The sequence below is a fragment of the Pseudomonas sp. D(2018) genome, from assembly GCF_005502555.1.
GTDB lineage: Bacteria > Pseudomonadota > Gammaproteobacteria > Pseudomonadales > Pseudomonadaceae > Metapseudomonas > Metapseudomonas resinovorans.
On sequence record NZ_SCOK01000030.1, the window covers coordinates 1 to 57,671 of the forward strand.

The window sequence follows — 57,671 nt, forward strand, 5'->3', positions numbered from 1 at the left end:
GCGGGGGCGCTGAGCCGCGATCTCGAAAACCGCGAGAAGTCGCTTAGTCCACCGTTGCTAAGTCACCAAGTGCTGATTGTATAGCCGCAGGCCCTAAGTTCCGTAACCACTTTCATCTTCCATGCGCCAAGTTGGTCATGCAGAACATAAGCCACTCCGCTAATGTCGTTCGGCGTTTCAATCTCGCCTTTCACCAAAGCGCAAACATTTTCTCTGCCGAGCTTTGCCATAAGGTATCCGTGCTCAAATACAACGTTCTGACGAGCCCGATCCTTTGGAGTGGCATTTCGCTCGTGGTGCCCACGGCCTTGATCGCATGGCGTATAGAGGACAAGCGCAAAATCGGCGTCGTTTGTGTATCGCTCAATTTTCTCGATAATGGTCATGCCAGCGTTGGCTTGCTCGTGCAAAATGATTGCTTCGAGTCCAAGACCTTCGATAAATCGACTGACTTCAACTCGTGCGAGATCGTCTCTTCCGTGAACGATGAAAACCTTCCGCTTGTTTCTTGCAACAACTGGCGCCGGAGTAACGAACGGCGTTGGGGTTAAAGGGCCAACGCCGGTTGGCTGTATGAATTGAGGAGGAGAAGGAGCGGGACGAGAGATGGCAGGGAACTCCAAGGAGTCCAAGAGTGGTGTGAACTGCTCGGAAAGGAACGTCCTTCGCTCGGCGTACGTCTGGAACTTTCCCTTGATCCAGGTCCAGAAAGTATCAAGGGACCCGTGTTGCCTAACGAACGCAGGAAGCCGGCCCTCAATCTCAGGATCGTTTAGCAACTCACGTCGAAGTTGGAGATACTCAGCCGGATCGGCGGCATTTCCCGTGGCGCGACCGACCAGTAGGTTTTGTAAATAGCTTACTTTGTCGAATTTGCTAACCAGGAATTCTATGGACACAGCAATATCTCTCGGTCACTAACAGAACGCCATGAAATAACACGGCTTGTTTGTTTAAGGGGTTTTAGCTCATAACTTTGTTCCAATCGATATCGTAGCCGGCCGCTTTCAACTCGCGGGCGATTGCAGTTTTCCATTCGCCCGCCATTTCAGTCCAAACCACGCCGGCAAAGTCTGTAGGTATTTCTACTTTTCCAGACCTCAGAGCGCAGACTTTTTGACGACCCAGTACTCCCATAAAGTATCCAAGCTCCAGTAGGACATTCTGTCTCACGCGAGGCTCCATCTGGCCGCCCGCCTTACCTCCAACATCATCGGGTGTTAGCAGCACAACAGCCATTCCTACGTCGGAGTGGTGCTCGATTTTCTCGATGATCGTACGTCCCCCATTAGCCTGCTCGTGAAGAATGATTACTTGAAGGCCAAGCTTTTCGAGAAAGCGCGCAACGGTTTCACGGACTGCATCGTCATGTCCATGTACGAGAAATACGCGTGAAGAATCAGTTGTCGGGCGAGCATTCGTAGCTGGGGTGACAATGCTAGGTTCTAGGTCTTCAAGATCTGTTTTCAATGCATTGATCGCTTGCCCCAGCAACGCTCTAGCTTCTTCAATTTTTTCTTTCGTTCGCGCTTTGTAGTTGGGCTCAGGCATCCCCGAAACCCAAACCATCACCTGGTAATGCAACTCGTACGCCTCTTTATAACGATTGGCTGCGGTAGTGTTTACTCCGAAGCACCGCTCCAACGTATCCTCAATACTTCGCTCTAGAACTTGGAGTTCAGGAGAGGTTCCACTCTTAAGTGTGTTGAGATCAAACGCATCGAGGTCAGTGATTCGTTGCTCAAGCCGGTCGATTCCTTTCTGCAGCTGCTCCGCTGTCAAGTGAACCTTCGGTTGAACGGTCGGTGGTGGCGACTTCCGAGCCATAGCTAGTCCTTGGTGTGTGGCAATGTGCTCATCATGCCATTACGGGAGGCTGGTGCAAAACTGTGTAGCGGCACCGAGCGATCAGCATCAGCTAGCAGCCAGTCATGAGGGCTTCGACTTGTTCTGGTCTTTTCTATAGTCTCTCGACATGTTTTTGAGGAGGAAAACTGCCATGACATCGTACCCGTGTAGCGCAGCAAGGAATGTCCGCTATTTACCGATTACTGCCTATCGTCGATTCGTGTAATCCCCTGTCTCTTTCGTTCACTACACAGCGTGATTGATCATCATGGTGGTCATGACGACCAGGTATATTCTTACACAAATAAAAAAGCAGCCCTCGGGAGCTGCTTTTCGATCCTACTCCCCCTTTTTATGCTTATGGGGTTTCAGGTCTGGATGATCCTTCTGCCTTTCAGGCGTGACTCTCTGCCTCTTGTCCGGAGTACCATCTTCGTTTGTTCTTTTAGGGCCAGGCTTGATACTCATGGTCGACTTCCTTTATCGCTGGTGTTGTTAAATCCTACTTTTAATTAGCGCAGCCCCCTACAGTTGTCAAACAGGAAGCGGGCAAGGCTTGCGCAGTCATGGTGTAGGCACTCGGCAGTAAATCGCGGCCTTGGTCATGCCTGAGAGGTTAATCGACCCTGAGCTTTTAGACATCAACGAGATGTCCCCTTTTGGCCGATTGTTGCCTGTCGCGACCGGCTGGTTTGGGTCGAAAGCCGCCTGACATGCGTGGCTAGCCCACTCCCCTTGCCCTCCCCCAGCTCTATCCCTATCCTGCCCCGGCCACGGTCAATCCCGTGGCCGGGTTTGACAGCCTGAATTAGTAGGCGCGAATGCGCCGCATGGTGCATGCGAGAAACGGCGGACGTTTCTTGCAGGCATTCACACGCATGCAGTTTTTGACTGCTCTGCTCTATGGCAGGTCGCGCGGGGAGACCCTCGTGGTCTGCCGGTGCCTACTAGCCGGTCTGTCAACCCCGCGCGATTTGCCGCCCTTCGAATGACAGCGAATGACGGCAAGCCTCAACGGACTAGTAGGAGCTTCGCCATGCACGACGCATACACCCCCATCGTTTTCCATCACCACACCCAGCGCCTGCGCGCCGTGATGATCGACAACCTGCCCTGGTTCGTCGCCCATGACTTTGCCCAGTTGATGGGGGTTCGCAATTCCCGCCGTTTGCTCGATGCCCTGGAGCGTTTTGAAAGGCGTACCGTTTTGCTGGCGAGCGCCAGTGGCTTTCATGAAGAAGTGGAAGCCATCAGCGATGCCGGGGCCTACAAGGTGCTGTTTCGCTTCGGTCGGCCGGGGTATGTCGAGATCAGTCGCTGGTTGAGCGAGGTGCTGGTGCCGACGCTGCATGACTATCACCGCGACCTGAGTGCGGAGCCGCGCCGGGCCTTTCTCACGTGGGACGACCGCAAGATCGGCGTGGTGAAGTGGCAGCGCGAAGTGTGGGTGGCCTGGCGGGATTTGCCGGTGTTGATGAAGGACAGCCAGGAGGTGTTGCCATGAGGCTTGAGCACGAGCAGCAGCGGATCAGGCAGTGAGCGACCGGCGTCCCGGTGACTTGAAGCCGCTCCTGCGGCGCGGCTTTGTGTGCGCTGGTTGTTGCAACGAAGAGGGAAGCCCTTCAACTCAAGGCCTCCAGACCTCCGTGCCAGTCTCCCCTCTCCCCCAACCCCTCTCCCTGAATGGAGAGGGGTGACTCGCGCCGGCGAGACAGGGGTCATCCTGAAACCCACATGGGCCTGAAACCGGTCAGATTAGGTGGGGCGGCGACTGCGCCCCTTCAGGAGGCCTGAGTGAACTGGCTCAATACCTGCTGGCAACACTTAACGCAGACACAACCAACGCAATGGCGCTTATGGGCCTGATCAGGCTACAGGGCCGCCCAGGGCAGAATCCGCAGGGTCGAACCGTTCGCTCGTGTCCATCCGAACGCCTCGCAAGCTCGTGGTTTCGAGGTGTGAGGCGTAGAGAGATTCCGAGAAATAGCTGATCAGCAGGGAGCGACGGCGAGCGCCGAAGGCGTTCAGGCTGCCGGCGTGCACGAGGTCGACATCGAACACGAGGATGTCGCCCGCCGTGCCTGAAAGTGGCACCGAGCGGGATTCGTCGTTGAAGTCAAAGGGTGGCTCGCCCGGCTCGGGGCGATGGCTGCCGGGGACGATGCGCGTGGCGCCGTTCTCGGGGCCGTAGTCGTCGAGAAACGCCAGGGCGTTGACCATGTCGCCGGGCCGCTGGGCCGACAGGTCACGGTGCAGTCGCTGGTGACCGCCACCGGCAAGGGGCTCGCGCCCCTCCACCTGGGAAAGGAAGAACCGCTCCCCGATCAACTCGCCCACCGCTGCCAGCAGCGCCGGTAGGCGACACGCCGCCTGGACCTTGGGATCGAGGTCCAACTGCGCATGGCACCAGTCCATGCCACGTGGCACAGGCCATTGGTTCGATGGTTTCACGCCTGCATCGAACGCGGCGCGAAGGTCATCCAGCCATTCGGTCGGTATGGCTCGACGGAGCAGCACATAGCCATTGCGTTGGAGTTGCTCGCGATCGGTCATAGCGTTCTCGATTTCCTTATCAGCCACGCGGCGTGCAGATCGGCCCGACTCTGGACGGGCAGCGTCCGGTGCGTCGGGGGGAGGTTAGAAAATCGACCAGCCGATCCGCTCGGACAGTTTTTCCAGCGCCGCCATGCCCGCCAGTGAGTTGCCGGCCTCGTTGAGTTCCGGCGACCAGACGCAGACGGTGAAGCGCCCCGGCACCACCGCGACTATCCCGCCCCCTACCCCGCTCTTGCCCGGCAGGCCGACGCGGTAAGCGAAGTTGCCGGCTTCGTCGTAGAGGCCGCTGGTGGCCATGATGGCGTTCAACTGTTTGGCCTGGCGCGGGGTGAGCACCTGCTCGCCGCTGTGGGGGCTGACGCCGTTGTTGGCGAGGAAGCTGAAGGCCAGGGCCAGGTCGGCGCAGCTCATGCGGATCGCGCAGTGGTGGAAGTAGCTGTGCAGCACGGCCTCCACGTCGTTGCGGAAGTTGCCGAAGGACTGCATCAGGTAGGCCATGGCGGCGTTGCGCGCACGGTGCTGGTACTCGGAACGGGCCACCACTTCATCGGACACGACATGGGGGTTGCCCGACAGGCGCCGGACGAAGTCGCGCATGGACAGCGACGGTGCGGCGAAACGCGATTCGTTGATATCGCAGATCACCAGGGCGCCGGCGTTGATGAAGGGGTTGCGCGGCACGCCGCGCTCGAACTCCAGCTGCACCAGCGAGTTGAACGGTTGGCCTGAAGGCTCGTGCCCCAGGCGCTGCCAGATGTCCTCACCCGAGTGTTGGATGGCCTGCACCAGGCTGAAGACCTTGGAGATGCTCTGGATGGAGAACGGCGTCAGGCCGTCACCCGCGTAATAGAGTTCGCCGTCGTTGCTGTAGACGGCAATGCCGAGCTGGTCCCCGCTGACACTGGAGAGTGCGGGAATGTAGCTGGCGACCTTGCCCTGGCCGATCAGGGGGCGGACTTCATCGAGGATTTCGTTCAACAGTTGCTGCATGCCGGTCCTTCCGTTGAGAGAGCGTCTTCGCGCTCATGGAGCACTGGACGCGCGCCGCGGGCGTGACGGCACAGCCTTGTTCAGGCCTCTTTCAACCGATAGCCGACGCCCGCTTCGGTAATGATGAAGCGCGGGTTGGCCGGGTCATCGCCGAGCTTCTGGCGCAGGTGCCCCACAACCACGCGCAGGTAATGGGTGTCCTCCACGTGGGTCGGCCCCCAGATGTCCTTGAGCAACTGCTGTTGGGTGACCACCCGGCCGAGGTGGCGGGCCAGTTGGGCGAGCACGGCGTACTCCTTGCGGGTCAGCGACACGTCTTCGTTGTCCAGGGTCACCCGGCGATAGGCGAAGTCCAGCCGCAATGGGCCGCTGGTGACGCTGGCTTCCTGCTGCTCGCCAGGAGCGCCCTGGCGCAGCAGCACCCGCACGCGGGCGAGGAACTCCTGAATACCGAACGGCTTGGTCACGTAGTCATTGGCGCCACCGTCCAGGGCCAGCACCTTCTCGCCCTCGCTGGCGCGTACCGAGAGCACCAGCACCGGTACCTGGGACCATTCGCGCAGCTCGCGCAGCACGTCCTGGCCGTCCATGTCCGGCAGGCCGAGGTCGAGCACCACCATGTCGGGCTTGGCCAATGCCGCCTGGGCCAGCCCTTCGCGGCCATTGGCGCCCTCCAGCACCCGGTAGCCCTGGGCAGCCAGGCTGATGCGCAGGAACTTGCGGATCTGCGCTTCGTCGTCGATGACGAGGATGGTCGGTTGGTTGGTTGTCATGGGGTCCTTCGTTGAATCGGTATCCTGCTGGAGCGCATTTACTGCAATCATTCTTCTTCCAACTGCGGCTGCGGGTGCAGCGGCAGGTGCAGGGTCAGGGTGGCACCGCGACTGTCCAGGCCGTCGCTCACGGTCACGCGGCCACCGTGGGCGCCGACCATGCCCTGGCAGATGGCCAGGCCCAGGCCCGTACCCTGCCCGCCCCGATCACCCCGTGCGGCGGTATAGAACATGTCGAAGATCCTGTCGCGCTCTTCCGGCGGAATACCCGGCCCCTGGTCGCTGACGGAGAAACGCAGCTCGGTTTCGTCCGCTTCCACCGCAACCCTCAGGCGCCCCTGGCTGGGCGAGAAGCGCGCAGCATTCTCCAGCACATTGACCAGCGCCTGCTCGATCAACGCGGCGTGGACATAAAGCAGCGGTAGTTGCTCCGGCACCCGGGTTTCCACCTGCAACGGCGCCAGTACCGGGCGCAGGCGCTGCAGCGCGCTGGCGACGATGTCCACCGGGGCCACCCAGTCGCGCGCCAGCTTGAGGCCGCCATGGCCGAGGCGGGTCATGTCCAGCAGGTTCTGGATGTAGCGGTCCAGGCGTTCGGCTTCGTCGCGGGTGCCTTCCAGCAACTCGCGGCGGTCCGCCATGGGAATGGCTTCGCCCAGGGCCAGCAGGCTGTCGATGGAGCCGCGCATGGCGGTGAGCGGCGTACGCAGGTCATGGGAAACCGACGCCAGCAATGCACTACGCAACTGTTCGGTTTCGCCGTGCAGGCGCGCGGCCTCCAAGTCTTCGGCCAACTGGGCACGGGCCAGGGCCTGGGCCAGCGGTTGGCCGAGGGCGGCGATCAGCCGACGCCGGCCCGCCGGAAGCGGCGCTTCGTCGCGCGGGCTGATGCCCAGCAGCACCAGCGGCCCTTCCTCGCCCGACAGCGGTAGCCACCACCAGCGCCCGCCCGGCAAGGTGTCGGTCCCCAGGCCCGCCGGTTGGTCGTGTTGCCAGGACCATTCCGCCGCTGCCCGCTCCTGGTCAGCCAGCAGGCGTTGAACGCCCGCTTCCACCTTCCAGATGCCATCTCGGCCTCGGGAAAGCAGGCAAACCTCCACATCCGTCCAGGCGCCAAACTGCTGAATCGCGACATTCAGGACAGCCTGGCGGTCGGTGGCGGCGGTGAGCTTGCGCGACAGGTCGAGCAATGCCGTGGTTTCCGACTGGGTATCACGCAGGGCATCCAACTGCCGGCGCTGGCGCGAGGCCAGGTTGCCGGTCAGCCCGGCCATCAGCAGGAAGAACAGCAGCGTCAGCACGTCTTCCTGGCGGGCGATGGTCAACGAGAAGGTCGGCGGGATGAACAGGAAGTCGTACGCGAGAAAGGACAATCCGGCGCACAGCAGCGCAGGTCCCAGGCTGCTGCGAACCGCAACCAGCAGCACGGCGGCGAGGAACACCAGGGAAATGTTCGGCAGTTCCAGGGAATGGGACACCAACCAGGCCAGGGCGCTGGCGGTGATGGCGGCCAGCACCGCCAGGCCGTAGTCCACCAGACGCGCAGAATCGCTGGCGCGCGGACTGGGTGGGCGACGGTCAGCTTCGGTATCCAGCACGCTGATTTCCAGTCCCTCGCCAAGGTGCAGCAAGCGCTCCGCCAGCCCTCGGCCGAGCAGGCGGCGGCGCAGACGCTGACGGCTGCGGCCGACCAGCAACAGGCTGGCACGGCGCTCGTTGGCGTGCTGGACCAGGGCCTTGGCCACCGATTCGGCACGCAGGGTTACCACCTCGCCGCCCAGGCGTTCTGCCAGTTGCTGAGCTGCTTGCAGACAGGCGCGAGACTCTTCCGAGCGCACTCCGCCTGTGTCCACATGCACCACCGACCAGGGCAGGTGGCGCCGCTCGGCCACCCGGCTGGCATGACGCACCAGGCGCTCGGCCTGATGGTCACCATCAATACCTAGCAGCAGTCGCCCGCGCACAGCCGGTGCTTCCAGGCCACGCTGGCGGTAACGACGATTGAGGTCGGCATCCACCCGTGCAGCGGCAGTCTGCATGGCCAGCTCGCGCAGGGCGGTGAGGTTGGTCTGGGAGAAGAAGGCGTCGATGGCGGCGCGCGCCTGCTCAGGCACGTAGACCTTGCCTTCGCGCAGGCGTTCGAGCAGTTCGCGGGGCGGCAGGTCGACCAGGAGGATTTCGTCAGCCTCCTGCAGGACCCAGTCCGGCAAGGTCTCGCGTACCTGCACGCCGGTGATGTCATGCACCTGGTCGTTGAGCGCTTCCAGGTGCTGGACGTTGACGGTGGTGTAGACGTCGATGCCGGCGTCGAGCAGCTCCTGCACATCCTGCCAGCGCTTGGCGTGACGGCTGCCGGGGGCATTGGTATGGGCCAGCTCGTCCACCAGGGCCAGGCGCGGCGGACGGGCGAGGATGCCGTCCAGGTCCATCTCGGTCAGTTGCATGCCGCGGTAATCGAAACGCCGCAGCGGTTGCTGCGGCAGTCCGGCGAGCATGGCTTCGGTCTCGGCGCGACCATGGGTTTCCACCACGGCGGCGCGCAGGTCGACGCCCTGGCGCAGTTGCGCCTGGGCGGCCTGCAGCATGGCGTAGGTCTTGCCCACGCCAGGTGCGGCGCCGAGGAAGACTTTCAGTCGGCCGCGCCCTCCCTGGGGCATCTCGGCCAGAAGCGCATCGGCGCGCTGCGCATCACTCATCGAGTCATCTCATTCAACGCTGTGTTCAGGGCCAGTACGTTGACCACCGCCGGACCGATCAGGGGCCGCTCGGTGTGTTGTTCCACCAGTCGCTCCAGGGAATCGGCCGGCAGGCTGCGTTCGGCCGAGATGCGTGCAATCTGGAAACGCGCGGCCGACGGCGGCAGGTGCGGATCGAGGCCGCTGCCCGATGTGGTGACCAGGGCCATGGGCACCTTGCCGTGGCCTTCGGTGGCCAGGCGGTGCGCGTCCTTGTTGATGCGCTCGGCCAGGGCCGGGTTGCTCGGCGCCAGGTTGCTGGCGCCGCTGGCTACGGTGGCAAAGCTTGCGGCCGACGGGCGCGGCTGGAACCACTCGGGGCCGTCGAAGTTCTGCGCCAGCAACGAGCTGCCGCGCACCTCGCCCTTGGCGTCATGCACCAGGCTGCCGTTGGCCTGCTCGGGGAAGGCTAGTTGGGCAATGCCGGTAACGGTGAGCGGATAGGCGACGCCGGTGATCAAGGTCATCAGGGCCAGAAGACTTATGGCTGGGCGGAGTTGGCTAAGCATATTCAGTTCCTCGCGGGAAATCTAAGTCTTGCGGGGGTGAGAAACCCTCACCCCCGGCCCCTCTCCCAGAGGGAGAGGGGGCTAGTTCACACCAGTCCCACTGCGTTGAGCAGGACGTCGATCAGCTTGATGCCGACGAAGGGCGCGACGATGCCGCCCAGGCCGTAGATCAGCAGGTTGCGGCGCAGCAGGCTGGCGGCGTCCGCGGCCTGCACCCGTACCCCGCGCAAGGCCAGCGGAATCAGGCCGATGATGATCAGCGCGTTGAACACGATGGCCGAGAGGATGGCGCTTTGCGGGCTGGCCAGCTCCATGATGTTCAGCACACCCAGTTGCGGGTAGATGCCGGCGAACAGCGCCGGGAGGATGGCGAAGTACTTGGCGACGTCGTTGGCCACCGAGAAGGTGGTGAGCGCGCCACGGGTCACCAGCAGTTCCTTGCCCACCTGCACCACGTCGAGCAGCTTGGTGGGGTCGGAATCCAGGTCCACCAGGTTGGCAGCCTCGCGGGCGGCCTGGGTGCCGTCGTTCATGGCCAGACCCACGTCGGCCTGGGCCAGCGCCGGTGCGTCGTTGGCGCCGTCGCCGCACATGGCGACCATCTTGCCTTCGCCCTGCTCCTGGCGGATGCGCGCCAGCTTCTTCTCCGGCGTGGCTTCGGCGATCACGTCGTCCACCCCGGCCTCGGCGGCGATGGCGGCAGCGGTCAGCGGGTTGTCGCCGGTCACCATCACGGTGCGGATGCCCATCTGGCGCAGTTCGGCGAAGCGATCACGGATGCCAGGCTTGACCACGTCCTTGAGGTGGATGGCCCCCAGCAGTTTGCCGTCGGCCGCCACCAGCAGCGGCGTGCCGCCACTCTGGGCGATCTTCTCGATTTCGCGGGCCAGCGGCGCCGGCATGTCCTCGCGAGCCATGCCGACCCAGTCGAGTACCGCATCCACAGCACCCTTGCGGTAGCTGTGGCCAGCCCAGTCGGCGCCGGAGAGACGGGTCTCGGCGGTGAAGGGAATGACGGTAATCTCGTCGCGAGCCGGCTCCTGCATGGCGTGCAGCGCGCGCAGGTATTCGACGATGGACTTGCCTTCCGGCGTCTCGTCGGCGAGCGAAGCCAGCAGCGCGGCGTCGGAGAGTTCTTTGCCGGCCACGCCGGGGGCCTTGATCATCGCGCTGCAACGGCGGTTACCGAAGGTGATGGTGCCGGTCTTGTCCAGCAGCAGCACATGCACGTCACCCGCGGCCTCTACTGCACGGCCGGACTTGGCGATCACGTTCAGGCGCACCAGGCGGTCCATGCCGGCGATGCCGATGGCCGACAGCAGGCCGCCGATGGTGGTGGGGATCAGGGTCACCAGCAGCGCTACCAGATAGACCAGCGGCAGGTCGCCACCGGCATAGCGGGCGAAGGGCTGCAGAGTAGCCACCACCAACAGGAAGATCAGCGTCAGGCCGAGCAGCAGGATGTCCAGCGCCACCTCGTTGGGGGTTTTCTGGCGCTTGGCGCCTTCCACCAGGGCGATCATCCGGTCCAGCGTGGACTCGCCGGGGTTGGCGGTGACTTTCACCAGCAGCCAGTCGGAAACGATGCGGGTGTTGCCGGTGACGGCGGAACGGTCGCCACCGGACTCGCGGATCACCGGCGCCGATTCGCCCGTGATGGCCGCTTCGTTGACCGCAGCGATGCCTTCGATCACTTCACCATCACCGGGGATCAACTCACCGGCTTCAACCCGCACCACGTCACCACGACGCAGGCTGGCGGCCGGAACGGTCTCGAACTGGCCATTGGCCTTGCGGCGGCGCGCGGTCAGGCCCTGGCTACCAGCACGCAGGCTGTCGGCGCGGGCCTTGCCACGGCCCTCGGCCAAGGCTTCGGCGAAGTTGGCGAAGAGCACGGTGAACCACAGCCAGAGGGCGATCTGCACGGCCAGGCCGGTGCTCACCGCCGGGTTGGGGATGAAGCAAAGAACGGTGGTCAGCACCGCGGTCAGCTCGACCACCAGGATCACCGGCGAACGTACCAGCTGGCGCGGGTCCAGCTTGACGAAGGCCTGGCGCAGCGCTGGTTTCCACAGCGCGGCGAAGGAGGTCTTGGGTTGCTGCTTGGCGCCTTTGAGCGCCTGCATGGGGGCATTCATCATGGTTCTCCGTTAGAAGCCCTGGATCAGCGCGAGGTGTTCGGCGATCGGCCCAAGGGCCAACGCCGGCAGGAAGGTCAGGCCGCCGACTAGCAGAATGGTCAGGATCAGCAAGGTGACGAACAGCGGGCCGTGGGTAGGGAAGCTGTTGGCGCCAAGCGGCGCGCGCTTCTTCGCTGCCAGACTGCCGGCGATGGCCAGCACCGGGAGGATGTAGCCGAAGCGGCCGAGAATCATGGCAAGGCCGATCAACACGTTATGGAACGGCGTGTTGGCGCCGAAGCCAGCGAAGGCCGAACCGTTGTTGGCGGTACCCGAGGTGTAGGCATACAGGGCCTGGCTGAAGCCGTGGGCGCCGGGGTTGGTGATGGAAGCCGCCGGGCCCGCCAGGCTGATGGCCAGGCCGCAGAACACCAGCACGCCAACCGGCATGACCAGCAAGGTCGCCACCAGCAGACGCACTTCGCGGGCCTCCAGCTTTTTGCCGAGGTATTCCGGGGTGCGGCCGATCATCAGGCCGGCGAGGAACACGGCGATCAGCACGAACAGCAGCATGCCGTAGAGGCCAGCACCAACGCCGCCAAAGATGATCTCGCCGAGCATCATGTTGAACATCGGGATCATGCCGCCCAGGGCACTGAAGCTGTCATGCATGGCGTTGACCGAACCGTTGGACGCCGCGGTGGTGGTCACGGCCCAGAGCGCCGAAGCGGCGATACCGAGGCGACTTTCCTTGCCTTCCAGCGAACCGCTCTGCTCGATCGGCAGTGCAGCCAGGGCCGGGTTCGGCTGGTATTCGCTGTACAGGGTCACGCCCAGGCCGATGACGAACAGCACCAGCATGCAGGCCAGCAGCGCACGGCTCTGACGCAGGTCCTTGACGTAGTGGCCGAAGGTGAACACCAGGGCCGCCGGGATCAGGATGATGGAAGCCATCTCCAGCAGGTTGCTCCAGGCCGTGGGGTTCTCGAACGGGTGCGCCGAGTTGACGCCGAAGAAGCCGCCACCGTTGGTGCCCAGTTGCTTGATGGCGATCTGGCTGGCGGCAGGCCCCAGCGGGATGCTCTGGTCGGCGCCCTGCAGGGTCACCGCATGGGCGTAGTCGAAGAAGCTTTGCGGAACGCCCTGCCAGACCAGGAACAGCGCCAGCGGCAGGCACAACGGCAGCAGCACGTAGAGGGTCGCGCGAGTCAGGTCGACCCAGAAGTTGCCGATGCTGTCGGTCGAACGACGGGCAATACCGCGGCAGAACACGACCAGTACGGCCAGGCCGACAGCAGGGCTGACGAAGTTCTGCACGCCCAGGCCGACCATCTGGCTGAAATAGCTCAGGCTGGCTTCACCGCTGTAGGCCTGCCAGTTGGTATTGGTCATGAAGCTGACGGCAGTGTTGAACGCCAGGCTCCACTCCAGGCCCGGCAATTTCTGCGGGTTCAGCGGCAATGCACCTTGCAGCATGAGGATGGAGAACAGAACGACCAGGCTGGCGAGGGAAAAGGCCACCAGGGCCAGTGCGTAGGTCTTCCAATCCTGCTCACGCTCGGAGTCGACGCCTGATACCCGGTAGCAGAAACGCTCGACGGGCGAGAAAACCGGGGTCAGGAAGGTGCGTTGTCCCTCCATCACCCGGTAGAAGAAGCGTCCGAGGAAAGGTGCCGGCGCCAGCACCAGCACGAAGAAGGCCAGGATGAGGCCGATGTCCTGAAGTTGCATGTGGCCTCCTAGCCGCGCTCGGCGCGCAGCAGCGCGACCAGCAAATAAATGAAAAGTCCCATGGCCAGAACCAGGGACACCCCGTCGAGAATGCTCATTGCTTGTGCTCCTGAATGCGGTCTATGCCGCCGTGGAGCCATTGTCGGAACGGAGGGCGTAAAGGAACGAGCCCAGAGGGAGCGCGGGGGCATCAAGAAAGCGTAAAGAAGTGGCAAGTTGGCCCCGTTCCGGGGCCAACGATCTTCACTGCCCCTCGCCTGGAGGAAGGCGGGGATTGTTCGTGCCGACTGCCGGGCTAGCGCGGGCGGTCAGGCACGGGCCCCTCTCCGTGGCATGGAGAGGGGCTGGGGGTGAGGGTCACCCCCGAGTCGAAACGTCAGGGCATGACCGGCGGAATGTAGGCCAGCGTCTTGCCCAGGCCCCACAGCAGCACCAGCACCAGCGGGATATGCACCAGCAACTGGACGAAGGAAAAGCCGATCAGGTCGCGCGCCTTCAGGCCCAGCACGCCCAGCAGCGGCAGCATGTAGAAGGGGTTGATGAGGTTCGGCAGCGCCTCCGCGGCGTTGTAGATCTGCACCGACCAGCCCAGGTGGTACTGCAGTTCATTGGCCACCTGCATCACGTAGGGCGCCTCGATGATCCACTTGCCGCCACCGGACGGGATGAAGAAGCCCAGCACGGCGGAGTACACGCCCATCAGCAGCGCGTAGGTGTCGTGGTTGGCGATCTGCACGAAGAAGGTGGAGATGTGGTGGGCCAGGGTCTGGCCGTCGCTGCCATTGACCGTGGTCATGATCGCAGCGATGGAACCGTACAGCGGAAACTGGATCAGCACGCCCGTGGTGGTGGGCACCGCTCGGGTCACGGCATCGAGGAAGCTGCGCGGACGCCAGTGCAGCAGCGCGCCCGCCATGATGAACAGTAGGTTGTAGGTGTTCAGGCCGGAAATGGCGGTGATCGCCGGCTTGCTGGCGAACTCCTGGGCCAGCCAACCACCGGCCAGCACCACCAGCAGGATGATCAGCAGCGGGCTGTGTTCCAGCCATTCGCCCGGGCGGGTCGGCTTGACTTGCGGCGGCGCGGTGAAGCTCGGGTCAACGCCGCAGGACTTGGCATCACGCGCACTGGCGGCGCTGGGCGCGGTCATGTAGGCGATTACCAGGGACACCACCATCAGCGCCAGCAGCATCACACCCGACTGCCAGAGGAAGATGGTTTCGGTGAAGGGAATCACGCCGGTGATGGCGAGGATCGACGGCGGCAGGCTGGCCGGGTTGGCCTGCAACTGCGCGGCCGACGAAGACAGGCCAAGGGCCCACACGGCGCCCAGCCCCAGGTAGGCGGCGGCACCGGCGGCGCGGTAGTCCATCTTCAGTTCTTCACGGCGGGCCAGGGCACGCACCAAGAGGCCGCCGAACACCAGGGACAGGCCCCAGTTCAGCAGCGACGCCACCATGGAGATCAGCGCTACCCAGCACACGGCCGAGCGTCCGTTCTTCGGCACGCGGGCCAGCAGGTCGATCAGGCGCGAAGCCGGGCCGGAGCTGGCAACCACATAGCCGCCAATGACCACGAAGGCCATCTGCATGGTGAAGGGGATCAGGCTCCAGAATCCGTCGCCAAAGGCTTTGGCGGCCTGGCTGGCCGGCGCGCCCATCGCCAGGGTAGCGACCGTCACCAGCAGAACGGCGACTGCGGCAAAGACCCAGGAATCAGGGAACCAGCGTTCCGCCCAGTTCGAGCAACGCATGGCAAAGCGTGCTGAGCGGCTTTCTTGAAGTTGTGTGGCCATCGGGTACCTCGGGAGTGTTGTTTTTATCGGCAATCGCCCAGCCGCAATGGCGGCCGGGCGCCGGGACAGTGGTCTTGATCGAATCCGAGGGTCTTTGCCCTCTTTCTGTCTGAAACGACGACGCCACGCCCATCAGGGGCATGGTGAGGTCGGGTGCCCGTGACCTTTCGGCCTTGGGCTCGTGCGTGATGGCCTTGCGAGGACCAGGTGGGCCCGGTCCGTTGGAGCTTTCTAGTTATGGGTGAAGCAATCGTAGGGTGGATCGCGCTTCATCGATCCACCCTACATGACCCGCAACGCGGATCGGGTGTGTTGCGGCTTAGCGTTCGATGGCCAGGGCTACTCCTTGGCCGCCGCCGATGCACAGGGTCGCCAGGCCCTTCTTGGCATCGCGCTTGATCATTTCGTGCAGCAGGCTCACCAGCACGCGGCAGCCGGAGGCGCCGATGGGGTGGCCCAGGGCGATGGCGCCGCCGTTGACGTTGACCTTGGTGGCGTCCCAGCCCAGCTCCTGCCCGACGGACAGCGCCTGGGCGGCGAAGGCTTCGTTGGCTTCGATCAGGTCGAGATCAGCCAGGTTCCAGCCGGCCTTTTCCAGGCAGCGACGGGTCGCCGAGACCGGGGCGATGCCCATGATCGCCGGGTCGACGCCGGCGTTGGCGTAGCTGGCGATGCGCGCCAGTACCGGCAGGCCGAGGGCCTTGGCCTTGGTGGCGCTCATCAGCAGCACGGCAGCGGCGCCGTCGTTGAGGCTGGAGGCGTTGCCGGCGGTGACGCTGCCGTCTTTCTTGAAGGCCGGCTTGAGCTTGCCCAGGGCTTCGGCGGTGGTGCCGGCGCGCGGCTGCTCGTCCGTGGCGAAGGCAACGGGGTCGCCCTTGCGCTGCGGGATCAGGATCGGGGTGATCTCATCCACGAAACGCCCGCCTTCGATGGCGGCCACGGCCTTCTGCTGCGAGGCGGCGGCGAAGGCGTCCTGGGCTTCACGGCTGATGCCGTACTTCTCCACCAGGTTCTCGGCGGTGATGCCCATGTGGTAGTCGTTGAAGGCGTCCCACAGGCCGTCCTGGATCATGGTGTCGACCAGCTTGGCGTGGCCCATGCGCAGGCCGGTGCGGGCGCCCGGCATCACGTACGGTGCCAGGCTCATGTTCTCCTGGCCGCCGGCGATGATCACCTCGGCGTCGCCACAGCGGATCGCCTGGGCGGCCAGGTGCAGGGCCTTGAGGCCGGAGCCGCAGACCTTGTTCAGGGTCATGGCCGGTACCGCGTGCGGCAGGCCGGCGAGGATCGCCGCCTGGCGGGCCGGGTTCTGGCCGGAGCCTGCGGTGAGCACCTGGCCGAGGATGACTTCATCCACTTCAGCGCCGTCGAGGCTGGTCTGGGCCAGCAACTGGCGGATCACTGCGGCACCCAGTTCTGGGGCGGGAATGTTCGCCAGGGCACCCTGGAAGCTGCCGATGGCGGTGCGGGTGGCGGCGACGATAACGACATCTTGCATGTTTGGAACTCCTGCACCACATGGGGCGGCTCTCGATTGATGGGTATCGCTCCGCTCCACCCATCCTACGAACTACAAAACGAAAAGACCGCGCCGGAGGACGCCATGCGTGGTGGCCTCCTCCAGAGCGGTAGAGCAATCAAAAGGTCATTTCAACCACGTCGTCGGGGACGATCAGGCGGCCGGCGGTTTTCTCGGCGATTTCGGCGATGCTCACGCCCGGCGCGGTTTCGCGCAGGATGAAGGCGCCGTTCTCGATCTCCAGGTAGGCCAGGTCGGTCAGCACCTTGCGGATGCAGCCGGCGCCGGTCAGCGGCAGCTCACAGCGTTCCAACAGCTTGGACTCACCGTCCTTGGAGGCGTGGGTCATGGTGACGATGATGTTGTCGGCACCGGCGACCAGGTCCATGGCGCCACCCATGCCCTTGACCAGCTTGCCGGGGATCATCCAGGACGCGATGTTGCCGTGGACGTCCACCTCGAAGGCGCCGAGCACAGTCAGGTCGACGTGGCCGCCGCGGATCATCGCGAACGACTCGGCCGAGGAGAAAATGGACGCGCCCTTGACCGCGGTGACGGTCTGCTTGCCGGCGTTGATCATGTCGGCATCGACTTCATTTTCAGTGGGGAAGGCGCCCATGCCCAGCAGGCCGTTCTCGGACTGCAGCATCACTTCCATGCCTTCGGGTACGTAGTTGGCCACCAGGGTCGGGATGCCGATGCCCAGGTTGACGTAGTAGCCATCTTTCAGTTCGCGGGCCACACGCTGGGCCATTTGTTCGCGGGTCAGTGCCATGTCGGTTTCCTCGAATTCTTCTTGTCGTGGTCAGGAGCGAACGGTGCGCTTTTCGATGCGCTTCTCGAAGCTGCCAAGAATCACACGATCAACGTAGATGCCCGGGGTGTGGATCTGGGTCGGGTCCAGTTCGCCCGGCGCGACGATCTCTTCGACTTCGACCACGGTGATGCGGCCGGCAGTGGCCACCACCGGGTTGAAGTTCTGCGCGGTGTGGCGGTAGATCACGTTGCCGTAGTAGTCGGCCTTCCAGCCCTTGACGATGGCGAAGTCACCGGTAATGGAAGGTTCGAGGATGTGAGGACGGCCGTTGAACTCGCGTACTTCCTTGCCTTCGGCAACCGGGGTGCCGTAGCCGGTGGCGGTGAAGAAGGCCGGGATGCCGGCACCACCTGCGCGCAGTTTCTCGGCCAGGGTGCCTTGCGGGGTCAGTTCGACTTCCAGCTCGCCGCTCAGCAGTTGCTTCTCGAACAGGGCGTTCTCACCCACGTAGGAGGCAACCATCTTGCGGATCTGGCGGTCTTCCAGCAGCACGCCGAGGCCGAAACCATCGACGCCACAGTTGTTGGAAACCACGGTGAGGCCCGTGACGCCACGGCGGCGGATCTCGGCGATCAGGTTCTCGGGGATGCCACAAAGGCCGAAACCACCGGCCAGGACGGTCATGTTGTCTGTCAGCCCGTCCAGGGCTTCCTCGTAGCTGCTTACTCGCTTGTCGAGTCCACTCATGCTCATGTGCCTCTTGTCTTTATTGGTCGCGGCGCAGTGCCGCCGGTGAGTGGGTCAGAGCTTCTCCCGCACAGACTGATTTGTTAAGTTTGTTTTTCCTAACAATTCATAAGCAAACCAAATCAATGACCATCAAGCAGTTGCGCGCCTTCCTCGCTGTAGCCCAGAGCCTGAGCTTCGCCCAGGCCTGCGAACGGCTGCACCTGTCCCAACCGGCGCTGAGCCTGTCGATCAAGAACCTGGAAGACTCCCTCGGCGGCCAGTTGCTGGTGCGCACGACACGCAGCGTCGCCCTGACGCCCGAAGGGGAAACCCTTTTGCCCATCGCCCGACGCCTGCTGGCGGACTGGGACAATGCCGAGGAGCTGCTGCGCCAGCACTTCACCTTGCAGTTGGGCAAGGTCTCCATCGCCGCCATGCCCTCCTTCGCCGGCAACCTGCTGCCGGCCGCGCTCAAGGCCTTCCGCGACCAGCACCCCAAGGTCAACGTGGCGGTGCATGACGTGATCAACGAGCAGGTGCTGGAGATGGTGCGCAACCGGCGGGTGGAACTGGGCATCGCCTTCGAACCCGAATCCCTCGACGGGCTCGACTTCACACCCTTCTACACCGACCGCTTCGTCGCCGTGGTGCCCGCCGATTGCGAACTCGCCCAGCGCGCCGAGGTGGGCTGGGCGGAGCTGCTGCAGGGCAACTTCATCACCCTGCAACGCCCATCCGCAGTGCGGCTGATGCTGGAAGAGGTACTCGCCCCGCAGCACGGCCGCCTGCCGGTCGCCTTCGAGAGCCACCAACTGGTGACCGTGGGCCGGATGGTGGCCCAGGGGTTGGGCGTCAGTGCCGTGCCCAGCCTGTGCATCCAGCAGATGGAAGAGCTGGGTGCCCACTGCATCGCCCTGCACAGCCCCCAGGTGGAGCGCCGCGTGGGCCTGCTGCGGTTGGCCGAGCACACGCTTTCCACCGCCGCCCAGGCACTCAGCGACGTGCTCCTGCACACCCCCGACTGGAACCGCCTCGACCTGCCCCGGCCTTGAGCCAGGGCCTATGCTGATAGCAGTCGGACGACTCAAGACTCGCAAGATGAGGATGCGCAGATGGACCAGCCACTGTGGACCCCCAGCCCAGTGCGGATCGCCGCCACCCGCATGGATGCCTTCCGCCGCCAGGTCAGCCGGCAACAGGGGCTGGACCTGCCCGACTACCCTGCCCTGCATGCCTGGAGCCTGGATCGCCGCGAGGCCTTCTGGCAGGCGATCGTCGAGTTCTTTGACATCCGCTTCAGCACGCAGCCCAGCGCCGTTCTGGAGGAAGGCGGCGCGATGCCCAATGCCCGCTGGTTCCCCGGCGCCACGCTGAATTTCGCCGAACACCTGCTGCGCCGTCGCGACGGACATCCTGCCCTGGTGGCCATCGGCGAAGACGGCAGCCGCGTACAGCTGACCTACGCCGAACTGGCCGCCCATGTCGCCGGCCTGCAACAGAGCCTGAAAGCCATGGGCGTAAGAGCCGGCGACCGGGTGGCGGCCTTCATGCCCAACACCTGGCAGACCGTCGTCGGCATGCTCGCCGCCACCAGCCTGGGCGCCACCTGGTCATCCTGCTCGCCGGACTTCGGCACCCAGGGCGTGATCGACCGTTTCGGCCAGATCGAGCCCAAGGTGCTGATCGCCGCTGCCGGCTACCGCTACGCCGGCAAGAATCTGGATCTGACGGCCAAGCTCAATGAAATCCTCGAGCGCATGCCCTGGCTGGAACAGTTGCTGGTAGTGCCCTACTCCCAGTCCGAAGCGCGGCCGGAGGACTTCACCACCCGTGCCCGGGTGGCCTTGTGGAACGACGTCTACCCGCCCGGCGGCGAGCCGGTGTTCGTCCCGGTGCCCCTCGACCACCCGCTGTACATCCTCTACTCCAGCGGCACCACCGGCGTGCCCAAATGCATCATCCACGGGGTGGGCGGCACCTTGCTGCAGCACGTCAAGGAACACGGCCTGCATTGCGACCTGTCGGCCTCGGACACCCTGTTCTACTTCACTACATGCGGCTGGATGATGTGGAACTGGCTGGTTTCCGGACTCGCCCTCGGCGCCACGCTGGTGCTCTACGACGGCTCGCCCTTCCACCCCGGCCCCGAGCGCCTGATGGACCTGATCGATGCCGAGGGCATCAGCATCTTCGGCACCAGCGCCAAGTACCTCGCCGCCCTGGAGAAGGCCGGCGCCAGGCCGCGTCAGAGCCATCGCCTGGAACGCTTGAAGGCGCTGCTTTCCACCGGCTCACCGCTGTCCCACGAGAGCTTCGAGTACGTGTACCGCGACATCAAGGGCGAGCTGTGCCTGTCCTCGATATCCGGCGGCACGGACATCGTGTCCTGCTTCGCCCTGGGCAATCCGGTGCTGCCCGTCTGGCGCGGCGAGCTGCAGTGCAAGGGCCTGGGCATGGACGTGCAGGTGTGGAACGAGGACGGCAAGCGGGTGTTCGGCGAGAAGGGTGAGCTGGTGTGCGCCCGGCACTTCCCGTCGATGCCGGTGGGCTTCTGGAACGATCCGGACGGGGCGAAGTTCAAGGCGGCCTACTTCGACACCTTCCCCGGCGTCTGGGCCCATGGCGACTACGCCGAGGAAACCCCGCACGGCGGCCTGGTGATCCACGGCCGCTCCGACGCGGTGCTCAACCCCGGCGGCGTGCGCATCGGCACCGCCGAAATCTATCGCCAGGTGGAAAAGGTGGAAGAGGTGCTGGAGTCCATCGCCATCGGCCAGGACTGGCAAGGCGATGTGCGGGTGGTGCTGTTCGTTCGCTTGCGTGACGGCGTGGTGCTGGACGACGCCCTGCGCGAGCGTATCCGCCAGGTGATCCGCGCCAACACCACGCCACGCCACGTGCCGGCGAAGATCATCGCCGTAGCCGACATTCCCCGCACCCTGAGCGGCAAGATCGTCGAACTGGCGGTACGCAACGTGGTGCACGGCCGGCCGGTGAAGAACACCGACGCCCTGGCCAATCCGCAGGCGCTGGAACTGTTCCGGGACCTGCCGGAACTTTTAGAGGCGAATTCATTTGCCAACCGAACCGAAGGTTCGGCCTGAACCCCTGCGGGGCGGCTTCGCCGCCCTTGGCGAATGAATTCGCCCCCACAGGAATCCGGCCTAGAGGTAGGGCCTGATCACACCCAGGGCCCGTTCCATGTACGCCTCCTTCTCCCCCACCGGCGCCACGTAGTGCAGTGCCGTGGCGCAGGCATCCTCGCCGGCCAGTTTGGCGATCACCCAGGCCGCCAGGTACGGCGCGGACAGGCAGCCGCCGGCGGTGGCCAGGTTGCCATTGGCGAAGAACGGCTGATCGAGCACCTGGACGCCAGCCTCGATCACCCAGGGTTTGGTGGTGAGGTCAGTGCAGGCCGGCAGATTGCCGAGCAGGCCAAGCCTGGCCATCAGCAGGGCACCGGAGCATTGCGAGCCGATCAGTTGGCGCTGCGGGTCCAGGCGCAGGCGATCGAGGATGCTGCGGTCCTTGGCGATTTCACGCGTCTGGATGCCGCTGCCGAACAGCACGACGTCCGCCGTGTTGGCCGCCTCCAGGGGCTGCTGGGCCTGCACCCGCACGCCGTTCATCGAGGTCACCCATTCGCTGGGCGCAGTGATCTCCGCCTTCCAACCCTCCCCGCGCATGCGGTTGAGCAGGCCGGCGGCCACGAAGGAGTCCAGCTCGTTGAAGCCTTCGAACGTCAGTACAGCGATACGCATCACGACCTCCCGGATCGGTTGGGGCATGCAGCGAATCTATGCGGGCCGGGGTGCGGTCGCTATGTACAGACAAAATTAAATTTGGCCATACAGGCGTGTCGGGGCGAATTCATTCGCCAACCGGACCGAAGGTTCGGCCGGTGAGCCCCAGGGGGCAGCTCCGCTGCCCTTGGCGATTGAAATCGCCCCTACAAGGAAGAGGCTTAGCGAGGCCCCGGCTCCTCCGGCCCGTCCTCTTCCAGCTCTTCCAGCTTCAGCTCCAGGCCCCAGCTGGCGGCATCCTCGGTGCGGGCCGGCGCAGCGGCAGGTGCAGGGGCGGCCGCTGCCGGTGCCGGCGCTGCTGCCGGGCCGTCGCGGTACAACTTGAGTTTCAGGCGCAGGTTGTTGGCCGAGTCGGCGTTCTTGATCGCTTCGTCTTCGGGAATGGCGCCCTCCACCACCAGGTCGAACAGCGCCTGGTCGAAGGTCTGCATGCCCAGGCCGCGGGACTTTTCCATGATCTCCTTGATGGAGTGGAATTCGCCGCGCTTGATCAGGTCGCTGATGGTCGAGGTGCCCAGCAGCACTTCCACTGCCGCCCGGCGCTTGCCGTCCTGGGTGCGCACCAGGCGCTGGGAGACGAACGCCTTGAGGTTGTTGCCCAGGTCGTTGAGCAGCTGCGGACGGCGCTCTTCGGGGAAGAAGTTGATGATGCGGTCCAGCGCCTGGTTGGCGTTGTTGGCGTGCAGGGTGGAAATGGCCAGGTGACCGGTGTCGGCGAAGGCCAGGGCGTGCTCCATGGTCTCGCGGTCGCGGATCTCGCCGATCAGGATCACGTCCGGCGCCTGGCGCAGGGTGTTCTTCAGCGCGGCGTGGAAACTGCGGGTGTCCACGCCCACCTCGCGCTGGTTGATGATCGACTTCTTGTGCCGGTGCACGTACTCCACCGGGTCTTCGATGGTGATGATGTGGCCGCCGGTGTTGCGGTTGCGGTAGTCGATCAAGGCCGCCAGGGAGGTGGACTTGCCGGACCCCGTACCGCCGACGAAGAGCACCAGGCCGCGCTTTTCCATCACCATTTTCAGCAGCACTTCGGGCAGCTTGAGGTCTTCGAAACGCGGGATGTCCAGCTTGATGTTCCGCGCAACGATGGAGACTTCGTTGCGCTGGCGGAAGATGTTGATACGGAAACGGCCAATGTTCGGCAGCGAGATGGCCAGGTTCATTTCCAGCTCGCGGTCGAACTCGGCGCGCTGCTCGGGATCCATGATGGATTCGGCAATCTTCGCCACGTCGCCGGCTTTCAGCGGCTCATTGCTGAGCGGTCGGAGCAGGCCGTTGAACTTGGCACAGGGCGGCGCGCCCGTGGACAGGTAGAGGTCGGAACCATCCTGGCTGGCCAGGATTTTCAGCATCGATGAGAGGTCCATGGGTGTGCGCGTCCGGTCAGGTGTGAAGGCATCCGCGTGGCGGATCACAGGTCAGCAACTGTATGGCGGCGGCCCGTGCTGGCACAATGAACCGCTCCACACTCCAAGAGGAAATCCCATGGCCAAGGCCCTTGCCCGCCATATTCTGGTCAAGACCGAGGCGGAAGCCGAGCAACTGAAGAAGCGCCTGGATAAAGGCGAAGACTTCGCGACCCTGGCCAAGAAGCATTCCATTTGCCCGTCCGCCAAGCGCGGCGGCGACCTGGGCGAAGTCCGCCCCGGCCAGATGGTGCGGGTGATCGATCAGGTGATTTTCAAGAAACCCGTGCGGGTGATCCACGGCCCGGTGAAAAGCCAGTTCGGCTATCACCTGGTGCAGGTGTTCTTCAGGGAATGAGGGCATTGCGGGGAGATGGGCACCGTCCGTGGCGCAGTGCCCATTCTAGGGAGCGGATGTGACGCTCCTGTTACCGTCTCACTGCAAGGTTTCGCGAGCGCAGGAACGCGAGATATCGGTCAGGACCGTCAGCTCTTCATCGGTAGGTTTACGACCTTCGGTGACCCCCACCAACTGCTGGGAGGTGAACGCCTCCTGCATCATGCCGTTGGAGCACTTGCAGTAGGCGGCGGCCTTGTCCGGCGGAACCTGCCGCGCCGCGCTGATAACGCACTCCTGGGTGAACTTCTCCCCGCCACCCTGCGGCCACTCCCCCGCCACTGCCGCGACTGCGCAGGCCTGCAAGGCCAGTACAGCGAAAAACCGAGTCTTCTTCACGTGCAATCTCCTGCTGGTCCTGAAGGCGCATTCTTGCCGCAGCGGGCACCTGGCAGGCAATAGCTGAAAACGACAGGGCGCGACTTCACTCTTCCGTGGACGCTGGCTGCTCCCGTCCTGGCAACCAGTGCGGGGCGTCCACACGCTCCTGCAATCGGACTGCAAACGCCAGCGCCGAGGCCCGATCACGGAACGGCACCTTCATACCGAGGGCTTCTACCTGCCACTCTTCCCTGCCGCCACGGTTGACCTGCTGGATCGCGATTTCCATGGACTGCTCCGCTGAACCCGGTGGGACCACGGCAGGAGCGGCAGGCAGAAAAAAGGCCAACTGATGAGGTTGGCCTGCACCGCGAAGGTGTGGGGATGCGCTGCCGCATCGAATATGCCGTGGAAGCCGAGTCAGGCTAACGCCGGAAGTTGACACTTTTGCGACAGACCTGTGACCGGAGCCACCGCCCCGGTCACCTCGCGCGCCTCAATCCGCGATCGGCAGCGGCGCGGCCGGGTCGACCAGTCCGGCGCTGCGCAGTTCGCGCCAGAAATCCGCCGGCACCACTTCGTTCAGCGCGGCGCGGTCTTCGGCGATGCGGCCGGGCTTGCTCGCCCCCGGGATGACCGCGGCCACTGCCGGGTTGGCCAGGGCGAACTGGAGCCCCGCGGCCTTCATGCTGATGCCATAGCGATCGGCGATGGCCTTGATCCGGGCGACCTTGGCGAGTATCTCGGGCGTGGCCGGTGCGTATTCGAAGTTGGGGCCGCCGACGAGCGCGCCGGAGCTGTAGGGGCCGCCAACGACTATGCCCAGGCCGCGCGCCGCAACCTGTGGCATCACCCGCTGCAAGGCGCGCTCATGGTCGAGCAGCGTGTAGCGGCCCGCGAGCAGAAAGCCGTCCGGGCGCGGTTCGTCGAGGGCGAGCAGCAGTTCAATGGGCTCAACCCGGTTGACGCCCAGGCCCCAGGCCTTGATCACACCTTCATCGCGCAGGCGGTCGAGAGCCCTGAAAGCACCCTTGCGCGCGCTTTCGAATACGCTGAGCCATTCGTCGCCGTAGAAATCCTGCGCCACGTCATGGACCCAGACGATCTCGATGTGATCGGTCCGCAGTCGCTTGAGGCTGTCTTCGATGGAGCGCAGGGTGGCGGCTTCGGAATAGTCATTGACGATCCGGTTCGGGCGGCCGTAGCGGAAGACATCACCCTTTTCGCCGAGGTCGCGGGCATTCACGTCCTCGACTTCGTCGAGAATCAGGCGGCCGACCTTGGTGCTGATGACGTAGTCTTCGCGACGCCTTCCGGCGAGCGCCTCGCCCATGCGGATTTCCGCCAGCCCCGCACCGTAGAACGGCGCATTGTCGAAGTAACGGATGCCGTCGTTCCACGCGGCGTCCACTGTCGCCCGTGCTTCCTCCTCGGGAATGTCGCGGAACATGTTGCCCAGCGGGGCGGTACCGAAGCCCAGTTGGCCGGGAAGAATATCTTTGAGCGCCATGGTGTTCTCCTTTTTGCGAAAGGAGGCGAAGGCCACGCCTTCGCCCTGGGTTTTCAATGAATGTGCCTATTCGGCGGTCGTCGGCACCGGGCACCCGGGCAGCGGATCAGGCGTGACAACACCTTGTGTCCAGCCTAGCGCTCCAGCATTCGGTCAAGGCTGGCGAGGATGAACGGGATCTTCGACAGGCTCGGCTCCTTGACTGCGGGTTGACCAAAGCATGCGTGCGCCTCACACATTCATCCAATTTATTTGCCGTATTTCAGATATTCACCAAGGCATATAACTGGACACGCGACGACGAGCGACCGGATCGATGGCGAAGATCGATTGCCCCTTTCCCGAACCAGAAACGCTACAATCGCGCCCTTTTTGCGCTACGTGCGCCCCAAGCTCAGGATTCCACCGTGATCTCCACCGCAAATATCACCATGCAGTTCGGCGCCAAGCCGCTGTTCGAGAACGTTTCCGTCAAGTTCGGCAGCGGCAACCGCTACGGCCTGATCGGTGCCAATGGCTGCGGCAAGTCGACCTTCATGAAGATTCTCGGCAGCGACCTGGAGCCTTCCGGCGGCCAGGTGATGCTGGAACCCAACGTGCGTCTGGGCAAGCTGCGCCAGGATCAGTTCGCCTACGAAAACTTCAGCGTGATCGACACCGTGATCATGGGCCACGAAGAGCTCTGGAAGGTGAAGGCCGAGCGTGATCGCATCTACTCGCTGCCGGAAATGAGCGAAGAAGACGGCATGGCCGTGGCTGAGCTGGAGACCGAGTTCGCCGAAATGGACGGCTACACCGCCGAGTCCCGCGCCGGCGAGCTGCTGCTCGGGCTGGGCATCCCGCTGAACCAGCACTTCGGCCCGATGAGCGAGGTCGCCCCCGGCTGGAAGCTGCGCGTTCTGCTGGCCCAGGCGTTGTTCTCGGACCCGGACGTGCTGCTGCTGGACGAGCCGACCAACCACCTGGACATCAACACCATCCGCTGGCTGGAAAACATCCTCACGGCGCGTAACAGCACCATGATCATCATTTCCCACGACCGCCACTTCCTGAACAGCGTATGCACCCACATGGCGGACCTGGACTACGGCGAACTGCGCCTGTTCCCGGGCAACTACGACGAGTACATGACCGCTGCGACCCAGTCGCGCGAGCAGCTGCTGGCCGATAACGCGAAGAAGAAGGCGCAGATCGCCGAACTGCAGACCTTCGTCAGCCGCTTCTCCGCCAACGCCTCGAAAGCCAAGCAGGCGACCTCGCGCGCCAAGCAGATCGACAAGATCCAACTGGCCGAGGTCAAGCCGTCCAGCCGCGTCAGCCCCTTCATCCGCTTCGACCAGCACAAGAAGCTGCACCGCCAGGCGGTGACCGTGGAGAAACTGGCCAAGGGCTTCGAAGGCAAGCAATTGTTCAAGGGCCTGGACCTGCAGATCGAAGCGGGCGAGCGCGTCGCCATCATCGGCCCCAACGGCATTGGCAAGACCACTCTGCTGCGCACTCTGGTCGGCGAGATGACTCCAGACAGTGGCGCTGTGAAATGGACCGAAAGCGCGGACCTGGGCTACTACGCCCAGGACCATGCCCATGATTTCGAAGACGACGTCACCCTGTTCGACTGGATGGGCCAGTGGACCCAGGGCGGCGAGCAACTGGTGCGCGGCACCCTCGGCCGCATGCTGTTCTCCAACGACGAGATCCTCAAGTCGGTGAAGGTGATCTCCGGTGGTGAACAGGGCCGCATGCTGTTCGGCAAGCTGATCCTGAAGAAGCCCAACGTGCTGGTAATGGACGAACCCACCAACCACCTGGACATGGAATCCATCGAGGCGCTCAACCTGGCGCTGGAGAACTACCCGGGCACCTTGATCTTCGTCAGCCACGACCGCGAGTTCGTCGGCTCCCTGGCCACTCGCATCATCGAGCTGTCGGAGAACGGTGTGACCGACTTCAGCGGCACTTATGACGACTACCTGCGTAGCCAGGGTGTGATTGTCTGATCCCTTCCAGGATGAAGGCCGTATCTGTAGAAGGGGCGAATTCATTCGCCAAGGGCGGCGAAGCTGCCCCCTTCGGCATTGCAGGCCGAACCTGCGGTCCGGTTGGCGATTGAAATCGCCCCTACAGGTAAAGCGGACATTGCCGCTTGAGATTGCTCACTCACTGCAAACGACAAAGCCCCGCGTGCGGGGCTTTGTGTTTTCCGGCTAGCGGAATCAGGCGGCGGTGAACAGCTCGCCGATCTGCGCCTTGGCGGTACTGAAGGCGTTGGCACGAGGCTCTTCGCCGTAGGCCAGGCCTTCTGCGCGAACGATCTCGATGTCGGTCACGCCGAGGAAGTTCAGCACCAGCTTCAGGTAGTCCTCGTGAGCCTGGCCGCTGGCCTGGCCGGCGTGGATGCCGCCTGCGGTGGAAACGATCACCACTTTCTTGCCACCCGCCAGGCCTTCCGGGCCGTTTTCGGTGTAGTGGAAGGTCTTGCCGGCGACGGCGATGCGGTCGATCCAGGCCTTGAGCTGGGTCGGGATGGTGAAGTTGTACATCGGCGCACCGATGACGATGGCATCGGCGGCGAGGAATTCGTTCAGGGTGGACTCACCCAACTCGGCTTCGTGCTTCTGCGCAGCATCACGCAGTTCGGACGGGGTACCGCCAGCAACCAGGCTCAGGGCCGACAGGTGGCTGATGGCGTCACTGGCCAGGTCACGGTAGGTAACCTGGGCGTTCGGCTCGGCGGCTTCCCAGGCGGCGACGACGTCACGGCTCAGTTGGCGGGAGGCGGAGGCGTCGCCGAGGATGCTGGAATCGAGGTGCAGGAGTTTCATGGATGGTTACCCTCAGTTGGGCGACCGGCGACGGCCGATCGGATTGGGGGCAATCCTATCCATGTCGACAAACGCTGATTAGCCAGCGATTTTGTGATTGAGCGTCCCACTCATAGGACGAAACTACCTTTCCACGCCGCGCCAGCCCGCGAATGGTGGGCCGATGACGCCGGGCCCACCTGCAAGAGCGCCCCGGTGGAGGCGGACTCATTCGCGACTGCTGCTCAATCCTGCGAAGTGGCACCAATCTTATGTACCGACAGGTCGGCGCCGTAGTATTCCTCTTCCTGGCTAAGGCGGATGCCAACGGTGGACCTCAGCAAGCCATAGACCACAAAGCCGCCCACCAGCGCGACGAGCACACCCAGGCCGGTGCCGATCAGTTGGCTGACGAAGCTGACGCCACCCAGGCCACCCAACGCCTCCTGGCCGAAGATGCCGCAGGCGATGCCGCCCCAGACGCCGCAAAGGCCGTGCAGCGGCCAAACGCCGAGCACGTCGTCGATTTTCCACTTGACCTGGGTGGCGGTGAACGCCCAGACGAACAGGCCACCGGCCGCCGCGCCAGTCACCAGTGCTCCAACCGGATGCATCAGGTCGGAGCCGGCGCAGATCGCGACCAGACCAGCGAGTGGTCCGTTGTGCAGGAAGCCCGGGTCGTTGCGGCCCACCAGCAGTGCGGCGACGGTGCCGCCGACCATGGCCATCAACGAGTTCACCGCCACCAGGCCACTGACGCCCTGCAGGGTCTGCGCACTCATCACATTGAAGCCAAACCAACCGACGATGAGGATCCAGGAGCCCAGCGCCAGGAAGGGAATGTTCGACGGAGCGAACGCCACCAGGCGGCCTTCGCGGTAGCGCCCGTTGCGGTGCCCCAGCAACAGCACCGCGCCGAAGGCCAGCCAGCCGCCCACGGCGTGCACCACCACCGAACCGGCGAAGTCATGGAAGCTGGCGCCAAAGCTGTTCTTCAGCCAGTCCTGCAGGCCGAAGTTGCCGTTCCAGATCAGACCTTCGAAGAAGGGATAAATGAAGGCGACGATCAGCAGCGTGGCGCACAGCTGCGGGTAGAACCGGGCGCGCTCGGCAATACCGCCGGAGATGATGGCGGGAATGGCCGCGGCGAAGGTCAGCAGGAAGAAGAACTTCACCAGGGCATAACCGTGGTCGGCGGCGAGTGCACTGGCCGGTTCCAGGAAGGTCACGCCATAGGCGATCCAGTAACCGATGAAGAAATAGGCCAGGGTGGAAACGGCGAAGTCGGAGAGGATCTTCGACAAGGCGTTGACCTGGTTCTTCTGGCGCACCGTGCCGACTTCAAGGAAGGCGAAGCCAGCATGCATGGCCAGCACCATGACGGCGCCCATCAGGATGAACAGGGTGTTGGAACCGTGGATCAGGGTCTCCACGGCGCTGTTGAGGTTTTCCATTGGCGAAGACAACTCCGGCAGTAAGGAAAGAGCACCAATGCAGTTCATGAACGACTTCCAGCGCACCATCCTGAGGCCACGCCGCACCGCAAAGGATCGAATCCGGTTCCCGAATTGGTGCAGGCAGGCCAGCGCAAGAATTATCTAGAACGGCGTTTCTTTTTGATTTTCATTAGGTTGCGCGTTGATTACGCGTCTCGACAGGCCATCCGGGGCGCCCCGATCCAGCGCATCTCGCCACAACCGCGCACCAGCGCGATGCAAGCGCTATACCAGCAGCACCAAAGAAAATTCCGCGTGAACCTTGGGCGAAGGCACCTACTCTTAGGGTTTGAGTCCTACAAGGAGAATCGCCATGCCCCGTAAGACCGCCGCCCGCGCCCAGGACGACCTGTTGGCCGACTTCCAGACCCTGGTCAACGACACCGAGAAGCTCCTGCAAGACACCGCCAGCCTGGCTGGCGAGCAGGCCGATGAATTGCGCGTGCAGATCCACGAAAGCCTGAAGCGCGCCCGCGACACCCTTCGCGACACCGAGCAGAACCTGCGTGAACGTGGCCAGGCTGCCGTCCAGGCCACCGAAGACTATGTCCAGGAACATCCCTGGCAGAGCGTCGGCCTCGCCGCCGGCATCGGTTTCCTGCTCGGCCTGCTGGCCGCCCGGCGCTGATCATGAGCGACGAAGCCCCTTCCGCCCAGGAGGCGGGACGCGGTCCCTCGCCCAGACGCCTCAGCGCCTCGCTGCTCGGCCTGCTGCACAGCCATGTGGAGTTGTTCGGCATTGAACTGCAGGAGCAAAAAGCCAACAGCCTCTATCTGCTGCTGTTCGGCGGGCTCACGCTGATCTTCGCCATGCTGCTGCTGATCGGACTGTCCGGCCTGATACTGGCGCTGCTCTGGGACAACTGGCGCTTCGAGGCCCTCACCGGCCTCTGCGCCTTCTACCTGATCGCAACGCTTTACTGCGGTGTGCGCCTGAGGGCGGCAGTGGATAGCGACGAGTCGCCCTTCAGCGCGACCCTCGAAGAACTGGCCCGTGACCGGGAGCGCCTGTTGCCATGAACCCGCCGGAACTGCCCCGCAACGCCACCCGTCGCGACATGCGCAAGGCGCTGGTGCGCCTGCGCCTGGAAATGCAGCGCCAGGAACTGCGCCACGAGTCCCTTCTGCTGACCCAGCCACTGCGGCAGGCTCGGGACTTCACCCGTAAGCTGGACATTCCCCACGCCCCACTTTGGGGCATTGCAGCGGTTGCAGCGCTGGGCTTTCTCGCCGCGAACAAAGGCAGCCTGAGCCGCGGCTTGCGCCTGGGCAGTGCGCTCTTCCCCCTGCTGCAGGCCCTGTTGAGAAGCCCCCCGCGGGACGGTCCCGGCTGACATCCCCCGGCTGGAAGGCAACTGGCCACATTCTTGCTACAGATGAGCGGTCCATTGCACCAGGCATGGGCACCAACGTGCGCCGCGCGCATTCCCATGGCCTTCCACCTAAGGAGTCAACGTGATCGATGGGCAACCGCTCGCCTGCTTCCAGCCCTTCATCGATACCGCTACGGGGCTGATCGCTGGCGTCGAGGCCCTGGGCCGGCTGCGCCAGCCAGACGGCACGTTGCAATCGGTAGGCCCGCTGTTCCTTGATTCGAGAGTGTCGCCGACGGCCCTGCGCCGACTCGACCGGCAATTGCGCGAAGATGCCCTGCGGCGCCTGCATGAAGCTCCCTCGGAATGGTTCCTCAGCCTGAACATCTCCCCGCGCTGGATCAGTCGCCTGCGTCCGGGGCAGACCCTGCCCAGCCTCAAGCAACTGCAACGCTTTGGCGTACCCGCCGAACGCATCGTCTTCGAAATCACCGAACTGGGCGGCGCCAGCCAGCGCCTGGCAGATGTGGTCGCGCGTTACCGCGAGGCCGGGGCGCGGATTGCCATCGACGACTTCGGCGCCGGCTATTCCCAGCTCGACCGGGTGCTGGCCCTGCAACCGGACATCCTCAAGCTCGACATGCGCCTGTTCCAGGCCGCAGCCCGCGGCGGGCCCAGCGGCGAAGTGGTGAAGGCCCTCGCGCAGATGGCCGAGAAAACCGGTTGCTGGATCATCGCCGAGGGGGTGGAGACCGAAGCCGAACTGGATTTTGCCCTGGAGTGCGGGGCCCGCTACGTGCAGGGGTACCTGTTCGCCGAACCCCGCCTGGAGTTCTTTGAAACCGATGCCTTCGTACAGCGGTTCGCCCTCCTGCGCGACCGTTACGTACAGAGCAAGCTGGCCGAACGGGCGCGGCTGATGACGTTGCGCCGCAGTCTCAACCAGTTGATGTCGCGGTTGCGCGCCTGGGCTGAAAGCGGCGCGCCAACGTCGAGCCTGGCCAGCCCGGAGGACTACCCCTGGCTGCTGCGCATCTATCAGTGCGACCGCAACGGTACGCAGATCACACCCAATCTGCATTGGGGGCCGGGCGGCTGGCAGGAAGATGCGAGCTACCGGGGTCACAACTGGTCCTGGCGCCCCTACTTCTATCAACTGCTGGCCGAGGGTTGGGAAGAACGCCGCCTGACGCTGTCCACGACCTACCGCGATGCCACCACCAACCAGTACTGCCTGACTGCCGGACAGTTCATCGACAACGGTCGCCGCCTGCTGCTGGTGGATATAGACGCCGCTGGTCTGGCAATGGGCTGAGTCGTGCGCGAACGCTTGGGTTAGAGTAGGGTCTTCAGCCACTGAACGGCGAGGACAGGCCTTGGACTGGCAGACTCTGCTTACCCGCGAACGCCTTGGCAAACCGGTGCACAGCGCCGATGAGCTGGGCCGCAGCCCCTTCCATAAAGACCACGACCGCATCATTTTCTCCGGCGCCTTCCGCCGCCTCGGGCGCAAGACCCAGGTGCATCCGGTCTCCAGCAATGACCACATTCACACGCGCCTTACGCACTCCCTCGAAGTGAGCTGCGTGGGGCGCTCGCTGGGCATGCGGGTCGGTGAAACCCTGCGCGATGTGCTGCCGAACTGGTGTGAGCCCTCGGACTTGGGCGTCATCGTCCAGTCGGCCTGCCTGGCGCACGACATCGGCAACCCGCCCTTCGGCCATTCAGGCGAAGACGCGATCCGCCATTGGTTCGAACAGGCCGCCGCGCGGGGCTGGCTGGACGCCATGAGCCCAGTGGAGCGGGCCGACTTCCTCAGCTTCGAGGGCAACGCCCAGGGGCTGCGGGTGCTGACCCAGTTGGAATACCACCAGTTCGATGGCGGCATGCGTCTGACGTACGCCACCCTCGGCACTTACCTGAAGTATCCCTGGACCTCGCGCCATGCCGAGGCGCTGGGCTACAAGAAGCACAAATTCGGTTGCTACCAGAGCGAGCTGCCGCTGCTGGAGCAGATCGCCGCCAAGCTGGAGCTGCCGCGCATCGACGAGCACCGCTGGGCACGGCATCCGCTAGTGTACCTGATGGAAGCTGCGGACGACATCTGCTACGGCCTGATCGACCTGGAAGACGGCCTGGAGATGGAGCTGCTGGAGTACGCGGAAGTCGAGGCGCTGTTGCTTGGCCTGGTTGGCGACGACCTGCCGGAGACCTACCGCCAGCTCGGCCCCAAGGACTCCCGCCGACGCAAACTGGCCATCCTGCGGGGCAAAGCCATCGAGCACCTGACCAACGCTGCCGCCCGTGCCTTTGTCGAGCAACACGACGCGCTGCTGGCCGGCACGCTGCAAGGCGACCTGGTGGAACACATGCACGGCCCGGCCAAGCGCTGCGTGCTGCGGGCCAAGGCCATTGCCCGTGAGAAGATCTTCCAGGACAAGCGCAAGACGCTCCATGAGATCGGTGCCTACACCACCCTGGAAATCCTCCTCAACGCCTTCTGCGGAGCCGCTCTGGAGCAGCACGGCGGGCGCACGCCGTCGTTCAAGCATCGGCGCATCCTCGACCTGCTCGGCAACAACGCCCCTGACCCCGACTGGCCGCTTTACCGGGCATTCGTCCGGGTGATCGACTTCATCGCCGGAATGACCGACAGCTACGCTACCGAAATGGCCCGAGAGATGACCGGCCGCTCCAGCCCGACCTGACCCAGCGCCTACAGGAGTCGCGTTGATGCGTACCTTGTTCAGAAGAAGCCTGCGCTGGCACGCCGGCCCACCCGCCTGGGGCGCCGCGCTGATGGCCGGGATGGGCTGCGGCCTTCCGCTGATGCTGGGCCTGTTCACGAGTCACAGCGGCTTCCTCTGGGCAGCCACAGGAGCCTTCCAGGCTGCCCTGGCGAATCCTTACCATCGCCTCGGCATGCTGCGCATGAGCCTGCTCACTGGCCTGGGTGCCATCTTTTCTGGTTTGGGCTTCTGGGCGGCCAGCCATCCACTCCTGAGCCTGGCCAGTTTCGCCTTCATGGGACTGCTGTTGGCCGTGTTGCAACGCTACGGCACGGAGTTCGGCAAGCTGGGAGTAGGGCTTGCGGCATGCTTGTGCCTGGGTCAGGGCCAGGCAGGGCTCGGCAACTTGCACAATGGACTGGCGGTGGGGGCACTGTTTGCCATTGGCGGCCTCTGGGTGATGCTGCTTGCCTTCGCCTTGCGAGCCTCACAGGGGATGCGGCTGTGGCCGCTGATGCCGCGCCTGGGCAACTTCGCGCGGGTGATGCGTCGCCATGCCCAGCGCCTGCCCCAGCGCCTTTGGCTGATCCATGCCCTGGCCTGCAGCGCGGCCGGTGCCTTCGCTGGTCTGGCGGTCAACCTGTCCGGACTGCCGCGGGGCTATTGGCTGACGCTGACGGTGATGACCACTATCCAGATGGACCTCAATGGAAGCCTGGAACGTGGCATCCAGCGCTGCCTGGGAAGCCTTGTAGGCGCGCTGGTTCTGATCGGCGTGGGAAGCTGGCTGCAGAGCCCTACCCTGCTGGTAGCCTGCATGTTGCCGCTGATCGTGCTCAGCCGGGCTTTTATCGCCCAGCACTATGGACTGTTCGTGGTGCAGACCACCGTGTGCTTCGTGCTGCTGGCCGAGAGCCTGTCCCTTGACTGGCACCTGCCTGTGCTGCGTCTTTACAACACGCTGCTGGGGGCCGGACTGGCGCTATTGGTCGCTTATCTGGCTCACCGCGCTCGCTTGCGCTGGGGGACACGGTCACCGCAAATGGAAGCGGTGCGTCAGAGCGATTAGTGCCCGACGTCAGTCGAGCAGGTGCTGCTCCAGTTCTCCCTGCAGGTTTCCCAGGCTTCGCCACACTGCTTCGGCCCGTTGCGCCAGTTCGGAACCTTCGGCTCCCCTGTCGTGGGCCTCGCCAAACGCGATGCAATGGGCCAACAACGGCTGGGCGTTGATCAACTCCACTGCGCCCTTGATCTTGTGCACCAGGCGCTCCAGGTCATCCCAACGCCCCGCCTTCAGGAAGCTTTCCATCTCCGCAGCATCAGCCTCATTGGCCTGATGCAACACACTCAGCAGCATGCGGGCCGCTTCGGGTGAGCCGCCGGCGGTGCGATCCAGCAAGCTCAGATCGAGGCAGACCGATTGGTCGTCTTCCTGGATCTCGGGGGCCGTGGTCGGAGGAACCAGGCGCTGCAGGTAACGCTGCAGACCCTCCAGGCCGATGGGCTTGAACAGGCAGTCGTCCATGCCCGCCTCACGACAGCGCATCCGCTCCTCTGCCTGGGCATTGGCAGTGAGACCAACGATCAGGCCGGGGTGCGCACCCCGCTCGCACTCCTGTTCACGGATACGCCGAGCCAGCTCGTAGCCATCCATCACCGGCATGTTGCAATCGGTGATCACCAGATCGAACGCTGACTCCATCCAGATGCGCAGGGCCTCCTCGCCATTCTCGGCCTGCTCGCCCAGTTGCCCGAGGAGTTCCAGTTGTTGCACCAGCATCATCCGATTGACCGGGTGATCGTCCACTACCAGCACGCGCAAGCATCCTGGCGGCAGCTCCCGGACTTCGGGCTGCTCCGCAACGGGTGGCAAAGGCTTCAGCCGCGGCAGGCGCAAGCTCACCGATATCCGCGTACCGACACGCAGTTCACTGTGCATCTCCAGACGGCCATCCATCATGTCCACCAGCCGCCGACAGATGCTCAGACCCAGGCCGGTGCCCCCTCGCCCCACACTCATGTTGCCGGCAAGCTGCGTGAAGGGCTGGAACAGACGTTTCTGATCGGCTTCAGCGATACCGATTCCGCTGTCCTCCACCAGAATGGTCAGCAGCAGGTGCTCTTCGCCGTCGCGCCGGGCCCGCAGGTGGACTCGAACCGTGCCGCGGTCGGTGAACTTGATGGCATTGCTGATGAGGTTGGACAGGATCTGCTTGAAGCTGGAGGGGTCCACCATCACGTCGTCCTGATCGGGCAGGTCCAGATCGAGCGAGAGCCGAAGGCCCTTCTGCCATGCCAATCCTTCGAAGACCCGTACGACCGACTCCGTCAGCGCGCGGGGCGCCTCTCGACGCGGCTCCAGGACCATGCGTCCGGACTCGATCTTGGCGATGTCGAGGATGTCGCCGATCAGCGCCAGCAGGGAATCGGCTGAATCCCGCGCCACCAGGATTGCCTCCCGGTCCAGGCGCTCACGCTTGAGGGCCAGTTCGAGCATGCCGATGATGGCGTTCAACGGGGTGCGGATTTCATGGCTCATGGTGGCGAGGAAACGGCTTTTTGCGACATTCGCCGATTCGGCCTGCTCCTTGGCCTGGCGCAGTTCGTCCATCAGCCGATTGCGTTCGGTGATATCGACCCAACCACAAATCAGCCCACGGATGTCTTGCTGGGCATTGCGGTAGGGAATGGCCCAGTAGGAAACCTCGAGCGTGCAATCCCACAAGTGCAGTTGCTGATCGCTGAACAGCGCCTCCCCCTGTTCCAGGGCCCGTCGGTTCAGTCCCTCCAACGCGTCCAGGGTATCGATCCGCAGCCCTTTCACATCGGTCAGGCGTCGACCGATCAGGGCCGCGCGCGGCACCCCAATGGCGTCGACGTAGCTGCGATTGCAGGTAATGGTCCGGCCATCAAGGCCCCGAACCGACAGCGGAAAGGGAATTCCATCGATCAGGGAACGCTTGAAGGCCAACTGGTCACTCAGGCGCCGCTCCTCTCGCGCACGTCGCGACACCTGACGGCGCAGGTACAGCGCCCAGCCGGCAAACACCAGCGCCAGCAACAGCAGGGCGAAGCCCACCTGGTAAAGCCGTGCCCGGTACTCGACCCAGGTGCTTTCGGATTCCTCAGCATCGGTGTACCAGCGGTTGATGATCGTGCCCAGCTCGTCCGGGGAGATGGACAGCAGGGCCTTTTCGAGAATGCTCTGCAGCTCGGGCGCATTGCGCGACACGGCAAATGAGAAACGGCCCGGGTCCCGCCCAATGGTATCGGCAATGCGCAAGTTGCCCGGGAAGTAGCGATTGATCAGGAAAGTCGAAGACGCCATCGCATGCAACGCCGCATCGACCTTGCCTTCAGCCACGCTGGCAAGGGCCTGCATGCCCGTTTCCACTTCGATCACCGCCACCCCGGGATAATGCTGCCGGATGTACGCGCTCAGGGAGTGCCCGGCCGGGATCGCCAGGGTTCGTCCACCGAGCTGGTTCAGCCCCTGCGGCTCAGTGTCGGACATGCGAACCACCAGCACGCTGCTGGTGCTGAAATAAGGTCGGGTGAAGCTCAGGTACTGGTTCCGCTCGGGCGTGAAGAACAGCGTGGCGGCCATTTCGGCCCGCCCTTCACGCAGATCGGCGAGCATCCCTCTGGCCGAAGGTCTGCTGCTGACTTCGAACTCCAGGCCGGTCCGTTGTCGAATCAGGTCCAGAAGGTCCGGCACTATCCCGCGAAAACGGCCTTTGGCATTGAAGAAGGTCAAGGGTTCGAATGTGCCATCCACCACCAGCCGGGCCGGGCCATGCTGCTCCAGCCAACGAAGTTCGCGCTGGGTGAGCTGGGGCCGGAGATTGTCCAGGAACATTCCCACACCACCTCCCCAGCGCTTCAGGATGCTGGCCTTCTCCGTTTCGGGAATGGCTTGGATCGCGCTATCGAAAATGCGCCTGAGACGCTCGTTGCCCTCGGCCAATGAAAAGCAGACGCCCACCCCATCGAAGCCGGCGAAGTTGGTCATGCGCAGATTGATGAGGTAGCCCTGCCTGATCAGGTAGTTGGCGGCCACGGCGTCGCCGATGAATACGTCGCTCTGGTCGAAAGCCACCGATTGCAGGGCACTGCGCACCGATCCGAACTTGATGGGGCGGGCGTCGGGGTAGAGCTTGTGGATCAGCTCACGACTTGGCCCCTCCGGGGAGTAGGCAAGCCGCAGCCCCTTTAGGTTTCCGGTGGCGGCACGACGATCGTCTATGCGCGTCACCATCACGGGCTGGTGCTGCATGTAGGGCATCGTCTGGATCAGTCCGGGGCTGGCAGCATCTCCCTCTACACTATTGCCCAGTACATCGACCTCGCCCCTGCGCAGTGCATCACGGGCCGCTTGGCGGTCCGTAAAGCGCAGGACCTTGATCTCGACGCCAAGTGACTGGGTGATAAGGCGCAGGAAGTCAGCTGTCACCCCCTCATAGTCCTGGCCGCTGGCGGTTATGTCGAACGGGGGGAAATCAGGCTCGCTGGTACCCACTCGCAACGTGCCCTTCTGCTGCAGCCAGCGCTTGTCCGCCTCGTCCAGCGGCGCTTGCAGGTCTCGCCCCAGAGAGCGGCCCAGCAGTTCCAGCGAGAGGGGGCTTTCGCCAAGGCAGACCGACGGCAGCAGCGAGTCTCCGAGCAGGAGGCAGGCAAGCATGGCGAATAGGCGCATGGGAGTGATCAGACCAGTGCGTTGCGGTTGGCGAACTCCACCAATTCGATCAGGGAGCGGGCGTTGAGCTTGAGCAACAGGCGCGTCTTGTAGGTGCTGACAGTCTTGTTGCTGATGAACATCTCTTCAGCGATGTCCTTGTTGCTGTAGCCGTTGGCGAGGAACTTGAGCACCACCAGCTCCCGGTCGGAAAGACGGCCGATCATCTCGATCTCGTCGGGGAGGCCGACCTGACGCTTGCCTGACTTGATCACATCGCTGGGGAAGTAGCTGTAGCCAGAGAGCACCGCGCGCACCGCTGCCGTGACTTCGGCCAGGTCACCCTCCTTGCACACGAAACCTGCGGCACCGGCCTGCATGCAACGCGTGGCGTAGTGGTTGGGATTCTGGCCGGTGAGCACCAGCACCCGAAGGGGCAGATCCAGCGAATGCAGGCGAGCGATGACATCCAGCCCACCCAGCTTGGGAATTCCGATGTCGAGAATCACCATGTCCGGCTGATGCTCTCGTGCCAGGGCAATGGCATCCACGCCGTTGTCCGTCTCCGCCACGATTGCGTAGCCCTCTCGATCCAGCAACAGGCGCACGGCAAGACGAATCACTGGATGATCGTCGACGATCATGACCTTGTAGGCGGACTCGCTCCCCGGCTCGAGGAAATCGTCCAGATTGACCAGTTTGCTCACAGCATCGCTCCCTTGGCGCGGTTTGGTGGCTGCCAAGATAGAGAAGCTCAATGCACTGTCGACCCCGAAACAGGCCGCTCACCGCTTTCAGGACGCAACCTACTCCACCTTGGGTTCTGTCCTACATGCAGGAGCTGATTTCAACGGGAACCAAGGCTCGGTTCCGGGGAAGCGACCGTCATATCCATGAGCGGGCGTTCTCTCCGGAATGGCAGCTCGTTACCTTTTCCCAGCATCCTCGGCGCTGTCGCTGACATCCGCACTGACATGGCGATTTGCACGACGAGCGTCACAGGCCTCATCTATGCTCCTTTAGCCCTCAGGGAGAGGGGCTAAAGGAGCTGCCGCAATGCCGCAAAAGTTTGCTGAGCGTCGCTTTCCGCTGCACGTCCATATCAGCGCGCTGTTCACCTTGCTTCTGTTGCTCACTGGTGTGGTCCTGGGCCTTTTCAACTACCGCCAGACCAGCCAGATCATCCTTTCCAGCAGCGACGAGCTCTTCGGCCGCATCAGCCAGGAAGTGGAAACCGACCTGCAACGCACCTACCAGCCCATCCACCACCTGCTGAACCTGTTGGCCCTGAGCGGCTCGGACCAGCAGCAAGAGAGCGTCGACCGCCTGGGCATCCTGCTGCGCCCCCTGACGCAGGCGCTGAAGGACAACCCCAAGCTGGCATCGCTCTACCTGGGCTATGACGACGGCGACTTCTTCATGGTCCGCCCCCTGCGCAACGAGGCCCTGAAGAAAACCTTCGATGCCCCGCCGAACGCTGCGTACCAGGTGTGGAGCATCGAGCGCGACAACCAGGCCAAAGCACGCTCGCTGACCTATTTCTTCGACGACCAGCTCAATCAGATCACCACCCGCGAGGAGCTCAACGAGCGCTACGATCCCCGCGGCCGGCCCTGGTATTACCGGGCCCTGGAGCAGGATGGATTGATCACCACCGCACCCTACGTGTTCTTCTCCAGTGGTGCGGTTGGCACAACCCTGGCGCGTCCCAGCGGCAGCGATGCCGTCATCGGCGCAGACCTGACCCTGGACGACCTGTCCGCTACCCTCGCCAACCACCGGGTCACCCCTTCCACCGAGGTGGTGCTGTACCAGCATGACGGTCGTGCAGTGGCCTACCCCGATACCAGCAGGTTGGTCAAACGGATCAACGGCGCGCCCACGTTAGGCGAGGTGAAGAACTTCAGCCCGCCGCTCGCCGCCCTGATCGGCCTCCCTGCGCGGGAAGAACTACGCACCAGCTTGGAAATCGACGGACGCCGCTGGGTCGTCGCCCGCCAGCACCTCAAGGAGGGAGGCCCCCAGGGCCTGCAACTGGCCATCCTGGTCCCGGAAGACGAACTGCTGGATGACGCTTACCGCATTCGCTGGCAAAGCGCGATGCTGACCCTGGCCATCCTGTTGCTGTGCATCCCGGTTGGCGTCCTGCTTTCGCGAATCGTGGTCAAGCCGCTGCGGGCGCTGGTGACCCAGGCCGAAGCCATCCGCAGTTTCAATTTCAGCCTGCCCGCCATGGGCCGCTCGCCGGTACTGGAAGTGGACCAACTGGCGGTGGCCATGGCGCGGATGAAAGACACCATTTCCAGCTTCCTCGAAATCGCCTCCAGCCTCTCGGCAGAAACCCGCTTCGACAACCTGCTGCGCCGCGTCCTCGACGAAACCATCGATATCAGCGAAGCATCCGGAGGCCTGATCTATCTGATAGACAACCAGAAGGGCCGCCTGGAACCCCATGCCCTGTTCCTTAATAACCAGGAACAGGACCTGGAAACCCACGGCATCCGTGGTTTCAGCCTGGAGAGCCCGGCCATGCCGCGCTGGCTGGATCTTCCGGCCCACGAGGGCCCCAGCCAGGTGTGCTCCTTCGGCTATGACCAGGCCGGCGCTTACCGCGACCTGCTGCAAACCCTCGAAAGCCCGCGAGTGCATCTGGTCAGCACCGGATTGCACAACCGCCAGGGCATCACCATCGGCGTGCTGGTCCTGCTACATCGCGATTCGGGCAATGAATCACGCCCCGCCATTCTCAGGCCGGAACGCATTGCGTTCGTTGAAGCCATCTCCGGCGTCGCCGCACTGTGCATCGAAAGTCAGCGCCTGCTGGAGAAGCAGAAACAACTGCTGGATGCCTTCATCCAATTGATGGCCGGCGCCATTGACGCCAAGAGTCCCTACACCGGCGGCCACTGCCAGCGGGTGCCGGAGATCACCCTGATGCTTGCCCGCGCTGCCGCCGCCAGCAATGAGCCGGCATTCCGCGAGTTCCAGCCCAGCGACGAGGAGTGGGAGGCGCTGCACATCGCGGCCTGGCTCCACGACTGCGGCAAGGTGACCACCCCGGAGTATGTGGTGGACAAGGCCACCAAGCTGGAAACCCTGAACGATCGTATCCATGAAATCCGCACCCGCTTCGAGGTACTCAAGCGCGACGCATGGGTGAACTACTGGAAGTCACTCGCCCAAGGCGCTGACGAGCATGAACAGGCGCAGCTTCGGGATACAGCCCTGGCCGCACTGGACGACGACTTCGCCTTTATCGCCCGCTGCAACCTGGGCGGGGAAGCCATGGCCGAGGCAGACCAGGAACGCCTGAAGCACATCGCCGCCCGCTCCTGGACCCGCACCCTGGACAATCGCCTGGGCGTGTCCTGGGAAGAGGCGCAGCGGCTGGCCCGCACGCCGCCGCCACCGCTGCCAGTGGAGGAATACCTGCTGGCCGACCGCCCGGACCACCTCTTCGAGCGCCCCGCCAGCGAGCTGATACCGCCCGATAACCCCTGGGGTTTCAAGCTGCAGGTGCCCGAGTACAAGTTCAACCGTGGCGAGCTACATAACCTCTCGATCGGGCGCGGCACCCTGACCGACGAGGAGCGCTACATCATCAACCACCACATCGTGCAAACCATCCTGATGCTCAACCACCTGCCCTTCCCCGCCCACCTGGCGAACGTGGCGGAGATAGCCGGCGGGCACCACGAGAAGATGGACGGCACCGGCTACCCGAAACGCCTCACCCGCGACGAGATGAGCCTGCCGGCGCGGATGATGGCCATCGCCGACATCTTCGAAGCGCTTACGGCGGTAGACCGGCCCTACAAGAAGGGCAAGACGCTCTCCGAAGCCCTGGGAATCATGACCAACATGTGCCGCGGCGCCCACATCGACCCCGACCTGTTCGGCCTGTTCATCCGTTCCGGGGTGTACAAGGAATACGCCAGGCGCTTCCTCAAGCCGGAGCAGATCGACCAGGTGAATGAGGCGGATGTGCTGACCAAGGCCGGGTTGGCCTGATTTGAGTTCTGGCCAGAAATTCAGGGCGATATCGGGCACGCTTTAATCCACGGAGGGCGAAAGGCAGACCTGCGGCGTGCCTGGCGATTGAAATCGCCCCACAGGAACCGCAAAGCCCCTGGCCTATCAGCCAGGCACAAAAAAGGGCGCCCCAAGGCGCCCTTCTTCATTCCGAACCCCGTCAGGCGTTGACGGAATTTTCCGGATACCACACGTCCAGCAACGGGCTGACAGTGGAGCCGGCCAGTTCAGCGTGGCCCTTCTGCAGCCAGGCTTCGACCTGGGCGCGTTGTTCCGCAGTTACCGAGCCACGTTTGCCGAGGCAGACGAAGCCGTAGTCCTCGGAACCGATGAAGCCCAGGCCGTTGCCCTCGATCGCTTCGTCGATGAAACGCTCGAAGTACGCCGAAACCGCTTCCGGGTCCAGACCCTCCTTGTAGTTGAAGGTGAGCTCGAAACCCAGTTCCTGGAATTCATCAACGCAAAGTTTCTTGCGCAGGCGGCGGGAGCGATTGGTAGCCATTAGGCAGTTCCTCGGCAGAAATGACGGGCGGCACTCTAGCAGCTTCCGTCGCAACTTGCCCGCCCGCCGCTCACCAGGAGTGCTACTGGCAGACGAAATGAGCAGCGAACTCGCACAGTTGGGGCAGGGTTGCGGCATAATGCGCCGATTTCCCGACCCATCATGGGAACAGCTGCCATGTCATTCATTTTCGCCCCTCGCCCTCGCCAGGAGGGCAAGCTTTGATGTTCAAGTCCATTCGTACCCTCGCGCTCGCCGCCCTGATCCTGCCCTGCGCCGCGTCACTGCAAGCCGCGCAGGTCAACACCAACCTTCCGCCCAAAGTGCAGAAGGCCCTGACCGCCAACAAGATCTCCTCGAACTCGCTCTCCCTGGTGACGCTGCCCCTCACCGGTCCGGGCGCCCAGACCCTGGTTAACGCCGATGTGTCGGTGAATCCGGCGTCCACCATGAAGCTGATCACGACCTACGCCGCCCTGGAGCTGCTCGGCCCCACCTATCAATGGAAGACCGAGTTCTACGCCGACGGTCCCCTGAAGAACGGGGTGCTCAACGGCAACCTGTACCTGAAGGGTGGCGGTGATCCCAAGCTGAATATGGAAAAGCTCTGGCTGATGATGCGGGACCTGCGCGCCAACGGCGTACGCCAGGTCACCGGCGACCTGGTGCTGGACCGCAGCTACTTCGTCCATCCGCAACTTCCCGCCTTCAATGATGACGGCGGCGACGACAACAAACCCTTCCTGGTCGGCCCCGATTCGCTGCTGGTCAACCTCAAGGCCGTGCGTCTGATCGCCCGAGCCGAAGGCGGCAAGGTGAACCTGGCCATGGAGCCGCCGATCGAGAGCATCCGCATCGACAGCAAGGTGCAAGTGACCAAGGCTGGCAAGTGCCCCTCCTGGCCCGACGTGCGCTACAACCCGGTGACCCAGTACGACGGCACCACCCTGATCGCCAGCGGCAAGCTGCCGGAAGGCTGCAGTGCGCAGACCTACATGTCCCTGCTTGACCATCCTGGCTACGCCGCTGGCGCCGTACGCGCGTTCTGGAAGGAACTGGGCGGCAGCATCGACGGCAAGGACCGCCTGGGCGATGTGCCCAAGGACGCCAAGCTGTTGGCGCGTGCGTTCTCGCCGGACCTGGTGGAAGTCATCCGCGATATCAACAAGTACAGCAACAACACCATGGCCCAGCAGCTGTTCCTCAGCATCGGTGCGCGCTACCGCACCGCCGCCGATGGCGACGACGCCAAGGCCGCGCAACGGGTCATCCGAAACTGGCTGGCGAAGAAAGGCATCACCGCACCGCACCTGGTGATGGAGAACGGTTCGGGCCTGTCGCGCAACGAACGAGTCAGCGCCCGCGAGATGGCCACCATCCTCCAGGCCGCCTGGCAGAGCCCCTACGCTGCCGAGTTCATCTCCTCGATGCCGCTGGTGGCGATGGACGGCACCATGCGCAAACGCCTGCGCCGAACCGCTCTGGAAGGTGAAGCGCATATCAAGACCGGCACCCTGAACACTGTCCGTGCGATTGCCGGCTTCAGCCGTGACAGCAATGGCAACAGTTGGGCCGTGGTAGCAATCCTCAACGATTCCCGCCCCTGGGGGGCCTCGGCCATCCTCGACCAGGTGCTGGTGGACCTCTATCGCCAGCCGAAGAGCGTCGCTGGCGCCAACTGATTCATGAGTGGCCGCCCCGCGCGGGCGGCCACCCTGTCAGTCGGCGATGCGGATCTGATTGCGGCCAGCCTGCTTGGCCGCATACACCGCCGCATCCACTCTGCGCAACAGGTCGTCGGCATCCTCCCCTTCACGCCAGCCGGCACAACCGAAACTGGCGGTCACCTGCCCTACTCCTGCCACGTTCTCGCGCGCCAGCGCCTGCCACAGTGCCTGAGCCACCTGGAATGCCTGGTCGACATTGGTATCAGGGCAAAGCACCACGAACTCTTCACCCCCCAGCCGACACAGCACGTCGATGCGCCGAAGACGCTCGCCAACCCGCAAGCACAAGGCCTTGAGTACCCGGTCCCCCGCCTCGTGGCCGTGGCGATCGTTGATCTGCTTGAAGTGATCGATATCCAGCATCACCAGCGCCAGCGGGCCTTCGCGACGTTCGGCGCGCGCGATCTCAAGGTCCAGGCGTTCCTGGAAGTAGCGCCGGTTGTAGACACCGGTCAGGGCGTCGGTCACCGACAGTGCGCGCAGCTCCTGCTCCACCAGCTTGAGCCCGGTGATATCGGTGATGTAGCCGTGCCAGAGCACGGCGCCATCCTCGCCACGCTCGGGCACCGACTCGCCCCGCAGCCAGCGCAGCCCCTGGCGTGGAAGCAGCACACGGAAATCTTCGCGCCAGGGGGTAAGCAGTTCGGCTGAGCGACGGATCGAGCTCTGGACACGCTCCAGGTCATCGGGGTGGACCCGCTCCAGCAGCCCCATGGCGTCGTCCCGCGCTACGTCCTGTTCCACTTCGAAGACTTCAAGTACGCCAGCACTGGTATAGGGGAAGCTGAAGTGCCCGTTCGACTCCATACGGAACTGATAAAGCAAACCCGGTACCCGCGCACTGAGCTTCTCCAGCAAGCGATCCCGCGCCTCCAGCGCCTGCTGCACATGCTTGCGCTCGGTCACATCGATGGCAACGCCCAGGAAACCCACCAGCACGTCACGCTCGTCGCGCACGCCGGTGAGTATCAGGCTGCCGATGAGCTGGCTGCCATCGCGGCGCTGAAAAGTCCATTCGTGCTCGTCATAGCGGTCGCCCGCCGTCACTTCCTCCACATAGGCCTGGTAGTCGGGAATCTGCTTGCCCAGCTGTCGCCCCAGCTCCCGACAGCGCTCCTCCACCTCGCGCTCCAGGTGCAACACCACAGGGTGGCGGCCGATCATTTCGAGGGAGCGGTAGCCAAACATGCGCTCGGCACCAACGTTGAACTGGAGGATCGCACCTCGCAGGTCAGTGCTGATGATGGCCACCTGGGTCGCCGCATTGAGGAGGCTGCGCAGTTGTCCGTGAGCCATGGCCAACTGCAGTTCGACTGCCTTGCTGGAGCTGATATCGGTCTGGGTGCCGATCATGCGCAACGGCGAACCATCGGCCCCGCGTTCAACGACCTTGCCGCGGTCCAGCACCCAGACCCAGCGACCGTCCTTGTGCAGCATGCGATGTTGACTCTGGTAAACCGCACTGGCGCCGCGCAGGTGGCGCTCCAGCTCAGCACGCGCCAGGGGCTGGTCCTGGGGATGGATCAGGCGATTACGGGCTTCGAGGCTGTCATTCACCTCATCTTCCGCATAGCCGAGCATGGTCTTCCAACCGCTGGAAAGAAACATGCGACCGGCTTGAGGTTCCCAGTCCCAGACGCCATGCCCGGCGCCATCCAGGGCAAAGCTCCAGCGCTCCTCGCTCAACTGAAGCTCGATCTCGCGCTCGCGTAGCTCCATCGTGCGCTCGGCCACCAGGGCCAGGGCGCCCTGCCGTTGATTGACCATCAACAACAGGTATCCCGCCAGCAGCAGGGTAAATGCCAGGCCACTGATCGCCACCAGGTTTGCCGTAGAAAGCGGCGGCCCAGCAAGGAAGGCCGCGCTCGGCACCACTTCCAGCAGGTAACGGCGATCAGCAAACGGCACTACGCGGCGCAGGCGCAGCTCGCTCTCCGGCGCCTCGGCACTCTGGTAGATCAGTTGCTCATGGCCGTCCTCACTGACATCACTGACCCGCATCACCAGGCTTTCAAGGCTGTGCGGCGCAATCGCCGCCTCCATCTCCAGGTTCAGGCTGAGCACCGACACGACGAAACCGCGCAGGCCCGCATCGCTCGGCACATTGCCTTCGTACACCGGCGCCAGGATGGCCACACCGCTGGCTTCACGCTCCACCACGCCGATCACCCGCAACAGCTCGGTGACGGTGATACCGTGGGTCCGGCGCGCCTTCTCGATGGCCGCACGTCGCGCCGGATTGGAATTCATGTCCATCCCCAGGGGCACTTCATCGATGCGCGCGGTCACGCTGTAGTAGACCGGGAAATACTCATCCCGCGGTGGACTGGGCACCAGGCGGTCGCCCTTCAGGTCGCGGATCGCGAAGCCGGCCATACCCTCGGCACGGGCACGCGACTCGAACGTCTCCCGCATGCTCCCCGTAATGCGCGGCACCCAGGAATAGACCAGGGTGTCGCCCAGCAACGGACCGACGAATCCCTGGAATTCTCCAAGGGTGACCTCACGGGAGTTGCTGAAGAAGCGCTGGACGGCATCCAGCTCCTTGAGCTGGCCGTCCAGGCGCTCCTGGATCCGGCTGATGCGTTCGCTGGCTGCCAGGCTGAAGCGCTCGCGCAACTGCGCCTCTTCTGCGTGACGCACCGCCTGGCTGAGCAGGAGGGTAAGCGCCGCGCCGCCGAAGACGGTCAATAGACAAACCAGCCAAACCAGCGGGCGGCCGGACAGCAATGCCGACAGGTTCAGTTTTTCCTTCGCAAGCGACTGCATGCTCACTTCTCGAATCTGGGTGTGGAAATACCGTCCCTGTGAGCATCAACATAGCCAGATGGTGGCACTTTGCCTAGGTGCGCGCATGGGCAACCGACCGGCCAAGGCAAACGCCGGACGGCCGGAGCCGCCGACGCCGGTGTCGAGAAAGGAAAGCGCTGAGGCGCGAGGGCGCCTCAGCGGGTAGTCATGCGCCAGGCACGATGGATCTTCGAGTTGCGCGCGAAGTCCGGATCCAGGGTTTCGGCACTGATTTCAGTGACTGAATAGCGGGACTCCAGGCTTTCATCCAACTGGAACTTGCGGAAGTTGTTGGAGAAATACAGCGCCCCACCCGGTGCCAGGCGCGCCATGGCCAGATCCAGCAACTGGACATGGTCACGCTGCACATCGAACACACCCTCCATGCGCTTGGAGTTGGAGAAGGTCGGCGGATCGATGAAGATCAGGTCGTATTCGCCACGGTCTTCCGCCAGCCAGGCCATCACATCGCCCTGCTGGAGCTTGTGCTTGTCGGAGAAACCGTTCAGCGACAGGTTGCGCCGCGCCCAATCCAGGTACGTCTTCGACAGGTCGACGCTGGTGGTACTGCGCGCACCACCCTTGGCTGCATGCACGCTGGCGGTGGCCGTGTAGCAGAACAGGTTGAGGAAACGCTTGCCGGCAGCCTCACGCTGGATGCGCAGACGGATCGGCCGATGGTCGAGGAACAGGCCGGTGTCCAGGTAGTCGGTGAGGTTCACCAGCAACCTGACCCCGCCTTCGCTGACTTCCATGAAGCGTCCTTCGCTGCCCTGGCGCTCGTACTGGCGGGTGCCGCTCTGGCGCTCGCGGCGCTTGACCACCACACGGGCCGGGTCCACATCCAGCGCCTGGGGAATCGCGGCCAGGGCATCCAGCAGGCGCGCCTGGGCCTTCTCTGGGTCGATGGATCGAGGCGGTGCGTATTCCTGCACATGCACCCAGTCGCCATAGAGATCGACGGCAAGCGCGTATTCAGGCATGTCGGCGTCATACAGGCGATAGCACTGAATGCCCTCCTTGCGCGCCCACTTGCCCAACTGCTTGAAGTTCTTCTGCAGGCGATTGGCGAACATCTGGCCACCTTCGCTCAAGCGCGCAGGCTCGCTACGCGGGGCGGCGCGATCGCCCTCCCCGGCTGCACGCCGCTCGCCCGTGACGAACTGTTCCGGCAGGACCTTCAGCAAGAGCAGCTTGCACGCCAGGGCGCCGTTCCAGAACGCGTACTGCTTGTGGCTGCGAATGCCCATGCGCTTGCCCAGTTCCGGCGCCCCCGTGAACACTGCCGCCTCCCAGCCCAGGCAGGACTGACGCAGGCGCTCGCCGAGGTTCTGGTAGAGGTAGAGCAGACTGGCTTCATCACCCAGGCGCTCGCCATAGGGCGGGTTGCTGATGACCAGCCCCTTCTGGTTCTGGTCCGGACGCGGTTCGAAGGTGGCCAGCTCGCCCTGATAGATCTTCACCCAGTCGCCAAGACCGGCACGTTCGATGTTGTTGCGGCCGGGTTGAATCAGGCGCGGATCGGCCTCATAGCCGCGAATCCACAGCGGCGGCTTGGCCAGGCCCGCCTCGGCGCGCACACGAGCCTCTTCGTGGAGCTTCTTCCACAACGCAGGCACATGGCCCAGCCAATTGGAGAAGCCCCAGCGCTCGCGTTTGAGGTTGGGCGCAATGTCGGCGGCCATCATCGCTGCTTCCACCAGGAAGGTGCCGACGCCGCACATGGGGTCCGCCAAGGCACCGCCTTCTGCGGCGATCCTCGGCCAACCGGCACGGATCAGGATGGCTGCGGCCAGGTTCTCTTTCAGTGGTGCAGCACCTTGCTGAAGGCGGTAACCGCGCTGGTGCAGGCTGTGGCCGGCGAGATCGAGGGAGAGGATGGCCTCGCCCTTTTCCAGACGCAGGTGGATGCGCAGATCCGGGTTGACCTTGTCGATCGACGGGCGCGTGCCATCGGCGGTACGCAGCTTGTCGACGACAGCGTCTTTGACTTTGAGCGCGCCGAAGTGGGTATTGTCGATGCCCGAACCATGGCCACTGAACTCGACCGCAAGGCTGCCGTTGGACATCAGGTGGTCGTGCCAATCCACCGCCAGTACGCCCTGGTAGAGATCCTCGGCGTTCTGCACCGGGAAGCGCTTGAGCACCAGCAGTACCCGGTTGGCCAAGCGGGACCAGAGGCAGAGGCGGAAGGCGGTTTCCAGGTCACCCTGGCCGCGCACGGCAGCAACCTGCTCGCGTACGTCCTGCAGGCCGAGTTGCGTGGCCTCGTCGGCCAACAGGCCCTCCAGGCTCTTCGGGCAGGTAAGGAATAGTTCGTAGCGATCCGACATTGGAGAATCCTGGGGCCTCAGAGGCGATCAGCGGCACAGGGCAGAAGCTGTGCGGTAAGAAAAAGTGTGACGTAAGGTCGCGGAACGGCCCTTCGTCGGAATCAAAAACTGTCTGATTCGTGCGCAAAACGAAATAGCACTACGACATCATGACTCTGGTCAGCCCCCAAGCCACGGGGCTTAGACCGAAAAGTGGCAAAAAACGTTTCCATCTGCTTATGGCCGTTGCCACCTTCAAGTTACGTCCTTATGACAAAACGATCATTCACATGCCTGGGGGCATTGGTTAGAAATCAGCTTAACCCGTCGCCGCAATGGCGATGGATGAAGGCCCGTCACGCCGGCAACGGGTCCTCGAAGGCAGAGCATTTTCTGCCAGGTCCCGACTTGGGGCCAATGGACATAACAGTCAACAAATGAGGGCTACACCCTATGAGAAGACTTAAGCGTGATCCGATGGAACGAGCATTCTTGCGCGGCTATCAGCACGGCATCAACGGCAAATCCCGCGATCTTTGTCCTTTCACCCATCCCACCACACGGCAAGCCTGGATCAACGGTTGGCGCGAGGGCCGTGGCGACAACTGGGATGGCTACACCGGCACCGCCGGTATTCACCGACTGAACGAACTCCACGCCGTCGGCTGACACAGGATCACACCGACTTCACCAAGCACGCCCCATCCGGGCGGCGGGCGCAAGCCCAGGGGCTCCCTTAGCGGGAGCCCTTTTTATTTCTCCTCAGCTCCTCGGCAACCCCGCGATGGCGTCCACCGCTTCGCGAATCAGCGCCGGCCCCTTGTAGATGAAGCCCGAGTAGACCTGCACCAGGCTGGCGCCGGCGGCGATCTTCTCCGCTGCGTGACGGCCTTCGGTGATACCACCCACCGCGATGATCGGCAGGCGACCGCCCAGCTCACCCGCCAGCACTTTCACAGTGTGGGTGCTCTTGTCGCGCACCGGAGCGCCGGAGAGACCACCCGCCTCATTGCAGTGAGGCAGCCCGTCAACGCCCTCTCGGCCCAGGGTGGTATTGGTGGCGATGACCGCATCCATGCCGGACTCCAGCAGCGCCTTGGCCACCATGGCCGTTTCTTCGTCGGACATGTCCGGGGCGATCTTGATGGCCAGCGGCACATGCTTGCCATGTTGGGCGGCCAGGCTTTCCTGGCGGCTGCGCAGGGCTTCCAGCAGTTGCTTGAGCGAATCACCGAACTGCAGGCTGCGCAGTCCGGGCGTGTTCGGCGAGCTGACGTTTACCGTCACGTAGCAGGCATGGGCGTAGACCTTGTCCAGGCAGGCCAGGTAGTCGTCCACCGCGCGCTCGACCGGCGTGTCGAAGTTCTTGCCGATATTGATGCCCAGCACCCCGTCGTACTTGGCCGCGCGTACTCGCGCCAGCAAATGGTCGACGCCCAGGTTGTTGAAGCCCATGCGGTTGATGATGGCTTCGGCCTGGGGCAGGCGGAACAGCCGCGGCTTGGGGTTGCCCGGTTGAGGACGCGGCGTCACGGTGCCGATCTCGACAAAGCCGAAGCCCAGTTGGGCGAAACCGTCGATGGCGTCACCGTTCTTGTCCAGGCCGGCAGCCAGGCCCACCGGGTTGGGGAACTCCAGCCCCATCACCTTGACCGGCAGGCTTGCCGGTGCCTTGGTCAGCAGGCGATTGAGGCCGAGACGGCCGCCGGCGCCGATCAGGTCGATGGACAGTTCGTGGGAGGTTTCCGGGGACAGGGAGAAGAGCAGCTCGCGGGCCAGTTTGTACATGGTCGGTCGGGCATCGATAGGCGGTATGGGGCGGCGATTATAGCCGCGCCGCGCCCAATCAGGCGAGGCGACGCAGACTGAGGAGCTTGCCGTCGGCGGAAAAATCCAGCTGGAAGGTGCCGCGCACGCCGGAATGTCCCAGGTGCGGGCGCAGATGATGGGCCGGCAGGCTGACCTTGCGGCCGTCGCGACTGCGCAGCAACACACGGTTTGCTCGTCCTTGATAGACTGCGAGGAATTCGTCCGCAGTCAGGGAAATATCCAGCACCACGCTGGGCATGGAGGCATCCTCGACAATGAAGAGCAGGATTCTGCCACACCGTCTGTTCACTCTCCTTCCCCGCCAAGCGGAAATGTCCGACGCCCGGTTCGCACGGCCGGCAACCCTCTGCCACACTGCGACCCGTGACCCGGGAGTATTCAGGCCATGAGTCAGATGCAGCCACCACCACCATTGAGCGCCCGCCTGGCTGCAATCGCCCAGCGTTTCGGCATTGGCAAGACACCGCGTCGGGTATTCGAACGCGCCAGCCAACTGCGACTGCCCTTCCAGCAACTGCCCCGGCCCCAGGAATCCATCTGGTGGCAAGCTGGCCCGCCCTTGCAGCGGCTGGTGGAACTGCCACGCGGCGCCCTGTCCGGCCCCGTCCAGGACGACAAGGCCGAAGCCCACGCCGTATTGGTGGGCGTGGTGAAGCGCAGTGAACAGCACCTCTCCAGTTTTGACCTGCGCCAAGTCGACGGCCTGTGCGGCAACGACAACGAACCGGCGCCCTCCCCGAGCTTCGAGGACTACCTGGCTGGCCTGCACAGTCGCAAGGTCCGAATCATCAGTTACAAGGACTTCATCAAGGCCATCAGCCTGCCGCTGCCACGCTTTCTCGCTGGCGCGCCCATCAGCCTCTTCCGAGCCAACTGGCACGGCAATCGAGTGTTCTGGAGCGGTGACCAGCACTCCGAAGCCTTCGCTGCATCCATTGCGTACGCACGCCTGCGTGAGCTAGAAGCCACCCTCCCCGCCGCAATCACCGACTACCGCCTCGACCCCGGCGGCCTGGAGCTCCTGGACGACCGCTACCACGTACTGGCCATGCCGGTGCAGGCCTGGAGCGATCCGGCCTTCATGGGCCTGCTGCTGGACGGTGGCATCCCCTACTCGCGCCTGACGTTCCTGCGCAACTCCGGAGCGCCGGAGCTCATTCTGCTGCCAAAGAAGCACGCCGAAGCCACGGCCCTGGGCGAAGGCCTGCGCCTGGCCGGCGCAGCAGATGTAGTGTCCTATCTGCAAAGGCTGTGCTGATCGCTGCCTTGGGGCGATTTGATCTTCGGTGAACCTGTCCTTTCGCGAAGCACACCCGCGCACTGGGTCGCACCCGCTCAGCGACTCCCCACTATCCGGCGATCGAGTAGGGTGAGGGATTACTCCCTCAGCCCTCTCACACCACCGTACGTGCGGTTCCGCATACGGCGGTTCAATTAATACACTGGAGTCGCTGCACAGTACTGCGCAGCGAGACCAACCCCATTTTGGCGAAGTACAACGTCTGTACTGCCTGGTTCATGTGATGGGATGCCGAGTTCCACCAAGGCCCGCGCCCATTAACGCTCGATTGCCACGCCCGCTCGGGCCTAAGCCCAAGTGAGATGAGTCGTCGTTCGCGGGTCTTCGGGGTTTTCCACTGCCGCCAGAGCAGGCAACGTAATTTTCGACGCAGCCACCAATCGAGCTCATCCAGTGTCCGCATGTTTGCGGTCAGTCGGAAATAGTTCGCCCAACCCCGCAGTACGGGGTTTAGCACCTCGATGGTGTGGGGCAAGGACCGTCCTCGGCCCTTGCGCAGCAACTCACGAACTCGATCCATCAGCCTGCGAAGACTCTCGGGGGCGATCCGCACCCGAGCTTCCTTGCGGTAGATCGTGAGCGCATAGCCCAGAAACTTTCGCTTCCAAGGCCGCGCCACTGCGCTTTTCTGCTCGTTGATACGCAGTTTCAGATGGCCTTCCAGGAAGGCTCTGATACTCGCCATCACCCGCCGGCCTGTGCATTCGCTACCGACATAAATGTTGCAGTCGTCGGCGTAGCGGCAGAACTTCAACCGCCGTCTTTCCAGCTCTCGATCAAGATCGGTCAACAGGATATTCGACAGTAGCGGGGACAGCGGCCCACCTTGAGGCGTGCCTTCGTTTCGGGCTTGAATCACTCCATCGGCCATCATCCCCGCTTCCAGGAAGCGGCGAATCAGCCTCAGTAGGCGACCATCCTTCACCCGGTAGGCGAGTCGAGCCATCAGCACATCGTGGTTAACCCGATCGAAGAATTTCTCCAGATCAATGTCCACCACCCAGTGCTTCCCTTCAGCTACATACTCTTTCGCCTTGGCCACCGCATCGAGCGCACTTCTCTGCGGGCGAAAGCCGTAGCTGCCCTCGGAGAATGCCGGCTCGAAAATCGGTTGCAGTACTTGATGGAGCGCCTGCTGGATGAGCCGATCCACCACCGTAGGCACCCCAAGTGTCCTAACCCCGCCATTGGGCTTGGGTATGTCCACTCGGCGCACCGCCCGAGGCAGGTACCGATCCTCCAGCAGTGCCGCCCTCACACTCGACCAGTGCACCAACAGCCAGTCCTTCAATTCCTCGACCGTCAGGCGATCAACGCCCGCTGCGCCTCGGTTCTTCAGGACGCGCTTGTGCGCTCGTCGCAGGTTGCTGGGTTCGACCACCAGCTCCATGAGCCGGTAGCCCTCCGATTTCGTTCGCCCAGCTGTCGCCGCAACCCCCTCAGCACTCTGCGGGCTTCCTTCCGGATTCCGTCCGGCTCTGGCAGGCAGGCCTCCCATATCGGGAGCTTCTGCGTCTTCGTGGGTTGTCGAGATCAGTTGTCCTACTCTCGGTATTAATTGTTCAGGCCTTCAGTCTCGTGACCTACTATGCCCTCTGCTGACTTCTGCACGGTCATTCCTGCACCTCACGGTGCCGGTAGCCCTGACGGGCAACCGTGCAGATCTCCCCGGGTATTGCGCACCCACTTTCCCGCTTATGCCTGTCGGATCTACGTCATGGCGTTCTGTGCAAGTACTGGGCTTTACAGATTTCGGACTGCTTACCCCGCCATGCCGCCTCGTATCCGCTTCCTGTTCGTCAGGCCAGCGTTTTGCCTCGGGCTTCCTTCAGACTCGCAGTCACCCGCGAAACCCTTGCCTCTGGCTAGCACTTCCCCTTGCCGGGTGTGCAGGGGACTTTCACCCCTCAGTGAGTGCGCCCTGCCGGGCGCACCGAAAAAAACCCCGCCGAAGCGGGGTTGAGAGCACTAAAAACCTACAGCGTCACGGGCATCAGGGAATGCATACGCCGTGCTGGCCGCTCTGGGCCAGGTCCATGAGCTCACGGTTGGCCACCGCGTACATGGCGTAGTCGGTGGCAGTGGCGGCGCGCAGCTCGACCAGCATGACCTTCCAACGCTCCACCAGGGCACGGTGCTGATCCAGCCACAGCGCCACACGTTCTTCGATATCCGCCGGACCGTCGTTCATCTGCAGGACGGAGATGGTGATCGCCCGCTGTTGCCAGTCCAGATCGTCGCGGAACGCTTCCCGCGCCAGCGCTTGCCAGTTGTTCTCCACGGGCAGACTGGTGATCTGCTGCAGGTACCACGACAGGTCCAGCGCACCCCCCACGGCGAAGTAGGCCGCGGCCACTTCCGCGGCGTCCTTGCCGGTGACGTCCGACGCCTCGATGATCGGCAGCAGGGTGTAGAGGTGGCTGGTACCCGCCACGACGCGGGCCAGGTCTTCCGGAGCACCGGCCTGCACATAGGACTGGAAGCGCGCCAGCCAGAGCTCGCGGGACGGGCCTTCCAGCAACTCATCCAGACGACCGGCCAGGGCCTCCACGCGCGGAGCGAAGTGATTGACGTCGCGCGCGGCATTCTGGTCTTCGCGACGGCTACGCAGGAACCAGCGGGTAGCACGGCGACCCAGGCGCATCAGTTCGTCCATCAGGGTCAGTTGCAGCTCGGCCGGGACCTTGTAGTCCAGTGCCTCGATCTGCTGCCACCAGTGCGGCAGGCGGAATACATCGCGCACCACGACATAGGCGCCGGCCACGTTGGCCGCGCTCATGCCAGTGGACTCCTTCAGGCGCTGCACGAAGGTGATGCCCATGTGGTTGACCAGGTCGTTGGCGATCTGGGTGCTGATGATCTCCCGCTTCAGGCGGTGGCGACGCATGGACTCGCCAAAGGTTTCCGCCAGGCGCGCCGGGAAGGCAGTCTCCATCTCCTGGGCCAGGTAGTCATCGTCCGGCACCAGGGATTTGAGCAGGGACTCCTTGAGGTCGATCTTGCTGTAGGAGATCAGTACCGACAGTTCCGGACGGGTCAGGCCCTGGCCGTTGGCGATACGTTCGTTCAACTCCTCGTCGGAGGGCAGGAACTCCAGGCCGCGGTCCAGCTTGCCGGCCGCTTCCAGAGCGGCGACGAGGCGCTTGTACTCGCCGATCTTCTCGCGGGCACGGCGTTGAGCCAGGGACAGCGCCTGGGTCTGCTTGTAGTTGTTGCCCAGTACCAGGTTGCCCACGTCGTCGGTCATCTCGGCCAGCAGCTTGTTGCGCTGCTTGCCGGTCATGTCACCGGCCGCAACGATCTCGTTGAGCAGGATCTTGATGTTGACCTCGTGGTCCGAGCAGTCCACGCCGCCGGCGTTGTCGATGAAGTCCGTGTTGCTGGCGCCGCCGTTGAGGCCGTACTCGACGCGGCCCAGTTGGGTCATGCCGAGGTTGCCACCCTCGCCCACTACCTTGGCGCGCAGTTCGCGGCCGTCGACGCGCAGGGCGTCGTTGGCCTTGTCGCCCACGTCGGCGTGGCTTTCGCTGCTGGCCTTGACGTAGGTACCGATGCCGCCGTTCCAGAGCAGGTCTACCGGCGCCTTCAGCAGGGCATTGAGCAGCTCGGTGGGGGTCAGCTTGTCGGCCTCGATCTCGAAGCGTTGCTGCATCTGCGGGCTGATGGCGATGCTCTTGGCGGCGCGCAGGAAGATGCCGCCGCCTTCGGAGATCAGCTTGGTGTCGTAATCGGCCCAGGAGGAACGCGGCAGATCGAACATGCGCTTGCGCTCGATGAAGCTGGACGCCGCATCCGGATTCGGGTCGATGAAGATATGCATGTGGTTGAAAGCGGCCACCACTTGCAACTTATCCGACAGCAGCATGCCGTTGCCGAACACGTCGCCCGCCATGTCGCCGATGCCAATCACGGTGATGTGATCCTTCTGCACATCGATGCCACGCTCGCGGAAGTGACGCTGCACCGACACCCAGCCACCCTTGGCGGTAATGCCCATGCCCTTGTGGTCGTAGCCGGCCGAACCGCCGGAGGCGAAGGCGTCGCCCAGCCAGAAGCCGTAGTCCTGGGCAATGCCGTTGGCGATGTCGGAGAAGGTCGCGGTGCCCTTGTCGGCCGCCACCACCAGGTAGGGATCGTCGGCGTCGTGGCGCACCACGTTGGCCGGCGGCACCACCTTGCCTTCCTTGAGGTTGTCGGTGACGTCCAGCAGGCCCGAAATGAAGATGCGGTAGCAGGCGATGGCTTCAGCCTGGATGTCATCACGGGTGCCACCTACGGGCAGACGACGGGGGATGAAACCGCCCTTGGCGCCCATGGGCACGATCACCGCGTTCTTCACCTGCTGCGCCTTCACCAGGCCCAGTACTTCGGTGCGGAAGTCTTCCTCGCGGTCGGACCAGCGCAGGCCGCCACGCGCCACGTCACCGAAGCGCAGGTGTACACCCTCGACGCGTGGGCAGTAGACGAAGATTTCGAACTTGGGCACCGGGCGCGGGATGTCGGGGATCAGGCGCGGACTCAGTTTGAAGCTGAAGTAAGACTTGTTCTGGCCGGCCGCATCGGGCTGGTAGAAGTTGGTGCGCAAGGTCGCCTTGATCAGGTCCAGGTAGCGACGCAGGATGCGGTCTTCGTTAAGCACGGCGACGTTGTCCAGCTCACCCAGGA

45 protein-coding genes (1 of these 45 running past the window's edge) are annotated in these 57,671 nt (G+C 63.7%); 15 read left to right on the forward strand and 30 right to left on the reverse strand.

From position 1 onward, the window contains the following. Positions 1 to 62: 62 nt before the first annotated feature. The gene (locus FFS60_RS18490) at positions 63 to 899 is read right to left on the reverse strand and encodes a TIR domain-containing protein (protein ID WP_137822788.1); all 837 of its coding nucleotides are present in this window, start codon (positions 897 to 899) and stop codon (positions 63 to 65) included. A 64-nt stretch (positions 900 to 963) separates the two neighbouring features. Next, complete coding sequence (locus FFS60_RS28730) at positions 964 to 1,827, reverse strand: TIR domain-containing protein (RefSeq protein WP_171016540.1); 864 nt, start codon at positions 1,825 to 1,827, stop codon at positions 964 to 966. A 1,057-nt stretch (positions 1,828 to 2,884) separates the two neighbouring features. Between FFS60_RS28730 and FFS60_RS18500 the strand changes: the two genes are divergently transcribed. Further along, positions 2,885 to 3,352 carry a BRO family protein gene (locus FFS60_RS18500; protein WP_137822789.1) on the forward strand — a complete coding sequence of 156 codons (468 nt, stop codon included), beginning with the start codon at positions 2,885 to 2,887 and terminating at the stop codon, positions 3,350 to 3,352. Between the two features lie 362 nt (positions 3,353 to 3,714). Here the strand turns inward: FFS60_RS18500 and FFS60_RS18505 are convergent, their stop codons facing one another. From FFS60_RS18505 to FFS60_RS18560, 12 genes are all read right to left on the reverse strand, one after another. Further along, positions 3,715 to 4,401 carry a phytanoyl-CoA dioxygenase family protein gene (locus FFS60_RS18505; protein WP_137822790.1) on the reverse strand — a complete coding sequence of 229 codons (687 nt, stop codon included), beginning with the start codon at positions 4,399 to 4,401 and terminating at the stop codon, positions 3,715 to 3,717. Between the two features lie 84 nt (positions 4,402 to 4,485). Next, a complete protein-coding gene (gene glsB, locus FFS60_RS18510; protein WP_137822791.1) occupies positions 4,486 to 5,394 on the reverse strand; it encodes a glutaminase B in 909 nt (302 codons plus the stop codon). Positions 5,395 to 5,474: 80 nt separating this feature from the next. Beyond that, a complete protein-coding gene (locus tag FFS60_RS18515) occupies positions 5,475 to 6,167 on the reverse strand; it encodes a response regulator (RefSeq protein WP_028627198.1) in 693 nt (230 codons plus the stop codon). Between the two features lie 47 nt (positions 6,168 to 6,214). Then, on the reverse strand, positions 6,215 to 8,863 hold the full coding sequence (locus tag FFS60_RS18520; RefSeq protein ID WP_137822792.1) for a sensor histidine kinase KdpD: 2,649 nt from the start codon (positions 8,861 to 8,863) through the stop codon (positions 6,215 to 6,217). After that, entirely contained in the window at positions 8,860 to 9,411 is a 552-nt protein-coding gene (gene kdpC / locus FFS60_RS18525; RefSeq protein WP_028627196.1) for a potassium-transporting ATPase subunit KdpC, read from the reverse strand. The genes FFS60_RS18520 and kdpC overlap by 4 nt, the downstream gene beginning before the upstream one ends. Before the next feature lie 86 nt (positions 9,412 to 9,497). Further along, on the reverse strand, positions 9,498 to 11,549 hold the full coding sequence (gene kdpB / locus FFS60_RS18530) for a potassium-transporting ATPase subunit KdpB (RefSeq protein WP_028627195.1): 2,052 nt from the start codon (positions 11,547 to 11,549) through the stop codon (positions 9,498 to 9,500). A gap of 12 nt (positions 11,550 to 11,561) precedes the next feature. Then, positions 11,562 to 13,262, reverse strand: coding sequence for a potassium-transporting ATPase subunit KdpA (gene kdpA, locus FFS60_RS18535; protein WP_028627194.1), 1,701 nt, complete (start codon positions 13,260 to 13,262; stop codon positions 11,562 to 11,564). 8 nt (positions 13,263 to 13,270) lie between these two features. Further along, positions 13,271 to 13,360 carry a K(+)-transporting ATPase subunit F gene (kdpF, locus tag FFS60_RS18540; protein WP_036996920.1) on the reverse strand — a complete coding sequence of 30 codons (90 nt, stop codon included), beginning with the start codon at positions 13,358 to 13,360 and terminating at the stop codon, positions 13,271 to 13,273. 278 nt (positions 13,361 to 13,638) lie between these two features. Continuing rightward, complete coding sequence (locus FFS60_RS18545) at positions 13,639 to 15,057, reverse strand: short-chain fatty acid transporter (protein ID WP_137822793.1); 1,419 nt, start codon at positions 15,055 to 15,057, stop codon at positions 13,639 to 13,641. Positions 15,058 to 15,376: 319 nt separating this feature from the next. Further along, on the reverse strand, positions 15,377 to 16,555 hold the full coding sequence (locus FFS60_RS18550) for an acetyl-CoA C-acetyltransferase (RefSeq protein WP_137822794.1): 1,179 nt from the start codon (positions 16,553 to 16,555) through the stop codon (positions 15,377 to 15,379). A gap of 139 nt (positions 16,556 to 16,694) precedes the next feature. Then, entirely contained in the window at positions 16,695 to 17,351 is a 657-nt protein-coding gene (locus FFS60_RS18555; RefSeq protein WP_028627191.1) for a CoA transferase subunit B, read from the reverse strand. Positions 17,352 to 17,381: 30 nt separating this feature from the next. Beyond that, positions 17,382 to 18,080 (reverse strand): CoA transferase subunit A, encoded by a 699-nt coding sequence (locus tag FFS60_RS18560; RefSeq protein WP_028627190.1) that lies wholly within the window; start codon positions 18,078 to 18,080, stop codon positions 17,382 to 17,384. Between the two features lie 125 nt (positions 18,081 to 18,205). Here FFS60_RS18560 and FFS60_RS18565 point away from each other — a divergent pair, with 125 nt between their 5' ends. Both FFS60_RS18565 and FFS60_RS18570 read left to right on the forward strand, forming a co-directional pair. Then, positions 18,206 to 19,114 carry a LysR family transcriptional regulator gene (locus tag FFS60_RS18565; protein ID WP_028627189.1) on the forward strand — a complete coding sequence of 303 codons (909 nt, stop codon included), beginning with the start codon at positions 18,206 to 18,208 and terminating at the stop codon, positions 19,112 to 19,114. A 60-nt stretch (positions 19,115 to 19,174) separates the two neighbouring features. Beyond that, positions 19,175 to 21,166, forward strand: coding sequence for an acetoacetate--CoA ligase (locus FFS60_RS18570; RefSeq protein ID WP_137822795.1), 1,992 nt, complete (start codon positions 19,175 to 19,177; stop codon positions 21,164 to 21,166). Between the two features lie 60 nt (positions 21,167 to 21,226). Here FFS60_RS18570 and FFS60_RS18575 read toward each other — a convergent pair whose 3' ends face one another. Then, complete coding sequence (locus tag FFS60_RS18575) at positions 21,227 to 21,823, reverse strand: DJ-1/PfpI family protein (RefSeq protein WP_137822796.1); 597 nt, start codon at positions 21,821 to 21,823, stop codon at positions 21,227 to 21,229. A gap of 203 nt (positions 21,824 to 22,026) precedes the next feature. Further along, positions 22,027 to 23,232: a PilT/PilU family type 4a pilus ATPase gene (locus tag FFS60_RS18580; RefSeq protein WP_028627187.1), complete on the reverse strand. Its 1,206-nt coding sequence runs from the start codon at positions 23,230 to 23,232 to the stop codon at positions 22,027 to 22,029. 118 nt (positions 23,233 to 23,350) lie between these two features. Here FFS60_RS18580 and FFS60_RS18585 point away from each other — a divergent pair, with 118 nt between their 5' ends. Continuing rightward, positions 23,351 to 23,629, forward strand: coding sequence for a peptidylprolyl isomerase (locus tag FFS60_RS18585; RefSeq protein WP_028627186.1), 279 nt, complete (start codon positions 23,351 to 23,353; stop codon positions 23,627 to 23,629). Between the two features lie 78 nt (positions 23,630 to 23,707). Here FFS60_RS18585 and FFS60_RS18590 read toward each other — a convergent pair whose 3' ends face one another. The 3 genes from FFS60_RS18590 to FFS60_RS18600 all read right to left on the reverse strand — a co-directional run bounded on the left by FFS60_RS18590 (position 23,708) and on the right by FFS60_RS18600 (position 25,499). After that, entirely contained in the window at positions 23,708 to 24,007 is a 300-nt protein-coding gene (locus FFS60_RS18590; protein ID WP_028627185.1) for a hypothetical protein, read from the reverse strand. A gap of 85 nt (positions 24,008 to 24,092) precedes the next feature. Next, complete coding sequence (locus FFS60_RS18595) at positions 24,093 to 24,278, reverse strand: hypothetical protein (RefSeq protein ID WP_028627184.1); 186 nt, start codon at positions 24,276 to 24,278, stop codon at positions 24,093 to 24,095. A gap of 207 nt (positions 24,279 to 24,485) precedes the next feature. Beyond that, the gene (locus FFS60_RS18600) at positions 24,486 to 25,499 is read right to left on the reverse strand and encodes an aldo/keto reductase (RefSeq protein ID WP_028627183.1); all 1,014 of its coding nucleotides are present in this window, start codon (positions 25,497 to 25,499) and stop codon (positions 24,486 to 24,488) included. Positions 25,500 to 25,906: 407 nt separating this feature from the next. On the opposite strand from FFS60_RS18600, the gene FFS60_RS18605 reads away from it, so the two are divergent. Beyond that, positions 25,907 to 27,496 carry an ABC-F family ATPase gene (locus tag FFS60_RS18605; protein ID WP_028627182.1) on the forward strand — a complete coding sequence of 530 codons (1,590 nt, stop codon included), beginning with the start codon at positions 25,907 to 25,909 and terminating at the stop codon, positions 27,494 to 27,496. Positions 27,497 to 27,712: 216 nt separating this feature from the next. Here FFS60_RS18605 and FFS60_RS18610 read toward each other — a convergent pair whose 3' ends face one another. Next, positions 27,713 to 28,321 (reverse strand): FMN-dependent NADH-azoreductase, encoded by a 609-nt coding sequence (locus FFS60_RS18610; RefSeq protein WP_028627181.1) that lies wholly within the window; start codon positions 28,319 to 28,321, stop codon positions 27,713 to 27,715. 224 nt (positions 28,322 to 28,545) lie between these two features. Then, complete coding sequence (locus FFS60_RS18615) at positions 28,546 to 29,754, reverse strand: ammonium transporter (protein WP_028627180.1); 1,209 nt, start codon at positions 29,752 to 29,754, stop codon at positions 28,546 to 28,548. A 355-nt stretch (positions 29,755 to 30,109) separates the two neighbouring features. Here FFS60_RS18615 and FFS60_RS18620 point away from each other — a divergent pair, with 355 nt between their 5' ends. The 6 genes from FFS60_RS18620 to FFS60_RS18645 all read left to right on the forward strand — a co-directional run bounded on the left by FFS60_RS18620 (position 30,110) and on the right by FFS60_RS18645 (position 34,907). Next, complete coding sequence (locus FFS60_RS18620; RefSeq protein ID WP_028627179.1) at positions 30,110 to 30,424, forward strand: YqjD family protein; 315 nt, start codon at positions 30,110 to 30,112, stop codon at positions 30,422 to 30,424. Between the two features lie 2 nt (positions 30,425 to 30,426). Then, complete coding sequence (locus tag FFS60_RS18625; RefSeq protein WP_028627178.1) at positions 30,427 to 30,816, forward strand: phage holin family protein; 390 nt, start codon at positions 30,427 to 30,429, stop codon at positions 30,814 to 30,816. Beyond that, positions 30,813 to 31,130, forward strand: coding sequence for a hypothetical protein (locus FFS60_RS18630; protein WP_028627177.1), 318 nt, complete (start codon positions 30,813 to 30,815; stop codon positions 31,128 to 31,130). Before FFS60_RS18625 ends, FFS60_RS18630 begins: the two co-directional genes overlap by 4 nt. Before the next feature lie 121 nt (positions 31,131 to 31,251). After that, positions 31,252 to 32,424: an EAL domain-containing protein gene (locus FFS60_RS18635; protein ID WP_137822797.1), complete on the forward strand. Its 1,173-nt coding sequence runs from the start codon at positions 31,252 to 31,254 to the stop codon at positions 32,422 to 32,424. Positions 32,425 to 32,485: 61 nt separating this feature from the next. Then, on the forward strand, positions 32,486 to 33,817 hold the full coding sequence (locus tag FFS60_RS18640; protein WP_028627175.1) for a deoxyguanosinetriphosphate triphosphohydrolase: 1,332 nt from the start codon (positions 32,486 to 32,488) through the stop codon (positions 33,815 to 33,817). A gap of 25 nt (positions 33,818 to 33,842) precedes the next feature. Further along, positions 33,843 to 34,907 carry an FUSC family protein gene (locus tag FFS60_RS18645; RefSeq protein ID WP_137822798.1) on the forward strand — a complete coding sequence of 355 codons (1,065 nt, stop codon included), beginning with the start codon at positions 33,843 to 33,845 and terminating at the stop codon, positions 34,905 to 34,907. Between the two features lie 9 nt (positions 34,908 to 34,916). On the opposite strand, the gene FFS60_RS18650 is transcribed toward FFS60_RS18645, so the two are convergent. Both FFS60_RS18650 and FFS60_RS18655 read right to left on the reverse strand, forming a co-directional pair. Next, a complete protein-coding gene (locus tag FFS60_RS18650) occupies positions 34,917 to 38,534 on the reverse strand; it encodes a transporter substrate-binding domain-containing protein (protein ID WP_137822799.1) in 3,618 nt (1,205 codons plus the stop codon). Positions 38,535 to 38,542: 8 nt separating this feature from the next. Continuing rightward, positions 38,543 to 39,157, reverse strand: a complete 615-nt coding sequence (locus tag FFS60_RS18655; RefSeq protein WP_028627173.1) for a response regulator transcription factor — start codon at positions 39,155 to 39,157, stop codon at positions 38,543 to 38,545. A 412-nt stretch (positions 39,158 to 39,569) separates the two neighbouring features. Here FFS60_RS18655 and FFS60_RS18660 point away from each other — a divergent pair, with 412 nt between their 5' ends. Next, the gene (locus FFS60_RS18660; protein ID WP_137822800.1) at positions 39,570 to 42,524 is read left to right on the forward strand and encodes an HD domain-containing phosphohydrolase; all 2,955 of its coding nucleotides are present in this window, start codon (positions 39,570 to 39,572) and stop codon (positions 42,522 to 42,524) included. Positions 42,525 to 42,705: 181 nt separating this feature from the next. Here FFS60_RS18660 and FFS60_RS18665 read toward each other — a convergent pair whose 3' ends face one another. Then, entirely contained in the window at positions 42,706 to 43,047 is a 342-nt protein-coding gene (locus tag FFS60_RS18665) for a YggL family protein (RefSeq protein WP_137822801.1), read from the reverse strand. A 224-nt stretch (positions 43,048 to 43,271) separates the two neighbouring features. Here FFS60_RS18665 and dacB point away from each other — a divergent pair, with 224 nt between their 5' ends. Next, complete coding sequence (dacB, locus tag FFS60_RS18670; RefSeq protein ID WP_028631376.1) at positions 43,272 to 44,729, forward strand: D-alanyl-D-alanine carboxypeptidase/D-alanyl-D-alanine-endopeptidase; 1,458 nt, start codon at positions 43,272 to 43,274, stop codon at positions 44,727 to 44,729. 36 nt (positions 44,730 to 44,765) lie between these two features. Here dacB and FFS60_RS18675 read toward each other — a convergent pair whose 3' ends face one another. Both FFS60_RS18675 and rlmKL read right to left on the reverse strand, forming a co-directional pair. Beyond that, complete coding sequence (locus FFS60_RS18675; protein ID WP_137822802.1) at positions 44,766 to 47,543, reverse strand: diguanylate cyclase; 2,778 nt, start codon at positions 47,541 to 47,543, stop codon at positions 44,766 to 44,768. Between the two features lie 176 nt (positions 47,544 to 47,719). Continuing rightward, a complete protein-coding gene (gene rlmKL, locus FFS60_RS18680) occupies positions 47,720 to 49,897 on the reverse strand; it encodes a bifunctional 23S rRNA (guanine(2069)-N(7))-methyltransferase RlmK/23S rRNA (guanine(2445)-N(2))-methyltransferase RlmL (protein WP_137822803.1) in 2,178 nt (725 codons plus the stop codon). Positions 49,898 to 50,329: 432 nt separating this feature from the next. Between rlmKL and rmf the strand changes: the two genes are divergently transcribed. Continuing rightward, positions 50,330 to 50,545: a ribosome modulation factor gene (rmf, locus tag FFS60_RS18685; RefSeq protein ID WP_028631373.1), complete on the forward strand. Its 216-nt coding sequence runs from the start codon at positions 50,330 to 50,332 to the stop codon at positions 50,543 to 50,545. A gap of 93 nt (positions 50,546 to 50,638) precedes the next feature. Here rmf and FFS60_RS18690 read toward each other — a convergent pair whose 3' ends face one another. Both FFS60_RS18690 and FFS60_RS18695 read right to left on the reverse strand, forming a co-directional pair. Then, entirely contained in the window at positions 50,639 to 51,664 is a 1,026-nt protein-coding gene (locus FFS60_RS18690; protein WP_028631372.1) for a quinone-dependent dihydroorotate dehydrogenase, read from the reverse strand. Positions 51,665 to 51,722: 58 nt separating this feature from the next. Continuing rightward, positions 51,723 to 51,944 (reverse strand): DUF2835 domain-containing protein, encoded by a 222-nt coding sequence (locus tag FFS60_RS18695; RefSeq protein ID WP_028631371.1) that lies wholly within the window; start codon positions 51,942 to 51,944, stop codon positions 51,723 to 51,725. 147 nt (positions 51,945 to 52,091) lie between these two features. Between FFS60_RS18695 and FFS60_RS18700 the strand changes: the two genes are divergently transcribed. After that, entirely contained in the window at positions 52,092 to 52,964 is an 873-nt protein-coding gene (locus tag FFS60_RS18700; protein ID WP_028631370.1) for a DUF6685 family protein, read from the forward strand. Positions 52,965 to 53,136: 172 nt separating this feature from the next. Here FFS60_RS18700 and ltrA read toward each other — a convergent pair whose 3' ends face one another. Beyond that, entirely contained in the window at positions 53,137 to 54,561 is a 1,425-nt protein-coding gene (gene ltrA, locus FFS60_RS18705) for a group II intron reverse transcriptase/maturase (RefSeq protein ID WP_371926454.1), read from the reverse strand. Between the two features lie 438 nt (positions 54,562 to 54,999). Continuing rightward, positions 55,000 to 57,671: the 3' portion of an NAD-glutamate dehydrogenase gene (locus FFS60_RS18710; RefSeq protein ID WP_137822805.1), read on the reverse strand. It continues 2,191 nt past the right edge of the window; the window shows 2,672 of its 4,863 coding nt (coding positions 2,192-4,863); its start codon lies off the right edge, out of view; it ends in the stop codon at positions 55,000 to 55,002.

Coding starts and splice junctions, on each gene's coding strand:
- FFS60_RS28730 (WP_171016540.1), bottom strand. CDS start 1,827: ATGGCTCGGAAGTCGCCACCACCGACCGTTCAACCGAAGGTTCACTTG.
- FFS60_RS18500 (WP_137822789.1), top strand. CDS start 2,885: ATGCACGACGCATACACCCCCATCGTTTTCCATCACCACACCCAGCGC.
- FFS60_RS18505 (WP_137822790.1), bottom strand. CDS start 4,401: ATGACCGATCGCGAGCAACTCCAACGCAATGGCTATGTGCTGCTCCGT.
- glsB (WP_137822791.1), bottom strand. CDS start 5,394: ATGCAGCAACTGTTGAACGAAATCCTCGATGAAGTCCGCCCCCTGATC.
- FFS60_RS18515 (WP_028627198.1), bottom strand. CDS start 6,167: ATGACAACCAACCAACCGACCATCCTCGTCATCGACGACGAAGCGCAG.
- FFS60_RS18520 (WP_137822792.1), bottom strand. CDS start 8,863: ATGAGTGATGCGCAGCGCGCCGATGCGCTTCTGGCCGAGATGCCCCAG.
- kdpC (WP_028627196.1), bottom strand. CDS start 9,411: ATGCTTAGCCAACTCCGCCCAGCCATAAGTCTTCTGGCCCTGATGACC.
- kdpB (WP_028627195.1), bottom strand. CDS start 11,549: ATGAATGCCCCCATGCAGGCGCTCAAAGGCGCCAAGCAGCAACCCAAG.
- kdpA (WP_028627194.1), bottom strand. CDS start 13,262: ATGCAACTTCAGGACATCGGCCTCATCCTGGCCTTCTTCGTGCTGGTG.
- kdpF (WP_036996920.1), bottom strand. CDS start 13,360: ATGAGCATTCTCGACGGGGTGTCCCTGGTTCTGGCCATGGGACTTTTC.
- FFS60_RS18545 (WP_137822793.1), bottom strand. CDS start 15,057: ATGGCCACACAACTTCAAGAAAGCCGCTCAGCACGCTTTGCCATGCGT.
- FFS60_RS18550 (WP_137822794.1), bottom strand. CDS start 16,555: ATGCAAGATGTCGTTATCGTCGCCGCCACCCGCACCGCCATCGGCAGC.
- FFS60_RS18555 (WP_028627191.1), bottom strand. CDS start 17,351: ATGGCACTGACCCGCGAACAAATGGCCCAGCGTGTGGCCCGCGAACTG.
- FFS60_RS18560 (WP_028627190.1), bottom strand. CDS start 18,080: ATGAGTGGACTCGACAAGCGAGTAAGCAGCTACGAGGAAGCCCTGGAC.
- FFS60_RS18565 (WP_028627189.1), top strand. CDS start 18,206: ATGACCATCAAGCAGTTGCGCGCCTTCCTCGCTGTAGCCCAGAGCCTG.
- FFS60_RS18570 (WP_137822795.1), top strand. CDS start 19,175: ATGGACCAGCCACTGTGGACCCCCAGCCCAGTGCGGATCGCCGCCACC.
- FFS60_RS18575 (WP_137822796.1), bottom strand. CDS start 21,823: ATGCGTATCGCTGTACTGACGTTCGAAGGCTTCAACGAGCTGGACTCC.
- FFS60_RS18580 (WP_028627187.1), bottom strand. CDS start 23,232: ATGGACCTCTCATCGATGCTGAAAATCCTGGCCAGCCAGGATGGTTCC.
- FFS60_RS18585 (WP_028627186.1), top strand. CDS start 23,351: ATGGCCAAGGCCCTTGCCCGCCATATTCTGGTCAAGACCGAGGCGGAA.
- FFS60_RS18595 (WP_028627184.1), bottom strand. CDS start 24,278: ATGGAAATCGCGATCCAGCAGGTCAACCGTGGCGGCAGGGAAGAGTGG.
- FFS60_RS18600 (WP_028627183.1), bottom strand. CDS start 25,499: ATGGCGCTCAAAGATATTCTTCCCGGCCAACTGGGCTTCGGTACCGCC.
- FFS60_RS18610 (WP_028627181.1), bottom strand. CDS start 28,321: ATGAAACTCCTGCACCTCGATTCCAGCATCCTCGGCGACGCCTCCGCC.
- FFS60_RS18615 (WP_028627180.1), bottom strand. CDS start 29,754: ATGGAAAACCTCAACAGCGCCGTGGAGACCCTGATCCACGGTTCCAAC.
- FFS60_RS18620 (WP_028627179.1), top strand. CDS start 30,110: ATGCCCCGTAAGACCGCCGCCCGCGCCCAGGACGACCTGTTGGCCGAC.
- FFS60_RS18625 (WP_028627178.1), top strand. CDS start 30,427: ATGAGCGACGAAGCCCCTTCCGCCCAGGAGGCGGGACGCGGTCCCTCG.
- FFS60_RS18630 (WP_028627177.1), top strand. CDS start 30,813: ATGAACCCGCCGGAACTGCCCCGCAACGCCACCCGTCGCGACATGCGC.
- FFS60_RS18645 (WP_137822798.1), top strand. CDS start 33,843: ATGCGTACCTTGTTCAGAAGAAGCCTGCGCTGGCACGCCGGCCCACCC.
- FFS60_RS18650 (WP_137822799.1), bottom strand. CDS start 38,534: ATGCGCCTATTCGCCATGCTTGCCTGCCTCCTGCTCGGAGACTCGCTG.
- FFS60_RS18655 (WP_028627173.1), bottom strand. CDS start 39,157: ATGATCGTCGACGATCATCCAGTGATTCGTCTTGCCGTGCGCCTGTTG.
- FFS60_RS18660 (WP_137822800.1), top strand. CDS start 39,570: ATGCCGCAAAAGTTTGCTGAGCGTCGCTTTCCGCTGCACGTCCATATC.
- FFS60_RS18665 (WP_137822801.1), bottom strand. CDS start 43,047: ATGGCTACCAATCGCTCCCGCCGCCTGCGCAAGAAACTTTGCGTTGAT.
- dacB (WP_028631376.1), top strand. CDS start 43,272: ATGTTCAAGTCCATTCGTACCCTCGCGCTCGCCGCCCTGATCCTGCCC.
- FFS60_RS18675 (WP_137822802.1), bottom strand. CDS start 47,543: ATGCAGTCGCTTGCGAAGGAAAAACTGAACCTGTCGGCATTGCTGTCC.
- rlmKL (WP_137822803.1), bottom strand. CDS start 49,897: ATGTCGGATCGCTACGAACTATTCCTTACCTGCCCGAAGAGCCTGGAG.
- rmf (WP_028631373.1), top strand. CDS start 50,330: ATGAGAAGACTTAAGCGTGATCCGATGGAACGAGCATTCTTGCGCGGC.
- FFS60_RS18690 (WP_028631372.1), bottom strand. CDS start 51,664: ATGTACAAACTGGCCCGCGAGCTGCTCTTCTCCCTGTCCCCGGAAACC.
- FFS60_RS18695 (WP_028631371.1), bottom strand. CDS start 51,944: ATGCCCAGCGTGGTGCTGGATATTTCCCTGACTGCGGACGAATTCCTC.
- FFS60_RS18700 (WP_028631370.1), top strand. CDS start 52,092: ATGAGTCAGATGCAGCCACCACCACCATTGAGCGCCCGCCTGGCTGCA.